The 57671-nt window shown below is 68.8% G+C and carries 44 protein-coding genes and 1 tRNA gene (2 of these 45 running past the window's edge); 38 read left to right on the plus strand and 7 right to left on the minus strand.

Annotated elements, in window-relative coordinates; genetic code table 11:
- The 12 genes from ACIBB8_RS19850 to ACIBB8_RS19905 form a co-directional block, all read left to right on the plus strand.
- On the plus strand, positions 1-197 hold the final stretch of the coding sequence (locus tag ACIBB8_RS19850) for a rod shape-determining protein (protein ID WP_266361529.1). 823 nt of this gene lie to the left of the window's left edge; the window shows 197 of its 1020 coding nt (coding positions 824-1020); its start codon lies off the left edge, out of view; the stop codon is at positions 195-197.
- A gap of 110 nt (positions 198-307) precedes the next feature.
- Positions 308-1336, plus strand: coding sequence for a rod shape-determining protein MreC (mreC, locus tag ACIBB8_RS19855; protein ID WP_398953793.1), 1029 nt, complete (start codon positions 308-310; stop codon positions 1334-1336).
- A gap of 11 nt (positions 1337-1347) precedes the next feature.
- On the plus strand, positions 1348-2007 hold the full coding sequence (gene mreD, locus ACIBB8_RS19860) for a rod shape-determining protein MreD (RefSeq protein ID WP_398953795.1): 660 nt from the start codon (positions 1348-1350) through the stop codon (positions 2005-2007).
- 58 nt (positions 2008-2065) lie between these two features.
- Entirely contained in the window at positions 2066-4240 is a 2175-nt protein-coding gene (mrdA, locus tag ACIBB8_RS19865; RefSeq protein ID WP_398953798.1) for a penicillin-binding protein 2, read from the plus strand.
- Complete coding sequence (gene rodA, locus ACIBB8_RS19870; protein ID WP_398953800.1) at positions 4240-5430, plus strand: rod shape-determining protein RodA; 1191 nt, start codon at positions 4240-4242, stop codon at positions 5428-5430. The genes mrdA and rodA overlap by 1 nt, the downstream gene beginning before the upstream one ends.
- Before the next feature lie 218 nt (positions 5431-5648).
- Positions 5649-7175: a CHAD domain-containing protein gene (locus ACIBB8_RS19875; protein WP_398953802.1), complete on the plus strand. Its 1527-nt coding sequence runs from the start codon at positions 5649-5651 to the stop codon at positions 7173-7175.
- A 50-nt stretch (positions 7176-7225) separates the two neighbouring features.
- Positions 7226-9151 carry a TIGR03960 family B12-binding radical SAM protein gene (locus tag ACIBB8_RS19880; RefSeq protein ID WP_398953804.1) on the plus strand — a complete coding sequence of 642 codons (1926 nt, stop codon included), beginning with the start codon at positions 7226-7228 and terminating at the stop codon, positions 9149-9151.
- A gap of 466 nt (positions 9152-9617) precedes the next feature.
- Positions 9618-10142 carry a hypothetical protein gene (locus ACIBB8_RS19885; protein WP_398953807.1) on the plus strand — a complete coding sequence of 175 codons (525 nt, stop codon included), beginning with the start codon at positions 9618-9620 and terminating at the stop codon, positions 10140-10142.
- A gap of 1758 nt (positions 10143-11900) precedes the next feature.
- Positions 11901-13139, plus strand: a complete 1239-nt coding sequence (gene mycP, locus ACIBB8_RS19890) for a type VII secretion-associated serine protease mycosin (protein ID WP_398953809.1) — start codon at positions 11901-11903, stop codon at positions 13137-13139.
- A 258-nt stretch (positions 13140-13397) separates the two neighbouring features.
- Positions 13398-13799: a hypothetical protein gene (locus ACIBB8_RS19895; protein ID WP_398953811.1), complete on the plus strand. Its 402-nt coding sequence runs from the start codon at positions 13398-13400 to the stop codon at positions 13797-13799.
- 8 nt (positions 13800-13807) lie between these two features.
- Positions 13808-15631, plus strand: coding sequence for an alpha/beta hydrolase (locus ACIBB8_RS19900; RefSeq protein WP_398953813.1), 1824 nt, complete (start codon positions 13808-13810; stop codon positions 15629-15631).
- Positions 15632-15674: 43 nt separating this feature from the next.
- Positions 15675-16184 carry a hypothetical protein gene (locus tag ACIBB8_RS19905; RefSeq protein WP_398953815.1) on the plus strand — a complete coding sequence of 170 codons (510 nt, stop codon included), beginning with the start codon at positions 15675-15677 and terminating at the stop codon, positions 16182-16184.
- On the opposite strand, the gene ACIBB8_RS19910 is transcribed toward ACIBB8_RS19905, so the two are convergent.
- A complete protein-coding gene (locus tag ACIBB8_RS19910; protein ID WP_398953817.1) occupies positions 16175-16903 on the minus strand; it encodes an AAA family ATPase in 729 nt (242 codons plus the stop codon). The genes ACIBB8_RS19905 and ACIBB8_RS19910 overlap by 10 nt on opposite strands.
- A gap of 609 nt (positions 16904-17512) precedes the next feature.
- Here ACIBB8_RS19910 and ACIBB8_RS19915 point away from each other — a divergent pair.
- From ACIBB8_RS19915 to ACIBB8_RS19955, 9 genes are all read left to right on the plus strand, one after another.
- A complete protein-coding gene (locus tag ACIBB8_RS19915) occupies positions 17513-18889 on the plus strand; it encodes a hypothetical protein (RefSeq protein ID WP_398953819.1) in 1377 nt (458 codons plus the stop codon).
- A 124-nt stretch (positions 18890-19013) separates the two neighbouring features.
- On the plus strand, positions 19014-19796 hold the full coding sequence (locus ACIBB8_RS19920; protein WP_398953821.1) for a TIGR03936 family radical SAM-associated protein: 783 nt from the start codon (positions 19014-19016) through the stop codon (positions 19794-19796).
- Positions 19797-20028: 232 nt separating this feature from the next.
- Positions 20029-24096: an Rne/Rng family ribonuclease gene (locus ACIBB8_RS19925; protein ID WP_398953824.1), complete on the plus strand. Its 4068-nt coding sequence runs from the start codon at positions 20029-20031 to the stop codon at positions 24094-24096.
- Between the two features lie 259 nt (positions 24097-24355).
- Complete coding sequence (locus ACIBB8_RS19930; RefSeq protein WP_398953826.1) at positions 24356-25108, plus strand: sugar phosphate nucleotidyltransferase; 753 nt, start codon at positions 24356-24358, stop codon at positions 25106-25108.
- Complete coding sequence (locus tag ACIBB8_RS19935) at positions 25096-26157, plus strand: iron-containing alcohol dehydrogenase family protein (protein ID WP_398953828.1); 1062 nt, start codon at positions 25096-25098, stop codon at positions 26155-26157. The genes ACIBB8_RS19930 and ACIBB8_RS19935 overlap by 13 nt, the downstream gene beginning before the upstream one ends.
- Positions 26158-26352: 195 nt before the next feature.
- On the plus strand, positions 26353-26673 hold the full coding sequence (gene rplU, locus ACIBB8_RS19940) for a 50S ribosomal protein L21 (protein ID WP_030921216.1): 321 nt from the start codon (positions 26353-26355) through the stop codon (positions 26671-26673).
- 14 nt (positions 26674-26687) lie between these two features.
- A complete protein-coding gene (gene rpmA, locus ACIBB8_RS19945; protein WP_028813462.1) occupies positions 26688-26945 on the plus strand; it encodes a 50S ribosomal protein L27 in 258 nt (85 codons plus the stop codon).
- A 141-nt stretch (positions 26946-27086) separates the two neighbouring features.
- Positions 27087-28526, plus strand: coding sequence for a GTPase ObgE (gene obgE, locus ACIBB8_RS19950; RefSeq protein ID WP_398953831.1), 1440 nt, complete (start codon positions 27087-27089; stop codon positions 28524-28526).
- 397 nt (positions 28527-28923) lie between these two features.
- A complete protein-coding gene (locus ACIBB8_RS19955; protein ID WP_398953833.1) occupies positions 28924-30912 on the plus strand; it encodes a glycosyltransferase in 1989 nt (662 codons plus the stop codon).
- 90 nt (positions 30913-31002) lie between these two features.
- Here the strand turns inward: ACIBB8_RS19955 and ACIBB8_RS19960 are convergent, their stop codons facing one another.
- Both ACIBB8_RS19960 and ACIBB8_RS19965 read right to left on the minus strand, forming a co-directional pair.
- Positions 31003-34578: a CDP-glycerol glycerophosphotransferase family protein gene (locus ACIBB8_RS19960; protein ID WP_398953835.1), complete on the minus strand. Its 3576-nt coding sequence runs from the start codon at positions 34576-34578 to the stop codon at positions 31003-31005.
- 22 nt (positions 34579-34600) lie between these two features.
- Positions 34601-36832 (minus strand): CDP-glycerol glycerophosphotransferase family protein, encoded by a 2232-nt coding sequence (locus ACIBB8_RS19965; RefSeq protein WP_398953837.1) that lies wholly within the window; start codon positions 36830-36832, stop codon positions 34601-34603.
- A gap of 285 nt (positions 36833-37117) precedes the next feature.
- Between ACIBB8_RS19965 and galE the strand changes: the two genes are divergently transcribed.
- Positions 37118-38089 (plus strand): UDP-glucose 4-epimerase GalE, encoded by a 972-nt coding sequence (galE, locus tag ACIBB8_RS19970; protein WP_398953839.1) that lies wholly within the window; start codon positions 37118-37120, stop codon positions 38087-38089.
- A 128-nt stretch (positions 38090-38217) separates the two neighbouring features.
- Here galE and ACIBB8_RS19975 read toward each other — a convergent pair whose 3' ends face one another.
- Entirely contained in the window at positions 38218-40308 is a 2091-nt protein-coding gene (locus tag ACIBB8_RS19975; protein WP_398953841.1) for a hypothetical protein, read from the minus strand.
- A 543-nt stretch (positions 40309-40851) separates the two neighbouring features.
- Here ACIBB8_RS19975 and ACIBB8_RS19980 point away from each other — a divergent pair.
- Genes ACIBB8_RS19980 through rfbD form a run of 3 tightly spaced genes read left to right on the plus strand, consistent with a single transcriptional unit; the run spans position 40852 to position 43798 of the window.
- Positions 40852-41922 (plus strand): glucose-1-phosphate thymidylyltransferase, encoded by a 1071-nt coding sequence (locus tag ACIBB8_RS19980; RefSeq protein WP_398953843.1) that lies wholly within the window; start codon positions 40852-40854, stop codon positions 41920-41922.
- Entirely contained in the window at positions 41919-42905 is a 987-nt protein-coding gene (gene rfbB, locus ACIBB8_RS19985) for a dTDP-glucose 4,6-dehydratase (protein ID WP_398953845.1), read from the plus strand. The genes ACIBB8_RS19980 and rfbB overlap by 4 nt, the downstream gene beginning before the upstream one ends.
- Positions 42902-43798 (plus strand): dTDP-4-dehydrorhamnose reductase, encoded by an 897-nt coding sequence (rfbD, locus tag ACIBB8_RS19990; protein WP_398953847.1) that lies wholly within the window; start codon positions 42902-42904, stop codon positions 43796-43798. Before rfbB ends, rfbD begins: the two co-directional genes overlap by 4 nt.
- 68 nt (positions 43799-43866) lie before the next feature.
- Here rfbD and ACIBB8_RS19995 read toward each other — a convergent pair whose 3' ends face one another.
- Entirely contained in the window at positions 43867-44466 is a 600-nt protein-coding gene (locus ACIBB8_RS19995) for a dTDP-4-dehydrorhamnose 3,5-epimerase family protein (protein ID WP_398953849.1), read from the minus strand.
- A 371-nt stretch (positions 44467-44837) separates the two neighbouring features.
- On the opposite strand from ACIBB8_RS19995, the gene proB reads away from it, so the two are divergent.
- The 5 genes from proB to ACIBB8_RS20020 all read left to right on the plus strand — a co-directional run bounded on the left by proB (position 44838) and on the right by ACIBB8_RS20020 (position 50017).
- Complete coding sequence (gene proB / locus ACIBB8_RS20000; RefSeq protein ID WP_398953918.1) at positions 44838-45944, plus strand: glutamate 5-kinase; 1107 nt, start codon at positions 44838-44840, stop codon at positions 45942-45944.
- A 143-nt stretch (positions 45945-46087) separates the two neighbouring features.
- Complete coding sequence (locus ACIBB8_RS20005) at positions 46088-46600, plus strand: hypothetical protein (RefSeq protein ID WP_398953851.1); 513 nt, start codon at positions 46088-46090, stop codon at positions 46598-46600.
- A gap of 79 nt (positions 46601-46679) precedes the next feature.
- Positions 46680-47963, plus strand: coding sequence for a glutamate-5-semialdehyde dehydrogenase (locus tag ACIBB8_RS20010; RefSeq protein WP_366136354.1), 1284 nt, complete (start codon positions 46680-46682; stop codon positions 47961-47963).
- Between the two features lie 65 nt (positions 47964-48028).
- Positions 48029-48628, plus strand: coding sequence for a hypothetical protein (locus ACIBB8_RS20015; RefSeq protein ID WP_398953853.1), 600 nt, complete (start codon positions 48029-48031; stop codon positions 48626-48628).
- A gap of 228 nt (positions 48629-48856) precedes the next feature.
- Positions 48857-50017, plus strand: coding sequence for a hypothetical protein (locus tag ACIBB8_RS20020; RefSeq protein ID WP_398953855.1), 1161 nt, complete (start codon positions 48857-48859; stop codon positions 50015-50017).
- On the opposite strand, the gene ACIBB8_RS20025 is transcribed toward ACIBB8_RS20020, so the two are convergent.
- Positions 49962-51068, minus strand: a complete 1107-nt coding sequence (locus ACIBB8_RS20025) for a M48 family metallopeptidase (RefSeq protein WP_398953857.1) — start codon at positions 51066-51068, stop codon at positions 49962-49964. The two genes, ACIBB8_RS20020 and ACIBB8_RS20025, sit on opposite strands and share 56 nt — an antisense overlap.
- 109 nt (positions 51069-51177) lie before the next feature.
- On the opposite strand from ACIBB8_RS20025, the gene ACIBB8_RS20030 reads away from it, so the two are divergent.
- From ACIBB8_RS20030 to ACIBB8_RS20060, 7 genes are all read left to right on the plus strand, one after another.
- Positions 51178-51330, plus strand: coding sequence for a hypothetical protein (locus ACIBB8_RS20030; RefSeq protein WP_398953859.1), 153 nt, complete (start codon positions 51178-51180; stop codon positions 51328-51330).
- 84 nt (positions 51331-51414) lie between these two features.
- Complete coding sequence (locus ACIBB8_RS20035) at positions 51415-51579, plus strand: hypothetical protein (RefSeq protein ID WP_358859065.1); 165 nt, start codon at positions 51415-51417, stop codon at positions 51577-51579.
- A gap of 38 nt (positions 51580-51617) precedes the next feature.
- A complete protein-coding gene (gene nadD, locus ACIBB8_RS20040; RefSeq protein WP_366139088.1) occupies positions 51618-52235 on the plus strand; it encodes a nicotinate-nucleotide adenylyltransferase in 618 nt (205 codons plus the stop codon).
- A 20-nt stretch (positions 52236-52255) separates the two neighbouring features.
- Positions 52256-53932, plus strand: a complete 1677-nt coding sequence (locus ACIBB8_RS20045) for an LCP family protein (protein ID WP_398953862.1) — start codon at positions 52256-52258, stop codon at positions 53930-53932.
- A 115-nt stretch (positions 53933-54047) separates the two neighbouring features.
- On the plus strand, positions 54048-54479 hold the full coding sequence (gene rsfS / locus ACIBB8_RS20050) for a ribosome silencing factor (protein WP_398953864.1): 432 nt from the start codon (positions 54048-54050) through the stop codon (positions 54477-54479).
- Positions 54476-55132 (plus strand): histidine phosphatase family protein, encoded by a 657-nt coding sequence (locus tag ACIBB8_RS20055; protein ID WP_398953920.1) that lies wholly within the window; start codon positions 54476-54478, stop codon positions 55130-55132. The genes rsfS and ACIBB8_RS20055 overlap by 4 nt, the downstream gene beginning before the upstream one ends.
- 190 nt (positions 55133-55322) lie before the next feature.
- Positions 55323-55395 (plus strand) — tRNA-Ala (locus ACIBB8_RS20060).
- Positions 55396-55487: 92 nt separating this feature from the next.
- Here the strand turns inward: ACIBB8_RS20060 and ACIBB8_RS20065 are convergent.
- Positions 55488-56405, minus strand: a complete 918-nt coding sequence (locus tag ACIBB8_RS20065; RefSeq protein ID WP_398953866.1) for a helix-turn-helix transcriptional regulator — start codon at positions 56403-56405, stop codon at positions 55488-55490.
- 102 nt (positions 56406-56507) lie between these two features.
- On the opposite strand from ACIBB8_RS20065, the gene ACIBB8_RS20070 reads away from it, so the two are divergent.
- Positions 56508-57671, plus strand: partial view of an MFS transporter gene (locus tag ACIBB8_RS20070; protein ID WP_398953868.1) — the 5' portion only. It continues 327 nt past the right edge of the window; only the first 1164 of its 1491 coding nucleotides appear in the window; its start codon is at positions 56508-56510; its stop codon lies beyond the right edge, outside the window.

The raw sequence follows: 57671 nt of genomic DNA on the forward strand, positions 1-57671 counted from the left end.
ACGTCATGGACCGCGGCATCGTCCTCACCGGCGGCGGCGCGCTGCTGCGCGGACTGGACGAGCGGCTGCGCCGTGAGACCGGCATGCCGATCCACATCGCCGAGGACCCGCTGGACTCGGTGGCACTCGGATCCGGTAAATGCGTCGAGGAGTTCGAGGCGCTGCAGCAGGTGCTGGACGCCCAGCCCCGCAGGTAGCACCGGGAACGACAACACAGCGGTCCGCCGTACGGGCGCTGCCGCCCCATACGGCGGATCGTTGATATACAGGCACGAATATTCCGACGAGGAAGGCACGGCCGCCGCACGTGAGGGACACACGAGAGAGCCGGCTGCTCCTGGTGCTGCTGATCGCCATCGCATTCGCACTGATTACGGTGGACATCCGCGGCGGCGAGGAGTCACCGGTGGACGGCGCCCGGCGGGCCGCCGCAACGGCCTTCGGGCCGGTCGAGAACGGCGTTGCGGCAGCCGTCGATCCGGTGGGCAACGCCATAGGGGCGATCCGCGACTCCGGTGAACGGCACAACCGGATCGCCGCCCTGGAACAGCAGAACACCGCGCTGAAGACGAAGCTCGGCAGCGACGACCGCAACCGCAACCGGGTGCGCGAACTCGACAAGATGCTGAAGACGTCCGCCGCCGGGCAGTACGGCATCAAGGCTGCCGAGGTCATCGCCATAGGAGCGGCCCAGGGCTTCTCCTGGACCGTCACCATCGACGCGGGCTCCAACGACGGCCTCAAGCGCGACATGACCGTCATCAATGGCGACGGACTCGTCGGCCGTGTCACCACCGTCGGCCCGGACACCGCGACGGTGCTCCTCGCCAACGACCCCGACTTCACCGTCGGCACCCGGATGGAGAAGACCGACGAACTCGGCTTCGCCACCGGCCAGGGCGACCGCCCGCTCTCCGTTCAATTCCTCAACGGCAAGGCCCAGGTGAAGAAGGGCGACCGGCTGGTCACCTTCGGCTCCAGCAAGGACAAGCCGTTCGTGCCCGGAGTCCCGGTCGGCGAGGTGGTCCGCGTCGACCCGTCCGGCGGCGACCTCACCCGTACCGTCTATGTCCGCCCGTACGTCGGCTTCACCCGGCTCGACATCGTCGGCGTCGTCGTCCAGGCACCGCGCGAGGACCCGCGCGACATGGTCCTGCCGAAACAGCCCGCCAAACCGAAACCCACCCCGACCCCGACGGTCACCGTCACCATCTCGCCCAACGGTGACATCGTCGACACCAACGGAAAGGTCGTGGGGAACGTCAACGAGACCCCGAGCGGCAGTCCCAGTGGGAGTCCCAGCCCCACCGGCAACGCGGTCAACGAGCAGAGGTAGAGCTGATCCCCATGCGCTTCAACCGGACTCTGCTCTCCACCGTTCTGGTCGTGATCGCCCTGGTCGTCCAGGTCTCCGTACTCGCACGCCTCCAACTCCCCGGTGCCGTCCCCGATCTGCTGCTCCTCGTCGTCGTCGGCCTCTCCCTGGTGTACGGGCATGTGGCCGGCGCCCTGATCGGCTTCGGCGCGGGGCTCCTCACCGACCTGGCGCCGCCCGCCGACCACGCCGCCGGGCGTTACGCCATGGTCCTGTGCATCATCGGCTACGCCGCCGGACTCGCCCGGCCGGAGAACGGCCGGCTCAAGTCCGCGTTGGCCCCGATGACCGTGGTCGTGGCCGCCGCGATCGGGTCCACGCTGCTGTACGCCCTCGTCGGCGCCCTCGTCGGGGACACCGCCGCCCGTCATGTCGGCCTCGGCGGCCTGGTGTTCACCGCCGCTGTCTACGATCTGCTTCTCGCGCCGTTCACCGTTCCACTGATCATGGCGCTCGCCAGACGCACCGAGAACGACTCGATCTCCGAGCCCTCCGGCGGAGACGTGGCCTCGGGCTGGCTCTCCTCCGGCACCGGACTCAGGATCGGCAGCCAGCGCGGCGGACTGCGGGTGAGGGTCGCCCGCAACCGGTCGGCACGGGCCGGACGGATCAAGGGAGCCAAGCGACTGTGAGGCTGTATCTCCCGGGGGGCACCCCCCGGACACCCGGCCCGACCACCGGGGGCGCCCCGTGAGCAACATTCCGGAGACGGGCCGGACCCAGCGGGTCCAGATCAGGCTCATCGTCATCCAAGTCCTCGTCTTCTCCCTGCTGCTGACACTCGGCGGCCGCCTCTGGTACCTCCAGATCCGCAACGGCCGGGAATACACCGACGAGGCGAGGAGCAACCACGTCCAGCAGGTCGTCCAGCCCGCCGTCCGCGGCTCCATCCTCGACGCCCGCGGCGTGCCCCTCGCCGACAACGAGACCCGCCTCGTCGTCTCCGCCAGCCGCACCGAGCTGCTGAAGATGGACGACGACGGCAAGGGCGTTCTGATCCGGCTCGCCGATGTGCTCGGCATGAAGCCGAAGGACGTCCTCGACAAGGTCCGCCTCTGCGACGCGAAGACCCCGCAGCCCTGCTGGAACGGCTCGCCGTACCAGCCGATCCCGGTCACCGACGAGGCCACCACCCAGCAGGCCCTGCAGATCCGCGAACGCGCCGAGGACTTCCCCGGCATCACCGCCGAACCCACCGCCGTACGCCGCTACGCCTCGCCCGGCAAGGCCAACACCGCCCAGGTCCTCGGCTACCTCTCGCCCGTCACCGACGAAGAGATCACCAAGGCCCAGAACACCAACTCGCCGTACCTCCGCTCCGACCAGGTCGGCCGTTCCGGCCTGGAGCGCACGTACGACAAGGAGTTGCGCGGCAAGGCCGGCGTCACCCGCTACGAGGTCGACAACCTCGGCCGGGTCATCGGCCAGGCGAAGAACGACGAGGCGGAGCCCGGATCGAGCGTCGTCACCTCCATCGACGCCCGGGTCCAGGCCGTCGCGGAGTACGAGCTCAACGAGGCCATGAAGACGGCCCGTAAAACCTTCGACAAGAACACCAACCAGAACTACAAGGCCGACTCGGGCGCCGTCGTCGTCATGGAGGCCAAGACCGGCCGGGTCGTCGCGATGGCGTCCAACCCCGACTACGACCCCAACGCCTGGGTCGGCGGCATCTCGGGCAAGGACTACGCCCGGATGACCAGCAAGAAGTCCAACTATCCGCTGCTCAACCGGGCCATCCAGGGCCAGGCCGCACCGGGCTCGATCTTCAAGGTCGTCTCGACCGCGGCATCCGTCAACGCGGGCTACTCGTTCGACGGCCGCTACAACTGCGGCAGCTCGTACAGCGCCGACGGCCAGGTCTACAAGAACTTCGAATCGCAGAGCCACGGCCCGATCACCCTGGGTCAGGCGCTCGAGGTCTCCTGCGACACCGTCTTCTACGCCCTCGGCCACCAGCAGTGGCAGAAGGACGGTGGACTCAAGCCCAAGAAGAACCCCAAGGACTGGTTCTTCAAGACCGCCCACCAGTTCGGCCTGGGCAAGGAGACCGGCATCGACCTTCCCAACGAGGTCACCGGCCGGATCCCCGACCGCCAGTGGAAGAAGGACTTCTGGAAGGCCAACAAGGACGCCTGGTGCGAACAGGGCAAGCAATGGCCCAAGAAGAAGGACTTCAACACCGTGCTCGCCCACGAGAACTGCCTCGAGGGCATGAAGCTGCACGCCTATGACGCGATCAACTACTCCATCGGCCAGGGCGACACCCTCGTCACCCCGATCCAGATGGCGACCGTCTACGCCGCAATCAGCAACGGCGGCACGCTCTACGACCCGACCGTCGGCAAGGCGATCATCAGCCCCGACGGCAAGAACGTCCGCATGATCGAGCCCCATTCGCACGGCAAGCTGCCGGCCAGCGCCAAGACCCTGAAGCAGATGGAGGGGGCGCTGGCGGGCGTCGCGACCCGCGGTACCGCCGCCTGGCGATTCGGCGGCTGGCCGCAGGACAAGATCCCGATGCACGCCAAGACGGGCACGGCCGAGGTCTACGGCAAGCAGACGACCTCCTGGTTCGCCACGTACACCAAGGACTACTCGATCGTCATGACGATCTCCCAGGGTGGTACGGGCTCCGGCGCCTCCGGGCCCGCCGTCCGCAACATCTACGACGCGATCTACGGACTCGACGACTCCGGCAAGCAGGACCTCAAGAAGGCGCTGCTGGCCGCCCCGCAGAAGTCCCTGCCCAAGATCGAGCGCGACGGCTCGATCGACGCCCCGACGATCAAGCCCTACGACCCGAACTCGCAGAAGACCCCGGAGGAGCAGACGCTCGCCGCGGCGCTCGGGAGGCGCGACTGATGGCCGGCTTCTCCGTCTCCCGGTACGCCCCCGACCGCGGCATCTGGGGCAGACTCACCGCCCGCGACTCCGTCGTGCGCCGACTCGACTGGCCGATGCTCGGCTCCGCGGTCGCGCTCTCCTTCATCGGCGCGGCCCTGGTCTACTCGGCGACCCGCGGCCGGGACTCCCTCAACCACGGCGACCCGTACTACTTCCTGCTGCGGCACGCCCTCAACACCGGCATCGGCTTCGCCCTGATGGTCGGCACGATCTGGCTCGGCCACCGCACCCTGCGCGGCGCCGTCCCGGTCCTTTACGGCCTCTCGGTTCTCCTGATCCTCGCGGTCCTCACCCCGCTCGGCGCCACCGTCAACGGTGCCCACGCCTGGATCATCATCGGAGGCGGCTTCTCCCTGCAGCCGTCCGAATTCACCAAGATCACCATCATTCTGGTGATGGCGATGGTCCTCGCCGCCCGCGTCGACGCCGGCGACCAGCAGTACCCCGACCACCGGACCGTCGCCAAGGCAATCGGTCTGGCGCTTGTCCCGATGGTGATCGTCATGGGGATGCCGGACCTCGGCTCCGTGATGGTCATGGCCGTCATCGTGCTCGGCGTGCTCCTGGCCTCCGGCGCGTCGAACCGCTGGGTCTTCGGACTCCTCGGCGCCGGCGTGGCCGGAGCCGTCGCCGTCTGGCAGCTCGGCCTGCTCGACGACTACCAGATCGCCCGCTTCGCCGCCTTCGCCAACCCGGCGCTCGACCCGGCGGGCGTCGGCTACAACACCAACCAGGCCCGCATCGCCATCGGCTCCGGCGGACTCACCGGCACCGGCCTCTTCCACGGCACCCAGACCACCGGCCAGTTCGTTCCCGAGCAGCAGACCGACTTCGTCTTCACCGTCGCCGGCGAGGAACTCGGCTTCCTCGGTGCCGGACTGATCCTCGTCCTCCTCGGCGTCGTCCTGTGGCGCGCCTGCCGGATCGCCCGCGAGACCACCGAGCTCTACGGCACGATCGTCGCCGCCGGAATCATCGCCTGGTTCGCCTTCCAGGCGTTCGAGAACATCGGGATGACGCTCGGCATCATGCCGGTCGCCGGACTCCCGCTGCCGTTCGTGTCGTACGGAGGGTCATCGATGTTCGCCGTCTGGGTGGCCATCGGACTGCTCCAGTCGATCCGGGTGCAGCGGCCGATGTCGGCGTAGGCGTGTCCTCGCCGCGTGGGAACGGACTCGATCGCGATGCGAGCGTCTGGATTCAGTTCGTGACTCCTCCGCCCCGCGAACGGGGCGGCTTCTCACTCGGTTCAGATGAACCTCCTGGCGGCCAAGCGCTGACCGCTGCCCGCGGACAGGTGTACAACTGAGAACACGCCTCAGCGTCGCTGCGGGTGAAGCCGACGGTTCACTCGAAAGTAGGTCCGATGGCGGATTCGAAGCGTGAAATCGAGCGAAAGTACGAAGCCACCGTCGATACCCGGCTTCCCGATCTGACCCGGGTGGCCGGCGTCGCGGCCGTGGACCACCGCGGCGTCACGGAGCTGGACGCCGTCTACTACGACACCGAGGACCACCGGCTCGCGGCCGACGCGCTCACCCTTCGCCGCCGCACCGGTGGCGCCGACGCCGGCTGGCACCTCAAATTCCCGGTCGCCTCCGGGATCCGCGACGAGATCCGGGCCCCGCTCTCCGACACCCTTCCGAACAGCCTCGCAGGGCTGCTGCGCTCCCGGGTCCGCGAGACGGAGCTCGTCCCCGTCGTCCGGCTGCTCTCCACCCGGGACGTCCACCACCTGCTCGACGCCGACGGCACGCTGCTCGCCGAACTCAGTGTCGACGAGGTCCGGGCCGAGCGGCTCACAGGCGGCAGCGGCACCGCCGCCTGGACCGAGATCGAGGTCGAACTCGCCGACGACCAGGACCCCGCCTTCCTCGACGCCGTCGAACGCCGGCTGCGCAAGGGCGGCGTACGTCCCTCCGCGGCGCCGTCCAAACTTGCCAGGGCCCTCGACGAGACAGCCCCGAAACGGAAGCAGCGCCCGAACGGGGACGGCAAGCCGCGGCCCCTGACGGCGGGCGACCACGTCCTGGCGTACGCACACGACCAGATCACGGCGATCGTCGCCCTCGACCCCGCCGTACGCCGCGATCTGCCCGACTCCGTGCACCAGATGCGGGTCGCCACACGCCGGCTGCGCAGCGCCTTCAGGACGTACCGGAAGATCCTGGACCGGACGGTCACCGATCCGATCGGTGACGAGCTGAAGTGGCTGGCCGCGGAGCTCGGCGTCGACCGGGACCAGGAAGTCCTCGACGAACGGCTCCGCACCCGGATGGCGGACCTGCCCCGCACCCTCGTCCTCGGCCCCGTCCGCAGCCGCCTGCGCATCTGGTCCACCGCCCGCCGCTCAGGTTCCCGGCGCCGGACCGTCGGCGTACTCGACGGGAAGCGGTATCTGGCGCTCCTCGACACACTCCACGCGTTCCTCGCCGACCCGCCGCTGCTGCCGGGCGCGGACCGCGGCCCGCGGGACGCCCTGCCGCGCGCCGTCCTGAAGGACTACGCGCGGCTGGCCACCCGGATCGGCCACGCCCTGGACGTCCCCGCGGGCCAGAGCCGGGACGTGGCGATGCACGAGGCCCGCAAGGCCGCCAAGCGGGCCAGGTACGCGGGGGAGGCGGCCACCCTCGCGCTGGGCAGGCCCGCCGAGAAGTTCGCCAAGCGGATGAAGGCCGTACAGACCGTGCTCGGCGACCATCAGGACAGCGTCGTCGCCCGCGAAGCCCTGCGCACCGTGGCCGCCCAGGCGCACGCCGAGGGGGAGTCCACCTTCACCTGGGGTCTGCTGTACGGGCGGGAGGAGGCGGACGCGGCCGCCCGCGAACGGGAACTGCCCGGGGTGTGGGAGCGGGCCTCCCGGCCGGAATTGCGGTCGGAGCTGACAAGCTGAGCGCCGGGGTACGCTGGATGGTCACCACTGCCGGCTCCCGAAAGTTCGCGATGTCTGTCGATTCGGTCTTCCCACAGCTCGAAGCTCTGCTCCCGCATGTGCAGAAGCCCATCCAGTACGTCGGCGGTGAGCTCAACTCCACCGTCAAGCCGTGGGACGAATGCGACGTCCGCTGGGCGCTCATGTACCCGGACGCGTACGAGGTCGGGCTGCCCAACCAGGGCGTCATGATCCTGTACGAGGTGCTCAACGAGCGCCAGGGCGTCATGGCCGAGCGCACGTACAGCGTGTGGCCGGACCTCGAAGAGCTGATGCGCGAGCACAAGGTGCCGCAGTTCACCGTGGACAGCCACCGCCCGGTGAAGGCGTTCGACGTCTTCGGGCTGAGCTTCTCCACGGAGCTCGGCTACACCAACATGCTCACCGCCCTCGACCTCGCCGGCATCCCGCTGGACGCCAGGGACCGCGGTCTCGACGACCCGATCGTCCTCGCCGGCGGCCACGCGGCGTTCAACCCCGAGCCGATCGCGGAGTTCATCGACTGCGCGGTCATCGGCGACGGCGAGCAGGCGGTCCTGGAGATCACCGAGATCATCCGCGCCTGGAAGGCGGAAGGCCGGCCCGGCGGGCGCGAGGAGGTGCTGTTCCGCCTCGCGCGGACCGGTGGCGTCTACGTCCCGCGGTTCTACGACGTCGAGTACCTCCCGGACGGCCGTATCGGCCGCGTCGTGCCGAACAAGTCGGGCGTGCCGTGGCGCGTGTCCAAGCACACCGTCATGGACCTCGACGAGTGGCCGTACCCGAAGCAGCCGCTCGTCCCCCTCGCCGAGACCGTCCATGAGCGGATGTCCGTCGAGATCTTCCGCGGCTGCACCCGCGGCTGCCGTTTCTGCCAGGCCGGCATGATCACGCGCCCCGTGCGGGAGCGAAGCATCACCGGCATCGGCGACATGGTCGAGAAGGGTCTCAAGGCGACCGGCTTCGAAGAGGTCGGCCTCCTTTCGCTCTCCTCCGCGGACCACAGTGAGATCGGCGACATCGCCAAGGGGCTCGCGGACCGGTACACCGAGGACAAGATCGGCCTCTCGCTGCCCTCCACCCGCGTCGACGCGTTCAACGTCGACCTGGCCAACGAGCTGACCCGCAACGGCCGCCGTTCGGGTCTCACGTTCGCCCCCGAGGGTGGCTCCGAGCGCATGCGCAAGGTCATCAACAAGATGGTCTCGGAGGAGGACCTCATCCGGACGGTTGCCACCGCGTACGGCAACGGCTGGCGCCAGGTGAAGCTGTACTTCATGTGCGGCCTGCCCACCGAGACCGACGAGGACGTCCTCCAGATCGGCGACATGGCGGTCAATGTGATCGCCAAGGGCCGCGAGGTCTCCGGTCAGAACGACATCCGCTGCACCGTCTCCATCGGCGGCTTCGTACCCAAGCCGCATACCCCGTTCCAGTGGGCCCCGCAGCTGAGCGCCGAGGAGACCGACGCCCGGCTGGAGAAGCTGCGCGACAAGATCCGCGGCGACAAGAAGTACGGCCGCTCGATCGGCTTCCGCTACCACGACGGCAAGCCCGGCATCGTCGAGGGCCTGCTCTCGCGCGGCGACCGCCGTGTCGGCTCGGTCATCCGCGCCGTCTACGAGTCCGGCGGCCGCTTCGACGGCTGGCGCGAGCACTTCTCGTACGACCGCTGGATGGCGTGCGCCGAGAAGACGCTCCCCGAGTTCGGCGTGGACGTCGACTGGTACACCACCCGCGAGCGGACGTACGAGGAGGTCCTGCCCTGGGACCACCTGGACTCCGGCCTGGACAAGGACTGGCTCTGGGAGGACTGGCAGGACTCGCTCGACGAGACCGAGGTCGAGGACTGCCGCTGGACCCCGTGCTTCGACTGCGGGGTGTGCCCTCAGCTCGGCCTGGACATTCAAATCGGTCCGACGGGCAAGAAGCTGCTCCCGCTCTCCGTCAAGAAGTAGCCGTGACCAGCGGGGATGCCGTCCGACGGGTGGCTGAGACGCTCGCTGGGATGAGCGAGGGGGAGCGGGCTGAGATCCTTGGGAGGCCCGGAACGAAGGGGCGGGAAGCGGCGCCGACGACGATCAGGCGTACGCCGCTTCTCGGTCCCCGCCGGGACTCGCGCATCGTCTCCGAGGTCGAGTGGGAATAGGCCAGTGGTGCCCTCCACGGCCCCTCGTGTTGTCTTCCTGCTCTGAAGACTCGGCGCTCTTGCCTGACCGCAGCGACGAGACCCGGCCCCTTCCGCCTCCCGCGAGGAGGGGAAGACTTTGCGCCAATCTTCCTGGTGAGGCATGGCCTGAGTACGCGTACTCAGGCATCGCGGGGCGGGCGCTATTACCGTCGCGGGAGTTGTGAGTGACGTCTGCTGACGGCTTCGCATGGGTTTTGCGGCAGCTTTCGGTGTGACTGACCGAGGGAGGGCATGTGTCCACGGGGGACAGCGGCTCATGGGTGTCGGGCATCTTCGAGGCGGCCAAGGACGCCGCCGCCGACGTGATGACGGAGCTGTCGTCGTTCACGAAGTTCCAGCAGCGCATCAATGAACTCATCCGGGACTTGGGGGAGTCCCCTGCCAGCGCCCACCAGGTCGGCACGGACCAGCCCGCCCGGGGGCATTTCGGCGGCGGTGAGGGCTCGTGGGGTTCGGCTGACGCCCTTGGCACCGCGCACGAGAAGGTGATCGGCGAGCTGGAGAAGCTGTCCAAGCTGCTGTCCGACTCGATCGAGGGCATGGGCCTGGCGGTTCTCGCCTCGCACAAGGGCTACGAGAACGTGGACACCGACGTGCGCGACCGGCTGCACGCCATCACCGCCGAGACGACGAAGAGCTTCGGCGGCAAGTATGTGCCCGACCTGCCCAAGCAGGCGGCGGGCGACGAGCACGGCGGACAGACCACGCAGCAGCCTGCGCCGGAGGCTTCGGGTAACGAGACGGCGGGAGGGATCTGATGGGCAACGACCCGTTCGCGGACATGTCGCACGAAGAGATGCTGGCCTGGCTCGACAAGGCCAATCCCGCCATCGTGCAGACAGGCGCGGTCAAGCTGCTGGCCGCCGCCAAGGAGATTGAGAAGATCGCCGAGGAGCTCAAGACCCGCCCGCAGTACGTGGAGTGGAAGGGGCAGGGTGCCGATTCCTTCCGCGCTTGGAGCGGGGACCTGGCCAACGCCACGCTGCGGATCAGCGACTACAGCGCTGACTCGGGGAACTTTCTCACGCATGCCGCCGATGCGATTGCCCGTACCAAGTCGTCCATCCCGCGTGATGACGGTGGCGCGCAGGCCAACATCGATGCGGCGAAGGCTGCGCCGAATGACCCTGATGCGGCCACCGTCCTTGCTAAGGCGACTGCGCAGAAAGAAGCCGTACGGCAGCAGGCAGCGGACGAGATGACGAAGCTGGGGCAGGCCTACCAGCAGTCGGCGGAACGGCTAACCGGGCTCAAGCCGCCGAAAGTGCCTCCGCCGCCGGATGCGATCGTGCCCGAGGCGGCGAAGCCGCATGGCACTGCCACCGAAAAGGCCTTTCCTGGCGCCGCCGGGGCGGCTGGGAGCAGTACAGCACCCGCGAGTCCAGGAGCAGGCGACCCAGTGGGCCCGGCCGAAACCCCTGCACGGACTTCAGACAACTCGTCCTCGTCGCACGTCGCCCCTGGAGCTTCAGCGCACCCAGTGGTCCCGGACACGAACCAGCCCTCGCGCATGGACATCGATTCCGTAGCGACCCTGCCAGAATCCGCCCAGCCCACACGAGGTGCGACGAGCGGCACGCCTCCAGTCTCCACCCCAACCCCGGGCGGTACATCGACCCCGGTGGTGCCGTTTCCGCCAACGGCTTCAGGCCTCGGCAGTCGCAATGGATTCGGAAGCGGTGCCACGAGGACGCCTGCAGTGCCCGCGACCGGGGCGACAGGTCCTGGCAGGAATCTGGGCACCGGACGGCCATTCGGCTCAACGGCTGAACCTACGCCCGGTCGGGGAGTGCCCGGCGGCACTGGGTACACGCAAGGGCGCCCCTTCCCTGTCTCGGGGCGTGGCCCTGCGGAAACTGTCCCCGGATGCACACCGGGCAGCTCCAGCGGGATCTACGGAGGCCGCCCCACTCCTCCCCCTACAGGTCGCACGCCTACGACAACGCCCTATCGGGGCACGGTCGTCGGGGCCGAAGGCGGCACCACGCGTACCCCACAGGGCAGGGCAACGGGGACACGTCAATCTGCTATGCGGCAGGGACCGCTGGGGCCACAGCAGGGAACCTCCGGTGGTCGGGGCTCCCCTGGGCAGAACGGCAGCGTTGTCGGGGCGAACCCTTCGCAGCCCCGCCGGTCCGGTGCCGCCGGCCGTGCCGTGCCCGGCAGTGCGACGTCCTCGCGCGATGGGATCGCGGGCGGAAAGCCATCCACGGCCAGCCGTCCGGCCAATTCCCGCACCACCAACGCTGCGGCCTCACCGGCCTCACAAGCGTCCCTCAGGCGGCAGGACAAGCGCAGGAACGACCGTTCGGGCCATGCCTTCGAGGATGAGGAGACCTGGCTGCCGGACCGGCGTCGTATCGTTCCACCGACCGTCGACTGATCCTTCGGAGAAAGCGGACAGATCTTTCATGCTCACCACCCGCGCGCGCACATGTCGCCTATCAGTAGCGGTATCCGCTGCCCTGGGACTACTGCTGGTGGGAGCCGCTGGCGCCCCGGCACACGCGGAGTCGGTGCGCGAGCAGGAGTGGTTTCTGGATGCCATGAAGGCCGATCAGATGTGGCAGACCAGCACCGGCAAGAGCGTCACCGTGGCCGTGATCGACACCGGAGTCAAGGCGGCCCACCCCGACTTGCAGGGAGCCGTCCTGCGCGGCAAGGACCTCGCTCCGGATGAACAGGGCGACGAGCAGACTGACTACGACGGACACGGCACGATCATGGCCAGCCTGATCGCCGGGACTGGTGCTCGCGCCGGCGGCAACGGAGCCTATGGACTCGCCCCCGGCGCGAAGATCCTTCCCGTCCGGCTGCCCCGCTCCGGCGTGACCAGCCAGGCCGAGGGCGACAAGCGGTTCAACAAGGCCGCCGCCGAGGCGATCCGGTACGCGGCCGATGAGGGCGCCAGCGTCATCAACATCTCCCAGGGCTTCCCCGTGGGCACCCCGCAGCTGGCTGCAGCCGTGAAGTACGCCCTGGGCAAGGGGTCGTTGATCTTCGCCGCAGTCGGCAACAGCGGCGCAGAGGGCAACGAAGTGGAATACCCGGCAGCAACCCCCGGCGTGGTCGGTGTCGCCGCGGTCGGCAAGGATCTCCGTAAGACCTACGAGTCGACGTTCGGCTCTCAGGTCGACATGGCCGCTCCAGGGGAGGAGATGGTGGCGGCATGCGTCGCCAAGTCGGGCCTGTGTGATTCACACGGCACCAGCGATGCCACTGCCCTCGCCTCCGCCAGCGCTGCTCTGATCTGGTCCGCCCACCCGAAGTGGACGAACAACCAGATCCTGAGGGTCATGCTCAACACCATCGGCGCCCCGGTCGACGGCTCCAAGCGCACCGACGCCATCGGCTATGGCATCGTCCGCCCACGCATCGCCTTGACCAAGCCGGGTGATCCAGGCCCGGCCGACACATATCCGTTGCCCGACTTCCCCGTTGAGGCGACCACAGCTCCTTCTCCGTCGGCGCCGGCCGCTGGTCATGGTCAGGACGGCGCCACGGCCGCGAAGGACGACGACGGGAGCACCCTGCTCGGGGTGGCTGTCGGCGCAGGCGCGGTCGTGCTGCTCGGCGCGGTGGCGACCGTGGTCCTCGTGCGGCGCCGACGGCGGACCGGACCGGTCGAATACGGGCCTGCGGCATCCGGTCAGGTTCCGCAGCCGGGCCAGCCGTACGGGACGCCGCCGATGGGTGGCTCGACCAGCCCCTACGGTCAGGGTTCTGCCGACGAGCGGCGATCTTTTAAGCCGTGACGGAGATGCACTGGCGCGTTCTGTGCACGGCGCTCGGAGTAGGTACGGATACGCAGGGCCGGTTTGAGTGATAAGGCGGACGTGACGCAGCACACCTGGCCTGTAACGTCTGTCGCGGCAACCTCACAACGCACAAACGGAAGTGGAACGGGGCTCTCCCGAGCCGGGCTCGGGACATGGGGGGGACGATCTCGCATGGCGTGGGACGAGTGGGAACAGCTCAAGGCAGACGCAGCTGGGCGCAGCGACTCTACGCACATGCAGATCGATAGCGCGTCGATCGACGGGGGTTACGGCCCCGGACCGACCGGCAGCGTGACCGGCGGCTTGAAGTCAAAGAAGGCCGCCTGGGTCGCTGCCGGGGAAGGTGTCGCCGACCAGCGCAAGCGTCTGAGCAAGGCGCTGACCGCACTGGCCGCGGGCCAGAAGGGCATCGGAGCGAACGCCGGCTGCCAGACAGCAGAGGCCCAGCGCACGGTCCACACCTCCTGGAACACCTATGCCAAGACCCTGGGCGAGAAGTGCGAGGACCTCCAGAAGATCCTCGACAAGGTCGGCCACGATCTGCTGCTGACCGACGAGTCTGTCAAGGACGAGCTGAGCAATCTCAGGACCAAGTACCAGGACGCGCCCGCCATGGGCGGCCACGAGGGAAGGTGACCCGCGCCATGGACTACACGACGCTCAAGGCCCTCAAACCGCCCGAGTTCACGGAAGCGGCCGACGGGTACCGGTCGCTCAGTGACAGCGCCAGCGCCTCCAAGGACGACCTCGACAACCGTGTGGCTGTCGGCATGCGCAAGGCCCTCAAGGGACAGGCCACCCACTCCGCATTGGGTGAGTTGAAGAGGCTGTCGGACAACTTCCACTACGTCCAGACCGAGTGCGGTCTGATCAGCACCGCCCTCGACGGGTTCGCCTACGAGATCGAGGCCGCGAAGAAGAAGCTGGACGCCGCGGTGGCCGACGCCGAGGCCGCCAAGTGCACGGTCAACGCCGACGGTTCGGTCAGTTACCCGCCCGGCGGGGACGAAGTCGACGGCAAGATCCCCGAAGGCGGAACGGCCAGAGGCCTGACCGAGGGCAGCGCGCAGGGGCTCGGCCGCCAGGCCGCGAACTTCGACCCCAACCCGAAGTACCGCCTCGCTCAGGAGTACGCGGACCGCATCGCCGAAGCGCTCAAAGAGGCTACCGAGGCGGACGAGAAGTGGGCCCCGAAGCTGAAGACACTTAAGGCCGACGACGATCTGACGGTCTCCGACCGTGACTGGGCCGACGTACAGACGGACACCAGCGGCGTCCGTAAGGCGGCCGACGCCTATCTCGACAGCATCAAAGGCCCGCCCAAGGAGGCCACTCCCGAGGACAACGCCAACTGGTGGAAGGGTCTCACGGAGGAACAGCGCGCCGACTACCTCGCCATGCACCCCAAGGAAGTTGGCGCAATGAACGGCCTGCCTTCGGAAGTCCGGGACGAGGCCAACCGCATCGTCTTTGCCGAGACCAAGGCCAAGTACGAGATGGACCTCGACTCGATGCCTGCCGAGCCGGCCAACAAGTACAAGATGATCAACACCATCAACGGGCCGGTCCAAGTCCACTCCGACGAGTGGATGTCGTGGAACGAGAAGTATGGAGACAGAAGGCAGAGCCTGGAGCAGAGCGTGGCAGGCATGCGTCAAATCCAGAGCCGGTTCGACCGGACCGGTGTCGATGGGCTGCCCGAGGCGTACCTGCTGGGCTTCGACCCTAAGGGCGAGGGGGACGGCCGTGTGATCATTGCCAACGGCAACCCCGACAAAGCCGACCATACTGCCGTCTACGTCCCCGGGACCTATGCCGGCATCGAGTCGATCGGTGAGGGTGACGACCATGGCGACCTCGGGCGCAGCGAACGGCTTTGGGTAGAAAGCCAGAAGCTCTCCCCCGGCAAGAACATCTCCACCATCACCTGGCTTGACTACAACGCGCCAGACAACATCGTCCCGGAAGCGACCCGTGGGCAGGCAGCGGCCGACGGCGGCGTGACACTTCGCGATTTCCTAACGGGCAACGATGTTGCGCACCAGCAGCAGACCGGCAGTAGAGCTCACACCACAGCTATCGGCCACAGTTACGGAAGCACGGTCGTCGGCGACGCAGCCCAGTCGGGAAGTTGGTCTGATGGCAAATTGGCTGATGACATCCTGGTCGCGGGCAGCCCAGGGGTACAGGCCGATCATGCGGCAGACCTGGGCGTTGGTGCAGATCACGTATGGGCCATGGGCGCCCCCTGGGATGATGAAGGCGTCCGGCAGGGAGGACGCTTGGTGGGGCTCGGAGATAACGGGAACATCCCCACTGACCACGCGTTCGGTGGAAACGTCATGAAGAGTGACTCGGGCGGCCACAGCGGCTTTTGGGACAACGATGGTCAGAAGGCGTCCCTCAGCCTGGAGAACCAAGCGCGAGTCATCACGGGAAGGTACGGAGATGTCGTTCTGGAGGACTGAAAGTCCCCAGCCCCGAAAGGCAGTGGCTGTTAGCGCTGGGCTGATGGGCGTGGTCGCGCTCGCACTGGTAACAGGCTGTTCATCTACCCAGGGGAGTGAGAACTCGTTGGGCTACGAGCCGAAGTCCCGGTCTACTGAGACAGTCAAGTCCGAGGTCGCGAAGCTATCTAGCGGGCTCGTCGATGCCATGAGAATCAAGGCCAAGGTCACTGAGCCGGGGCCGAGCGTGGCGCCCTGCGACTCTGGCGACAGCGACTCCGGGAAGCTGTATCGGGTTCGGCACTCTTGGTCGGCGTACGGGGTCGGTAACGATGTCTTGGGGAAGGGCATGGCCAACCTTCGGCAGTCCCTTCCCTCGCAAGGCTGGAAGATTGAGAAGGTTGGCGACGATGGCAGCCGGAACAAGAACATGCAGATCCTGACGGTCCACGAAGAGACGCGCAGTCAGGCAGAAATCACCTGGCTCAAAGGGCTTGACGGTAATGAGCCGCTAATTGAAGTCAACCTGTATTCAAGGTGTTTCCGGTCCGCATCCGGTTCCGGTCAAGAATGACGCGTAGGTCTGTGGCTGAGGTAAGTCCTTGCTGTAGACGCCTGCGGAACCTCGATGAACTCGTCGGCGCGGCGCACGGTGACACGCAGATCCAGATCTTCCCGGGCCCGGTTGATGGCGGTCTGGATGCGCTGGCCGTGCCTGCCGGAGTTCCTCAGGGTGACGAACGCGGGGGCCCCGGCTCCGATCGCCCGTCCGCCGATAGGGGATGAGGCAGCCGTCATGCCCTCTGCTGTCCCCTTCGGGGTGTGGGTGACCAGGAGCAGGGGGATACCCGCGTCCGTGATCGGCCGCAGGCTCCGCATGATGCGCTGCGCTGTGACAGGCGATGCGATGTCCTCGCCGGGAGCGAGCGCACCGATGATGTTGTCGAGCACGAACAGGCCCGGACGGATGTCCGCCAGGCCTTCGGCGATGCCCACCCAGTAATCGGAGTCTCTGGGGTCCTGGACGGGGAAGACCGTCACCGCGTCGTCGGGCACGGCACCGTGCAACCGCTCCTTCAGCTCCTCCGGAGCGCCGTCATCGGTCAGGCCGTAGACGATGTGGTCGAGCTTCCGGTGCACGGCCTGGCCGGGGAACGTCGGCTCGCCGTTGAGCAGGGCAATGCCGATGCCCGCGCTGAGCAGCGTCTTACCGGCCTTGGGTTCCCCGGACAGGACCGTGGGTGCGGGTGGTGAGGAGATCGCCGATGAGGAACGCGTCCTCGTACGGCACACGTTGGATCTGATGGAGCTGACGCCCCTTGTCCTTGATGGCTCCCAAAAGGATTTCAGTCCTTCCTGTGAGGCGCACACGGGTTCGCCAGTGCCCCCGCCGGTCGGCGGGACATGTGCCTCCTTCCTGTCTGTGGCTGGGCCGGAAAGAACGAGGGTTGGTTCAGGCGGGCGTCGCCGTGGTGTCGCAGGCGTGAGCGTCCCCGTCGATGAGAGGGAACGCGCAGGACTCGTAGGTCCAGATGATTCTGCTCGTGATGTTCAAGGGGGCGACCTCCTGGCGGTAGCCAAGCGCAGCGCGCTCGGCGGGTGAGTGGAAGTCGCGCGGTACCGTCCTGCGCTTTGGGATGCGTCCGGCTTCCCCTGCGAGCCCCTCGGCATCCGTCCCCGGCAGGGCGGGGGTGCCACCGATGGATGTAGTCCTGTTTCTTTCTGCCCTCAGATGGACACCCACATCCAGGTCGGCCCGACCGGCAAGAAGCTGCTTCCGCTGACGGTCGTCAAGTAACACCGGACATCGCGTCACATACAGCGTCACCGTCCGGGTGACAGCTCGGTGACGAAGGCCCGGCCCGGGAAACCCTGGGCTGGGCCTTTCGCGTCCTGTCTCCCATGGACCAGGAGAAGCAGCCCCACGGGTACGGCAGGCATCAGGCACCCGCGCACTACCAAACCGGCGACGGCTGCCTGACCACGCTCATCAGGATTCCGGTACGGGTCGTGGTGCTGGTCGTCGTCCTGCCCGTACGGATGGTCTGGGACGTACTCGTCGCCACCGCACGCGCCGCCGACCGGGCCCTGCTGCGCCCCCTGGGTCGGGCCCTGTCCTATCTGGGCAGGGCATTCGTGGTCGTCCCGCTGGTCTGGCTGTACGAGTCGGTCCTCACCCCGCTCGGGCACGGGCTGCGGTGGCTGGCCGCCGTGGTCGGGCAGGGGCTGCAGTGGCTGGGCGCGGCCGTCTTCGTGTGGCCGTGGGTGGCGCTGTGGCGGTATGTGGTCGTGCCCGTGGTCCGGTACGGGGTCGTGGCGCCGATGGTCTGGCTGTACAGGTGGGTGCTCACCCCGCTCGGGCACGGGCTGCGGTGGGTGTACCGCAAGCTGCTCACCCCCGCCGGACGGGGCCTCGCCACCGGCATCGGCTGGGTGCTCACCGCTGTCTTCGTGTGGCCGGTGGTCGGCGTGTGGCGGTATGTCCTGGTGCCGCTCGCGGCGGCCGTCGGCTGGTTGGTGGAGCATCTCGTCGTGGCGCCGCTGGCCTGGACGTACCGGGTACTGCTCACGCCGCTCGGCCGTGGCGTCGCGTGGCTGGCCGACGTGGTGGCGAGTGGTGTGGTCACAGCCGTGCGGGGGGTCGGGGCGGCCGTCGGCTGGTTGGTGGAGCATCTCGTCGTGGCGCCGCTGGCCTGGACGTACCGGGCGCTGCTCACGCCGCTCGGCCGTGGCGTCGCGTGGCTGGCCGACGTGGTGGCGAGTGGTGTCGTCACAGCCGTGCGGGGGGTCGGGGCGGCCGCCGGTTGGTTGGTGGAGCATCTCGTCGTGGCGCCGCTGGCCTGGACGTACCGGGCGCTGCTCGCCCCGCTCGGCCGCGAGATCGCCGCCGCGATCGGCGTCGCCTGGCGAATCGCCGGACACATCTCGCGGGCCGTCGGCCGCGGCCTTGCCTGGCTGGCGTGGCATCTCATCGGCGCCCCGATCTCCTGGGCGTACCGCACGGTGTGGACCCCGGTCGGCCATGTCGTGCGCGACGCGGTCTGGGCCCCCGCCAAGCGCGCCGCGGTCGAGGCGGGACGTGCGGCCCGCAGTGCGCTGCGCACCGCACGCGAGACCGTGCGGCAGGCCCGCCGCGACGCGTGGCGCGCACTGGTCGGCGGGGGTCCGGTCCCCGAGCCCCGGGAACCGGTGGGCCGCCTTGCGCGTACTCTGGGTAGTACAACGACTGTGCCCAGCGCGGCGCCCGAACCCGAGATCTCCCTGCGCAAGCAGGGGTGAGCCGGACCGGACACCCCCGGGCCACTCCGTATTTCGAGGGCGGCGTGCCACCGCGTCCGCTCCGCACCGAGGAGAAGAACCACTGGGCAAGCGACAGCCCGAAGGCCCGCCGCCCGCACCGGCAGTGCAGCGCATCCGATTGCGCTACACCAAGCGCGGCCGCCTCCGGTTCACCAGCCACCGCGACTTCCAGCGCGCTTTCGAGCGGGCGCTGCGGCGCGCCGAGGTGCCCATGGCCTACTCGGCGGGCTTCACCCCGCACCCCAAGGTTTCGTACGCCAATGCCGCACCCACCGGCACGGGCAGCGAGGCCGAGTTCCTGGAGATCGCCCTCACCGAGCCGCGGGACCCCGACACGTTGCGCACCCTGCTCGACGCGTCGCTCCCGGACGGCCTCGACATCACCGACGCGGTGGAGGCCCGCACCTCGGGTCTCGCCGACCGGCTGACCGCCTCCGTGTGGGAGATGCGGCTTGACGGGGTCCCCTTCGAGGACGCCGAGAAGGCCGTCGCCGGATTCCTCGGCGCCGAGACCGTCGAGGTCCAGCGCCGTACGAAGAACGGCATGCGGACCTTCGACGCCCGTGCGGCCGTCGCCGGTCTCGAGGCCGTCGACCCCGGCGCTGATAGGCCGGTGGACAAGCCCTGTGCGATACTGCGGCTGGTTGTTCGGCACGTGACACCTGCCGTGCGACCTGACGACGTCCTGTCCGGTCTCCGCGTTGTGGCCGACCTGGCGCCGCCGGTCCCCGCAGCGGTGACCAGGCTGGCGCAGGGGCTCTTCGACGAGGAGTCCGGCACGGTGACCGACCCGCTCGCGCCCGACCGCGAGGCAGCCCCGGCCGTGCCATCCACGGCCACCGGGACCGCTGTCGCGACGGCGCCGGAAGGTGCAGGTTCCGCGTAAGGCGGTCGTTGTAGCGCAGCCCTCGGGCTCGGGAGCCACCTGGGCCGGGCCGCGCGCTGACCCATAAGACTTTCGCCAGGCCGTACGCACATCACGGACGGAACCGGCGAGCCAGACATTAAGCTCCCGTGCGGCGCCCGCGCCCCGGACGGCGGTACCGCGTTCTGCATGCGGACCGTGCCGGACCGGAATCAGGCGCGGCGCCCGGGAGCGTGACGGGAGAACCGCCCGCATGCTCGAACCGATCGAACCCGGTACGTCCGGGAACGCCGAAGAGAACAACACCCCCGGTGACAAGCTGCCGCCGCGCCGCAGGCGCCGTGCAGCGTCCCGCCCGGCAGGCCCGCCGTCCGCGGCTGCCATGGGCGCGGAAGCCGCCGAGGCAGTCGCGCCGGCCATACCGGCCGTTGACGCCGAAGCGTCCGGCACCGTTGCCGCCGAGGCGGAGGCCGCTCCGGCGCCGCGTGCGCGTCGCCGTGCGACGCGCAAGGCCACGGCTCCGGCTGGTGCCCCGCAGGCCGCCGAGGCAGTCGAGGCCGTCGAGGTGGAGAAGCCTGCCGAAGCCGCTGCTCCCGCCGAGGCGCCCCGTGCGCGTCGTCGGGTGACCCGCAAGGCAACCGCTCCCGCGGGTGCGCCGAAGGCCGAGGAGACCCCCGAGGCTGCTGCGCCCGCCGAGGCCGCAGAGCCCACTGAGGCCGCTCCGGCGCCGCGTGCGCGTCGCCGCGCGACACGCAAGGCCACGGCTCCGGCCGGTGCCCCGCAGGCCGCCGAGGTCGTCGAGGCGGCGCCGGTCGTTGAGACCGCAGCTCCGGTCGAGGCGCCCGTCGCCGAGCCCGTCGAGGCCGTCACCCCGCGTGGCCGTACCCGCCGCCGGGCGTCCGCTCCGGCGGGTGCCCCGCAGCCTGTGTCGGGCGACACCACGAGCGCCGAGATCGTCGAGCCCGTGGCGGCCGCGGAGGCCGTACAAATCACCGAGACCGCAGAGGTTGCCGAGCCGGCTGCCCCGCGCGGTCGTCGTCGGGCCTCCCGCAAGGCCACCTCGCCCGCGGGCGCCCCGCAGGCTGCCGAGATCGTCGAGCCCGTCGCGCCGGTGGAGGCCGTGGTCGAGACCGAGGCCGCCGAGGAGCCGGTCGCCGAGCCGGAGGAGGAGACCGAGGCCGCCGCGCCGCGTGGCCGTCAGCGCCGCCGGGTCACCGCCCCCGCAGGCCGGCCGGAGTTCACCGGCAACGTCGAGGAGCCTGCCCGCAAGAGCCGTCGGGCGACGCGTCCCGCCGTGGCCGTCTTCCAGGCGCCGGTCTTCGCCGAGCCGATGTTCCAGACCCCGGAGACCGCCGCTGCCGCCGCTGCGGCCGCTGGTCCCGCGTACTACGACGAGGCCGAGGAAGAGCTCGAGACGGCCGAGGAGACCCCGTCGGCCGAAGAGGCGGCTCCGGCCGCCGAGGCCGCACCGCAGGCCGGTTCCCGTCGCCGTCGCCGCCGTCGCGGTGAGGCCGCCGAGGCCGAGCCGGTCGCCGACCGGGCGCCCGCCCCTGCCGCCCCGGTGGAGGAGCACGCCGAGGACGAGCTCGAGGCGGAGGCCGAGGGCGAAGCCGAGCACGAGGGCGAGGAGTCGGACGAGTACGGGGACCGTCCTTCGCGTCGTCGCCGTCGCGGTGGCCGTCGTCGCCGCCGCGGTGAGCCCAGCGAGGCGGACGAAGCCGCGGAGCAGCTCGCCGACGAGCACGCCGCCGACACGTCCGAGGACGAGCACGAGCGCGGTCACGAGGCCGACGAGGAGGAGGAAGAGGACCACGAGGCGGCCGCCCCCGGTTCCAGCAGCAGCCGTCGCCGTCGTCGTCGCCGCCGTCGCAGTGGTGACGTGTCGCCCGAGGCCGAGTCCGGCACGGACGACCCGGAGCGTACGGTCGTCAAGGTCCGCGAGCCGCGGGAACGGCGTGGGAAGGAAGCGGCCGAGCGTGAGCCCGGCACCGGCTTCGACGAGGTCCAGTCCATCAAGGGCTCGACCCGTATGGAGGCGAAGAAGCAGCGCCGTCGTGAGGGCCGTGAGCAGGGCCGCCGCCGCGTCCCGATCATCACTGAGGCGGAGTTCCTGGCCCGCCGTGAGGCCGTCGATCGCGTGATGGTCGTCCGCCAGAACGGCGACCGCACCCAGATCGGTGTCCTCGAGGACAACGTGCTCGTCGAGCACTACGTCAACAAGGAGCAGGCCACCAGCTACGTCGGCAACGTCTACCTGGGCAAGGTGCAGAACGTACTGCCGTCCATGGAGGCCGCCTTCGTCGACATCGGCAAGGGGCGCAACGCCGTCCTGTACGCCGGTGAGGTCAACTTCGAGGCGCTCGGCATGGCCCACGGGCCGCGCCGGATCGAGACCGCGCTGAAGTCCGGCCAGTCCGTCCTCGTCCAGGTGACGAAGGACCCGATCGGCCACAAGGGTGCCCGCCTGACCAGTCAGGTCTCGCTGCCCGGCCGCTACCTGGTCTATGTGCCCGAGGGCTCCATGACCGGCATCAGCCGCAAGCTGCCCGACACCGAGCGCGCCCGGCTGAAGACCATCCTCAAGAAGATCGTCCCCGAGGACGCGGGCGTCATCGTCCGTACCGCGGCCGAGGGCGCGAGCGAGGACGAGCTGCGCCGTGACGTCGAGCGGCTGCAGCAGCAGTGGGAGGACATCCAGAAGAAGTCGAAGAGCAACGGCAGCGCCAGCGCGCCGACGCTGCTCTACGGCGAGCCGGACATGACCGTCAGGGTCGTCCGCGACATCTTCAACGAGGACTTCTCGAAGGTCATCGTCAGCGGTGACGACGCGTGGCAGACCATCCACGGTTACGTCGCGCATGTCGCCCCCGACCTGACGGACCGGCTGTCGAGGTGGACCTCCGAGGTCGACATCTTCGCGACCTACCGGATCGACGAGCAGCTGATGAAGGCGCTGGACCGGAAGGTCTGGCTGCCCAGCGGCGGTTCGCTGGTGATCGACAAGACCGAGGCGATGGTCGTCGTCGACGTCAACACCGGCAAGTTCACCGGTCAGGGCGGCAACCTCGAGGAGACCGTCACCAGGAACAACCTGGAAGCGGCCGAGGAGATCGTGCGTCAGCTGCGGCTGCGCGACCTCGGTGGCATCGTCGTCATCGACTTCATCGACATGGTCCTGGAGTCCAACCGCGACCTGGTACTGCGGCGCCTGCTGGAGTGCCTGGGACGCGACCGTACGAAGCACCAGGTCGCCGAGGTCACCTCGCTGGGCCTGGTCCAGATGACCCGCAAGCGGGTGGGCCAGGGGCTGCTGGAGTCGTTCTCCGAGACCTGCGTTCACTGCAATGGGCGCGGCGTGATCGTGCACATGGAGCAGCCGAGCTCGATCGGTGGCGGCGGCAACGGCAAGCGGGCCAAGAAGCGCGGCCGCGGTGGTGCCGGTGAGCAGCCCGAGCACGAGCACCTCGTCGACCACGAGCATGTCGAGGCGGAGGTGGAGACCGAGGCCGAGGTGGCTGCGGAGGTCGCAGCCCCGCTGGCGCTCCCCGAGCCGGAGTTCGTACCGGACGAGGAGCTGTACAGCAGCGCGGCCGAGGCCGAGGCGGCTGCCTCGCGTGGCCGTGGCCGCCGGCGTGCGACCCGTAAGGCATCGGCCCCGGCCGGCGCCCCGAAGTCCGCACCCGCGCCCGCTTCGGTCGTGGAGCCGGAGCCGGTAGCCGAGGCGCAGCCGGTCGTCGAGCCCGAGCCGGTCGTCGAGGTCCCGGTGGCTGTCGAGGCCCCCGTGGCCGAGGCGCCGCAGGGCCGTACGCGCCGCCGGGCGACCCGTAAGGCCACTGCTCCGGCGGGATCGCCGGCCCCGGCCGAGCAGGTCGCGCCGGTCGAAGCGCCGCTGTCCGTCGCGGACGTGGTGACCGAGGCCCCGGTGGCCGAGGCGCCGCAGCCGGAGGCCGCACCGGAGGAGGTGGCTGCTCCGGTCGCCCCGCCGCGTGCCCGACGCCGGGTCACCCGCAAGGTCACCGCCCCCGCGGGATCACCTGCGGGTGCGGACGGCGCCGGGGTGGTCGTGGTGACCGGCTCCACCGAGCCGAAGCCCGACGCGGAGCCGGTCGCCGCCGCAGTCGGGGCCACGGAGCCCGCGGAAGCCGCGGAGACCGAGGCCCCGGCGAAGAAGACGGCCCGCAAGACCGCCAAGAAGGCGACGGCCAAGAAGGCGGTCGCCAAGAAGGCGGTCGCGAAGAAGACGGCTGCCAAGAAGACCGTCGCGAAGAAGACGACGGCCAAGAAGGCGGCAGCGAAGAAGACGGCGGCGGCGGAGCAGTAGTCGCCGCAGCTTTCCAGAGGCCGGGCCTGGCGGGCCCGGCCTCTGCAGCAGCCGACGCACCCGGACCGGCCCCACCGGCCGGGTGCGTCAGGCGCACCCGCCGCACCCGACCCGTCCTCCGAGACTGCGCGGATCCGGGCCCGGCCGGGGCGGCTTCGCTCAAACGACCGAGGCAACTGTCCTCGGGTCGTCGGTGGACGCGCCGCGACCGGACAACGAACTCGTAGAGCACGAGAACCAGTAAGCAAGGAGAACCTTCATGATCGGCCTGATACTCGCAGCCGGTGCCGGACGGCGTCTGCGCCCGTACACCGACACCCTCCCGAAGGCCCTGGTGCCGGTGGGCCCCGAGGGTGACGAGGAGAGCCTCACCGTCATCGACCTGACGTTGGGCAACTTCGCCGAGGTGGGGCTGACCGAGGTCGCGATCATCGTGGGTTACCGCAAGGAGGCCGTGTACGCCCGCAAGGAGGCTCTTGAGGCGAAGTACGGCGTCACGATCACGCTCATCGACAACGACAAGGCCGAGGAGTGGAACAACGCGTACTCCCTCTGGTGCGGCCGCGACTCGATCAAGCAGAGCGTGATCCTCGCCAACGGCGACACCGTGCACCCGGTCTCCGTCGAGAAGACGCTGCTGGCCGCCCGTGGTGACGGCAAGAAGATCATCCTTGCCCTCGACACGGTGAAGCAGCTCGCCGACGAGGAGATGAAGGTCGTCGTGGACGCCGAGAAGGGTGTCCAGCGGATCACCAAGCTGATGGACCCGGCGGACGCAACGGGCGAGTACATCGGTGTCACCCTGATCGAGGGCGACGCGGCCGACGAGCTCGCGGACGCGCTGCGGACGACCTTCGAACGCGACCCGGACCTGTACTACGAGGACGGCTACCAGGAGCTCGTCAACCGCGGCTTCAAGGTCGACGTGGCTCCGATCGGCGACATCCAGTGGGTCGAGATCGACAACCACGAGGACCTTGCCAAGGGCAGGAGGATCGCGTGCCAGTATTGACCCGCCTCATACCGGCGCCGATCGTCGTCGATATCCGTGCGGGTGCCCTGGCCGACCTCGCGAACGTCCTCGCGGACCAGAGGATCTCCAGCTCGGGCAAGCTGGCGGTGGCGATCAGCGCAGGGTCCGGTCAGGCACTGCGCGAGCGGCTGTCGCCGAGCCTGCCGAGCGCTTCCTGGTTCGAGGTGGGCGGCGGCTCCCTCGAGGACGCGGTCAGGCTCGCCGAGGCCATGAAGTCCGGGCGGTACGACGCCGTGGTCGGTCTCGGCGGCGGCAAGATCATTGACTGTGCGAAGTTCGCCGCGGCGCGTATCGGGCTGCCGCTGGTCGCGGTGGCGACGAACCTCTCCCACGACGGTCTCTGCTCGCCGGTCGCCACCCTGGACAACGACGCGGGCCGTGGCTCGTACGGTGTCCCGAACCCGATCGCGGTCCTGATCGACCTCGACATCATCCGCGAGGCCCCGGCTCGTTTCGTGCGCTCCGGGATCGGCGACGCGCTGTCCAATATCTCCGCGGTCGCGGACTGGGAACTGGCCCATCAGGTCAAGGGCGAGGACATCGACGGCCTCGCTGCCGCGATGGCGCGCCAGGCCGGTGAGGCGGTGCTGCGCCACCCCGGCGGCATCGGGGACGACAGCTTCCTGCAGGTGCTGGCCGAGGGGCTGGTGATGACCGGTATCTCGATGTCGGTCGCGGGCGACAGCCGTCCGGCTTCCGGCGCCTGCCACGAGATCAACCACGCCTTCGATCTCCTCTTCCCGCAGCGTGCCGCCAGCCACGGCGAGCAGTGCGGTCTGGGTGCGGCGTTCGCGATGCATCTGCGCGGTGCCGGCGAGGAGTCCGTACAGATGGCCCGGACCCTGCGGATCCACGGCCTGCCCGTGCTGGCCGAGGAGATCGGCTTTACTGCGGACGAGTTCGTCTCGGTGGTCGAATTCGCTCCCCGGACCAGACCCGGGCGCTACACGATCCTGGAGCACCTGGACCTGTCCGCAGACGGGATCCGGGACGCCTACGCCGAATACGTGAAGGCCGTCGAGGCCTGAACGAGAGGCCCGGTTTGACCGGCTGTCCAAGGCCCCGTAGCCTTGACCGTCGGCGTTTGTTCGCCACACCTCTGAGCACTGACCTCCCGCTCGTACGGGAGAGGCCGCTCGTCCAATCCGGATCGTCACGGGTCTTCGGGCCCGTGTGAACGGCTGGCATCAGGGGTTTCCGTTCCGAGCGAGAGTGAGATCCGCGTGTACGCCATCGTGCGCAGCGGTGGCCGCCAGCACAAGGTTGCTGTCGGTGACATCGTTGAGGTTGACAAGATTTCCACTGCCCAGGTTGGCGACACGGTCGAGCTCTCGACCCTGCTCGTGGTCGACGGCGACGCCGTGACCAGCGACCCGTGGGTGCTGGCCGGGATCAAGGTCCAGGCCGAGGTCGTTGACCACCACAAGGGTGCGAAGATCGACATCCTTCGCTACAAGAACAAGACCGGCTACCGCCGTCGCCAGGGTCACCGCCAGCAGTACACGGCGATCAAGGTCACCGGTATCCCCGCGGCTGCGAAGTAAGGGACTGAGGAGAGATGGCACACAAGAAGGGCGCATCGTCCACCCGGAACGGGCGCGATTCCAACGCTCAGCGGCTCGGCGTCAAGCGCTTCGGCGGCCAGGCCGTCAACGCCGGTGAGATCCTGGTCCGCCAGCGCGGCACCCACTTCCACCCGGGCACGGGCGTCGGCCGTGGCGGCGACGACACGCTGTTCGCGCTCGCCGCTGGTGCGGTCGAGTTCGGCACCCACCGTGGCCGCAAGGTCGTGAACATCGTTCCGATCGCCGAGTAATTTCGGCGCTCGTCGAGCGGTTTCTGCGGAGGCGGACCTCACTTCCCGTATGGGAAGCGGGTCCGCCTTTCGTGTGTTTCTCCCAGAGAGACAGCATGAGCTTGAAACATTTCTGCATGTATGTAACTGGAGGTTTCCACCATGACCACCTTCGTGGACCGCGTCGAGCTACATGTCGCCGCGGGTAACGGAGGCCACGGCTGTGCCTCCGTTCACCGTGAGAAGTTCAAGCCGCTCGGCGGCCCGGACGGCGGCAACGGCGGCCGTGGCGGCGATGTGACCCTGGTCGTCGACCAGGACATCACCACGCTCCTCGACTATCACCACAGTCCGCACCGCAAGGCCACCAACGGCCAGCCGGGCGCGGGCGACAACCGCTCCGGCAAGGAGGGCCAGGACCTCGTCCTGCCGGTTCCCGACGGCACGGTCGTGCTCGACAGGAACGGCAACGTGCTGGCCGACCTGGTCGGTCAGGGCACCACGTTCGTGGCCGGCCAGGGCGGCCGCGGCGGCCTCGGCAACGCGGCACTCGCCTCCGCCCGTCGCAAGGCCCCCGGCTTCGCGCTGCTCGGCGAGCCGGGCGAGTCCCGGGACATCGTTCTGGAGCTCAAGACCGTCGCCGACGTGGCTCTGGTGGGCTACCCGAGCGCCGGCAAGTCCTCGCTGATCTCGGTTCTGTCCGCGGCCAAGCCGAAGATCGCCGACTACCCGTTCACCACGCTCGTCCCGAACCTGGGCGTGGTCACCGCGGGCAGCACCGTCTACACCATCGCCGACGTCCCGGGCCTGATCCCGGGCGCCAGCCAGGGCAAGGGCCTCGGTCTGGAGTTCCTGCGGCACGTCGAGCGCTGCGCGGTCCTCGTACACGTGCTGGACACGGCGACACTGGAGTCCGACCGGGACCCGGTCTCCGACCTCGACATGATCGAGGAGGAGCTGAAGCAGTACGGCGGTCTGGACGAGCGGCCCCGGATCGTCGTTCTCAACAAGATCGACATCCCGGACGGCCAGGACCTCGCCGACATGATCCGACCGGAACTGGAGGAGCGCGGCTACCGCGTCTTCGAGGTGTCCGCCGTCGCCCGTACCGGCCTCAAGGAGCTCTCCTACGCGCTCGCCGGTGTGATCGCCGAGGCGCGTGCCGCCAAGCCCGTGGAGGAGGCGACCCGCATCGTCATCCGCCCGAAGGCCGTGGACGACGCGGGCTTCACCGTCACGCTGGAGGAGGACGGCATCTACCGGGTGCGCGGCGAGAAGCCGGAGCGCTGGGTGCGCCAGACCGACTTCAACAATGACGAGGCCGTCGGCTATCTCGCGGACCGGCTCAACCGTCTCGGTGTCGAGGACGAGCTGATGAAGGCCGGTGCCCGTGCGGGCGACGGTGTGGCCATCGGTGCCGAGGACAACGCGGTCGTCTTCGACTGGGAGCCGACCATGGCGGCGGGCGCGGAGATGCTCGGCCGGCGTGGCGAGGACCACCGTCTCGAAGCCCCGCGTCCGGCCGCTCAGCGCCGCCGCGACCGCGAGGCGGAGCGCGACGAGGTGGGCAAGGCGTACGAGGAGTTCGACCCGTTCGGATAGAAGACCCCCGGAGCCCGCAACCCGGAGCCCGCAACCGGGAGCCCGGTCCCGCTTCTGTACCTCCCCGATCCCGGCCCCTGACCCAGGTGGCCGGGATCGGCCGTTCCGACAGCTCCCGCAGGGGTTCGGCCCCCGGAGGACGCGCGTGACAGAAACATTGAATATTGCCGTGCTTTACAAAAATATTGGATAAAGATTCGCAGTGGGTGCAACCCTGCGATGCTTTCACGGGTCATGCCAAGCGAGGGGCGCACCGGCGCGTCCTCAGCCAGGGGCGCGAGGGAGCGCGGAGAAGCGCACGAGACTGCCCGGGGATCGCCGCGAGTCGCGGCCCACTCGAAAGACGCTTGTGAAGATTTCTTTTCTGGTACGAGACCTGTGCCACATGGGCGGAGTCGTGAGCGCCACGCAGAACCTCGCGGGCGCACTCGCTGCACGACACCAGGTCGAGATCGTCGCTCTGCGCAAGGTGCGGGACGAGTCGTACTTCCCGCTGGACCCCAGGGTCTCCGTACGCGTCCTCACCGATCTGCGTCCGCACTCCCCGGTCTCCGACCTGGACAACCCGCTGGTCGAGGTGTTCCCGAAGGTCTATCCGGTCGACCCGGCGGAGAAGAAGCCGGTGGTCAGCCGGCTCGCCGAGCTGCGGCTCCTGGAATTCCTCGCCACCACCGACGCGGATGTCGTGGTGAGCTCCAGCCCGCGGAACACGATCATGCTCTCGTACGCCGAGGGTGACTATCTGCGGGTTACGCAGGAGCACTCTATGCCCTCGATCTATGCGAAGTACTACCAAGACCGGCTGTTCGAGGCGTATCACTCGCTGGACGCGCTCACCGCTCTCACGCCCGAAGAGGTCGAGAGCATCGGCAAGCAGGTGCCCGGCGTACGCAACCGGCTGGCGGTCATGCCGAACTGTGTGCCCGCCGCCCCAGTGCAGTCCAAGAGCACCAACAAGGTCATCATTGCTGCGGGTCTCCTCAAGGAGAACAAGAACTTCGCGGCGGTCGTGGATGCCTTCGCCACCGTGGTCCGCAAGCGCCCCGACTGGCGACTGCGTATCTACGGAGGCGGTACGGAGAAGGCCAATCTGCGCCGGCAGATCGAGAAGCTCGGGCTGTACAACACCGTCACGCTGATGGGCCCCGCCGCCCCGGTCTCCCCGGAGTTCAGCAAGGGCTCGATCTTCGTACTCCCGTCCAAGCGGGAGGCGTTCGGCAATGTGATCGTCGAAGCGATGGCCGCGGGCCTGCCCGTGGTCAGCTTCGACGCTCACCACGGGCCGCGCAACATCATCACGCACGGCGAGGACGGCTTCGTCGTCCCGCGCGGCGACACCGACGCCATGGCCGAGGCAATCCTCGACCTGGTCGAGGACGACGAGCGCCGCAAGCGCATGAGTGAGGCCGCCGTACGCGGCGCGGTGCGCTTCCATGAGCCCGCGAGCTGCGAGCGCTTCGAGGCGATCCTGCACGAGGCGTTCGCCCGCCGGGCGCTGCCCACGCACGCCACCGCGCGGGTGGACGCCGAGGGCTCGGTCCACATCGAGGTCGGCGCGCTGCCCGACGGCGTGCACCAGGCCGACGTGGTCTGCAACCGGGTCGGGAAGCTGGATCAGGAGGAATGTTTTGCCCTGACTCCCGGGGGCACCACGGTGATCCCGTGGCGCGGCGGACTTCCGGCCGGGACCTGGGAGCTGTCCATCCGTACGGCTGTGGGCCACGAGGTCCCGCTCCGCACGGATGGATACGGCGTGGACGTGAGAGATCTGCTCAATGTGCCGTTGCCGCGCGAGAACGGCGCCCCCGCCATGGAGCTGCTCCTGCCGCACCGGGGCGGGAACGACCGCCTTCGGATCCGCAGCGTGGTGCGCGACTCCCATGTGGAGGTCGACACCCTGATGGTCTCCACCGAGACAGTCGAGGTCGAGGCGGGCTACTGGGGCGGTGAGCTCGGCCGTGGCGCCGTGCTGGAAGCTGTGCACCGCAAGGACAAGAAGCGGGTGCTGTCCTTCCCCGTATCGGCCGTGGAGGGCCGGCGGATCGCCGCCCGGATCGACTGCATGCTGCTGGTCAAGGAGCACGAGGGGCCCGAGCAGATCTGGGACGTGTGGCTGCGGCCCGCCGAGGGCGCCCCCCGTGTCCAGCTGGCCAAGCTGGCCACCGACGTGCTGGAGCCCATCGGAGTGTTCACCTTCCCCCGGCCCCAGGTGTGTGTCCTGCCGGACCCCAAGCGCACCCTGCCCGCGAAGGTCGGCTTCTGGGGGAACCGGGCGCAGAACGGCCGCAAGAAGCCCGCCCCAAGCCCCATCACCAAGGTCGAGATCAGGCCGTACTACACGACTCTGTCGCAGCTCGCCTTCAAGACCGTGGACGTGGCGCCGTAACCTGTCGCGGCACACAAGAACAAAGGGTGCGGGCCCCGGAGGAAATCCTCCGGGGCCCGCACCCTTTGTTCGGTGCTCTGTTGGGTGCCGCTACTCCGTGTCCCCGAGCTCGTTCGCCTGCTCCAGCATGCGGTCGATGACCCGCTGGGACGCCGCGCCGTCGTCAAGGTCGCAGAACAGGTGGTGGAAGCGTTCGAAGCGCTCGCTGTACCGGGGCCAGACGGTGTCGATGTCCCGGATCGAGTCGATCAGTTCGGACGACGTGCGGACCAGCGGACCGGGCGAGTCCTTCTCGAAGTCGAAGTAGAAACCGCGCAGAGTGTCGCGGTAGTGCTCCAGGTCGTACGTGAAGAACAGCATCGGCCGCTTGAGGTGCGCGTAGTCGAACATCACGGACGAGTAGTCGGTGATCATGATGTCGGAAGCCAGATACAGATCGGCGATGTCCGGGTACTCGGAGACGTCCCAGACGAAGCCGTTGCCGGCACCCGGCACCTGGTCGACGACGTTGGAGTGGCGGCGGATCAGCAGGACGTGGTCGTCCCCGAGGCGGCGGCGCGCGTCGTCCAGGTCCAGCCGCAGGTCGAACAGGTACTGGCCGGCGCTGTGCGACTGGTCGTCGCGCCAGGTCGGCGCGTAGAGGACGACCTTCTTCCCGGCGGGCAGACCGAGCTTCTCCTTGACCCGCTCGACGATCTTCTCCCGGTCGGGGGAGTAGAGATAGTCGTTGCGCGGGTAGCCGGCCTCGAGGATTTCACCGTTGTACGAGAAGGCACGCTTCAGGATGGGCGTGCTGAACCGGTTGGACGAGACGAGCAGGCTCCAGTTGTTCGCCTCGAGCGCCAGCCGGTTCTGGTACTCGCGGTCGAAGTAGAGGGTCTCGATGTCATGGCCGATCTTCTTCAGCATCGTGCCGTGCCAGGTCTGCACGATCACCTGGCCGGGACGGCGCACCACCCACTCGGGCAGGTGCCCGTTCGTGACGATGTACCGGGACCTGGACAGGGCCTCGAACCACTCGCGGCCCCACATGCGGACCTTCTCCGTGGCCGGTGGCAGGACGACCTGCCCGTCGCGGACGGCCCACAGGTGCTTGAGGTCACTGCCGCGGCGCAGCAGCTCCTCGTGGATGGCACGGGGGCTGTCGGAGTACTGCTTGCCGTTGTAGCTCAGGTAGAAGACCTGGTCGAGCAGCGGCTTCTCGCGGCCGGGCTCGTACACCTCGCGGCGCAACTGCAGCTGCCGGTACGGGCCGAGCTCCATGTCGCTCAGCTCGGAACGGCAGTTGAGCTGCGGGAAGTCTCCCCAGCGATGCTCGAACCAGTAGCGGCGGCCGCCCAGTTCGGTGTGCAGCGGGAACTGGGCGGTGGCGAGCCGGTCGATGACGAAGGCTGCGTCCGGGACGTCCTCCTGCCCGGATCTCAGGAAGAGGTTCCACCGTCCCGCCTTGAGCGGAACCTGGCCGGAGCCGCCCATGACCGACGGGTCGAAGGAGGTGGTGAAGGTCCCGTCCGAGGCCCACTGGACGGCTGTCACTCGCTCGTCGAAGCGGCTGCGGGCCTTGAGGACCAGATCGGCGCCGACGAGCCGGGGGCTCGTGTGGCCACTGACGACGATTCGGCCGTCGCGCTCGGCGACGTCGGTGATCACGGCACGCCGCGTCCGGCCGATGATCTTCAGATAGCCGTTGTGGCCCGAGACCAGGGCCAGCTCCTGATGGGCGCCCTCGTCGCCGAAGCTCTCCGGCAGGTCGACGCGGAGGTCGGCCAGGCCCTCCCGGACGACGCTGCTGAACTTGCGCTCCGTGCCGTCGGAGTCCGTGGCGAGCAGGGCCGTGCTCCACAGCCGGCGCTCGGGACGGGCCTGCTCGTCCACCGCCTCGGTGGCGAGCAAGGCCACCTCGGCGATGGGTACGTGCACGCGGAACGTGGCGGTGTCGCCGGTCCGCTCCACGGTTGCCGGGAACTTCTTGATCTCACCGCTCTTGGGGTTGGTCAGCCGCAGGTCGAGCGTCTCGCTCTGCTTCAGCGTGACCCGCAGCTCGCCCCGGATCTCCACCTGATCGCCGTCCAGCCGGCGGTCGGTGACGAGGGCGCGGACCTTCTCGATGCGGAGCTTGAGCGTGCTGCGCTCGACGCTGGGCAGCAGCCGGAAGTCCTTGTCGAGCCACTGGTACGGCGGGAAGTTGGCCGCAGACCCGCCGCGCGCCCACACACCGCTGCGCCGCACCAGGCCCGAGGAGTAGACGTTGATGCCGACGTGCCACAGACCCTCCTGCCAGGTGCCGCCCTTACGGAACTTGGCGGGGTCGAGTTCGAGCTCCCAGCCTGCCCAGTCGTAGTTGTAGCGCTTCTGGCCGGAGCCGGTGGTGCACTCGGGGCGATGGACGTTCTTCGCGGGCAGGAACAGCCGGCGCCGCGAGTTGTCCCGCTTGAGCTGGACGACCTTGATACTGCTGCGCTTCGACGACATGTCGATCTTGTCGATCCAGGCGTCGCCGGACAGTACCAGCCTGCCGTCCTTCCACTCGACCGAGCGCAGCGGCGCGCGCAGGTCCAGGTCTCGGTCGATGCGCAGCGCGGACTTGGGCAGCTCGACGGCGCTCGACTCCAGCGGTGCGAAGCTCGCGTACTTGCGGAAGCCGCCGGAGACCTCGACAGGCTCCTTGCGGCGCTGCGAGGCCAGCAGCGCGATCAGCTCAGGCATGGCGTGCTTGCGCACGAGGAGCCACTGCACCCGCAGGTCTGCGGGCAGGGCCATGACGATCTGCGGGTCGATCGTGTCGAGGTAGCGGTTGGCGGCTTCGAGGAACGCCTCGTGGAACTCTGCAGTCGCGTCGGGCAGCACCCGCAGGAACAGCCGCAGATCGTCACGGAGTACCCGGTCGTCGTACTGCCGCTTGTACTCGGCGAACTCGGGGCCCTGCTGCTGGGAGAGGAAGTCGCTGACCAGGCTCACTGCGGTGACCCGGTCCCTGATCGCCTGGGGCTCCCGGCGGCGTTGGGTGATCGACGGGGCGGACTCACCCTCGCGCAGCCGCCAGAAGTAGGTCGGCTCACCGATGGTGTCGACCGCTTCGGCCTGGTAATGGGCCGGCAGGACGACGGGGATGTCCTCGTGCAGGATTCCCTCGGGGAAGGCGAACCCGTGCTTCTCCCAGAAGGTGCGCCGGAACACCTTGTTGCAGGCGATGCGGTCGGCGACGAGCTTGGGATTCTTCGAGATGTGCGTCCGCTTGCAGGCCTCGCCCGCCAGCATCTTGAGCAGCGGTACCTGCCAGGACTTCTCGCCCTTGAGATGGAAGACGTTCCCGGTGGCGAAGTCGGAGCCGCTTTCGTCGAGGCTCGCGGTCATCATCCGGTAGGCGTCCGGCGGGATGATGTCGTCGCTGTCGACGAAGGTCAGGAACTCCGCGTCGGGCGATATGTGTGCGATACCCGTGTTGCGGGCCGCGCCGAGACCGCCGTTCTCCTTGCGTATGAGGGTGAACCGAGGGTCGCGGGCCGCGTATTCGGCGGCTATCGCCGCGGAGTTGTCCGGGGACCCGTCGTCCACCATCAGGACTTCGATCTCACGCAGCGTCTGCGACGCCAGCGAGTCGAGGCAGGCCGGGAGATAGCGCTCCACGTTGTAGATGGGGACGATGACACTGAGCCGAGGGGCCATGTCTTTCAGGATTCCTTTCGGGTCAGACCCGCTCGACCGGTTCGAGCGCCTGGACCGGGGTGGGTACCGGCTTGCGGTCGGCAAGCGGCACGACGGGAAGGAGGCTTTCCTCACCCAGGAAGACTTTGCGGACGACACGCTCTGCCGCGTGACCGTCGTCGTAGTCGCAGAAGCGTTCGCGGAATTCGCTGCGGAGGGCGGCGGACCTCTCGCTTCGCCATTCGCCGGACCGGAGCGTCTCGGTGAGCTGCGCCTGGCTGGTCGCAACAGCGCCGGGGGGCTCGGCCATCAGGTCGAAGTATGTACCGCGGACCACCTTGTAGGTGTCCCAGTCGTCGGCGAAAATCACGATCGGTCGATCAAGATTCGCATAGTCGAACATCGCTGACGAGTAGTCGGTGATCAGGGCGTCCGAGGCGAGGTAGAGGTCCTCGACGCGCTGGTGCGCCGACACATCGATGATGCGGCCGCTGGTCTGGAGTTCGGCCAGCCGGCCGCTCGGCTTGTAGAAGTAGTGGCCGCGCACCAGGAGGGTGACGTCCTCGCCCAGATCGTCGGCCAGCCGTGGAAGGTCGAGCCGCGGGGTGAAGTCCTTCTGGTACTCGCGGTGGGTCGGCATGTAGAGGAAGACGCTGGAGCCGTCCTCGAGACCGAGCTCCCGGCGAACCCTTGCCACATCCGCGGCAGTCGAGTTGATCAGGACGTCGTTGCGTGGGTAGCCGGTCTCCAGGGAGGCGTACCGGCACGGGTACACCCGCTCCCACACCGTGGTCGAGAACCGGTTGGCGGAGAGACTGTAGTCCCAGCGGTCGCAGCGCTTGAGCAGGTCCTCGAAGTCCATGTTCGTGGACGCCGGGAAGTTCATCTGATCGAGCCCCATGATCTTCAATGGGGTGCCGTGATGGGTCTGCAGATGGATCTGGCCCTCGCGCTTGACCACCGCGTCGGCGAAGTTCACGTTGTTGACCAGGTATTTGGCGCGGGCCACCGCCGCCCAGTACGAACGGGAGCCCACGACCACCACCTCGACACCCTTGGGCACGCGGCCGACCTGGTCGGCCCTGACCGCCCAGACCCGGCGGATGTGCGGGGCCAGCCGGGCCAGTTCGGCGTCGATGGCTGCGGGGTTGCAGGAGTAGCCACGGCTCCAGTAGGCGGAGAACACGGCCAGGTTGTCGTCCAGCCCCATCCTCAGCTGGGACTGGTAGAACATCCCCATGGCGGCGCGCTTGGCACGGCTGACGCGGTTGCGGTTGCGCAGGCGGGACTGGTTGCGCAACCGACGGGCCCGGGTGGCGGCAGCCAGTGCCGGATAGGAGCCCATGCCGAGCAGCGCGTATTTGTGGCCGCGGCCGCCCGGAGGACGTACGAAGCCGTCCGGCAGCCTGCGCTTGTAGTCCGCGGATGCCCGGTGGAAAAATTCCGACCGGGCGTCGCGCGGCAGCCGGCCAGGCTTTTCCATGATGGTCAGATAGTGGTCGGTCATTTTCCGGAAGAGTGCCGGGCGCCAGTGACCGAGTTCGGGGTGACCGTCCACATAGGCGAAGACGCGGTCGTACTGGTCGAAAACGTCGAAGTGCTTGCGGCTGACCGTACGGAGGATGTTGCCGCCCTCGCGCCGCTGCCGGTAGAGGACGCAGGTGCGGTCCAGCACCGCCAGGCGGTCCGCCGTTATCAGGGTGGAGTACGTCCAGGGAGCGTCCTCGTAATAACCGGGCGGGAACTGGAAGCCGTGCCGGGTGACGAAATCGCGCCGGTATGCCTTGTTCCATACGATCTGCAGCAGGTCCAGCAGCTCCGGCCGGTCCGCCAACGAGAAGACCGCGGGGCCGGTCTCGGTGAGGAGGTCGGCGCGCTGGTTCGGGAGGAGCCGGCCGTCCCAGTAGGTGCGCGTGTAGTCGAAGATCAGGACGTCGGGGTCGTCCGTCGCGTCGAGCCGTCGCGCGATGGCGCTCAGGGAGCCGGGCGAAAGGGTGTCGTCGCTGTCCAGGAACAGCAGGTAGTCACCGGTCGCCTGTTCGATGCCGGCGTTGCGGGCGCGGCCGAGGCCCACATTCTCGGCGAGGTGCAGGACGCGCACGCGGGGGTCGCGACGGGCGAACTCGTCCATGATCTCGCCCGAACCGTCCGGCGAGCAGTCGTCGACAGCAACGACCTCGAAGTCGGTGAAGTCCTGCTGCAGCACGGAGTCGATGCACTCCCGGATGTATCCCTGCACATTGTATGCAGGCACGATGAGTGTCAGTCGAGGCATCCTTCACCCGTCCAGAGAGCTGTCGAGGGGGGTTCATGTGGTGGCACCGATTCGTGCCGCCGGACGGCGGGACGGCCCCGGAGCACCCGGACAGCCTAATTGATCGTCGTCGTCTCGCCGTGGCCCTGTGTTGGTCCGCACGTCACCCGGCAGTGTCCGTCCTGGCATCTCCCCCATGAGGGGGCGTATTGAACGATAGTGCTGGTCTGTTCTATTTGCTCGACTCCACTTTTCCCACACGTAGAGTGAAACCGATGGTTTGACCTCGCACAGGGAGACGCGCAAATGGCCTGGATGGTGACAGGTGGGGCGGGATACATCGGTGCGCACGTCGTGCGTGCGCTGCTCGCGGGCGGTCAGTCGGTCGTCGTGTACGACGACCTGTCGACGGGAAGCGCCGAGAAGGTGCCCGCCGGGGTGCCCCTGGTGATCGGCAGCGTACTCGACCGGCAGCAGCTCGACGCGGCGATCCGTGACCACGGTGTGACAGGCGTGGTGCACGTCGCGGCAAAGAAGCAGGTGGGAGAGTCCGTCGAGCGGCCGCTCCACTACTACCGGGAGAACGTGACCGGGCTCGAGACTCTTCTGGAGAGCATGGTCGCGGCGGGCGTCGACCGGCTGGTGTTCTCCTCTTCGGCCGCCGTCTACGGCATGCCGGATGTGGAACTCGTCACGGAGGACACCCCGTGTCTACCGATGAGCCCGTACGGCGAGACGAAGCTCGTCGGCGAATGGCTGATCCACGCGGCCGCTCGGGCCCACGGGCTGCGCTGCGCCTCGCTCCGTTACTTCAATGTCGCGGGTGCCGCCTCCCCCGAGCTCGCCGACGCCGGGGTGTTCAATCTCATCCCGATGGTCTTCGAGCGACTGGAGGCCGGTGAGGGCCCGAGGATCTTCGGCGACGACTATGAGACGCCCGACGGCACGTGCATCCGCGACTACATCCATGTGGAGGACATCGCCTCCGCGCACCTTGCGGCTGTGCGCCGGCTCGACGAGGCCGAGAGCGGTACCGACCTCACGCTCAATATCGGCCGCGGTGAGGGCAGCTCCGTGAAGGAGATGGTCGACCGGATCCTCAAGGTGACCGGCCGGGGCGAGCTCACCCCGGAGGTGACGGCTCGCCGTCCCGGCGACCCGGCGCGCGTGGTCGCCGCAGCCGACCGGATCCGGACGGAGCTGGGCTGGTCGGCCAAATACGGAGTGGACGAGATGATCGACTCCGCGTGGCAGGGCTGGCTCCATCACCACCCGTAACGCCGCTTCGCCGCCGCCCGTGGGCTCCGTCACTCGTAGGCTCCACCACCCGTGACGATCAGCGACGGTGAAGGGGCCCGCATTCCTGCGGGCCCCTTCACCGTCGTGTCGTTGTGTCGAACCGGCGCCTATGCCTCGGGTCCCGCCTTCAGTAGGGAATTCGAAGCCTCTCCTGCCGGCGCTGTCTTCGTTTCCTCGGCCTGGGCCCCGCGCTGCGTGGGAATCATGGACAGCAGCCGTTGCGCCATGCGCGCACGGTGACCGTCCGCCGCCGCGCACAGACTGCGTGCCGCCTCGTTGAAGCGCTCCAGCGACGGCGGATCCGAGGGGCCGAGCAGATGAAGTTTCAGCTCGGCACGGCTCCGGGCCAGCGTGTCGTGCTCCGGATTCCGTACGGAGTGCAGCAGCGCCGCCACGCCCCCGGCGTCCGGGGTGAGGATCGTCGCCGCGCGGACCGTCGGGAACGCCTCACGGAAGGCGTCCTCCGGCAGGTCACTGGTGTTCGCGACGGCGTACGGCTTCTCGCCCGCCAGGTAGTCGGTGACCACGCTCGACACATCGCTGATCAGCAGATCCGTCTGGTTGAAGCAGGCATACAGCGCGGGCTCCGGAGTGGTGATGATCTGGTGCTCCCAGTCGGGCAGGGATGCCCAGTGCGCCTCTTCCCAGCCGGCGGTGGCCGAGGCGACCGCTTCGGCACGGCCCGCAACCGGTGTGCTCTGGGCCAGCATCCGCTCCGCGTCGTCCGCACTCTTCCGGAAAGAGGAGGCGAGGATCCTGTCCAGCTCGGCGGTCCGCAGAGCCAGCGCGGCCGCGGCCTCGGGGCCGGGCCGGGGGCCGGTGCGCCGGCGGTTTGCCTCGCGGATCATCTCCTGTATGCGCTCGTTCGCGGCTCCCGCACGCGGATCGACCGACCCCGTCATCGGATGCGGCTTGTAGAGAAGCCGTACCCCGGGGTCGGCGAGCAGTGCCCGGACGATGTTCTCGCCGGCCAGGATCACCGATGTGTTACCGGGGTTGCCGTCCCAGCCCTCCCAGGTCGGGGCGTAGAGCACGGTGGTGTACGCACCGGTCGGCGGGCCCGCGTACGGGGCGATCGACGCCAGCTGGGGGCGGCCGATCTCCACCACGTCACGGTCGTCGACACCGACCTCGGCCTGGGCGTAGCGTTCCCGTGCGGCCGGTCCCGCGACCCAGACCTCGTCGTACGCCTTCGCGTAGGGATTGCAGCTGGAGAGCTTGTCGCTCTCACCGTGGTTGACAAAGGCGTGCTTGATCGTCGGGATGCGCAGGACCTGCGAGGTCTTGCCCGAGTTCGCCGGGTGGATCAGCATTTTGAGGGTCGAGTGCTCAAGGCGCATCAGCTGGGCGACCTTGGGGATGCACACGATGGGGATGTCCGTCGCGCCGACCTTCCGCATCATGAAGCGCTCGCGCAGCACGATGAGCGGGCGGCCGTCGGTCCGGGCGAGCGTGTCGAGCCACATATTGGCCTGGTACGCGGACGAGGAGCCGCCCGAGAAGTACATGCCGACGGTCGGCTGGTACTCGGCGAGCCAGGCGTCGAACCAGTCGAGCACCTCGTCCGGCGAGGCGGGACGGCGGCGGACCAGCCGCCACAGCAGCATGGCCAGTCCGGCAGAGGCGAGGACGACCGACAGTCCGATGCCGGCTGCGGCGAACTCCGGCTCGTCGCTCGTCGCCGTCGCCAGCAGGCCCGCCGTCGCGGGCAGACCGAACAGCAGCAGCCGCGGTCCGGGCCCGCCCATCAGCAGCGCGGCGGGTGCCGGGGTGATGCGCAGGGCGGAGGCGTCGATGTTGCGCGTGAGCAGCGGCAGCGTGCGGCTGCTGCGCACAAGTATCGCCGTGGCGTGACCGGCGAAGTGGAGCGCGTAGAAGAGGAGCAGGCCGCAGATGAGGGGGAGGTAGGCCGTCTCCTGTTGCCGGCTGTCCAGCTCGAGCACGCCCACGACGAGCAGGAGGTCGCGTACCACCTGCCGCACTGTGACATCGGCTCTGACCTTGGCGAATTGCGCGTTCAGGTCTGGCTGCCAGCGGTGCAGGGCCGATTCTGTCGCGAGACTGGCCGCCGTGGCCGCGATGAGCAGGGGGACGTTCGGAAGGAGCGCGGCGGTGGCCTGGGCGACGAACGACGCGGCCAGCACGAAGATCAGGAAGGGCTTCGCGGCAGGCCGCAGTGTGAGAGGAAGGGGTTGCACTCGGGGGACTCCAAGCAGCTCGAGCTCGCGCAAGGCACGGGTGGCCGGATGGCACGGTGATCGGGCCGACTGGTAACGCCGGGGCCGGGGCCTCGGGAGTGGGCGTGATGAGCCCCCACCGTAGAGGAGGCACGTCGTCCGCTTGCGTGGCTCAGGTGAGGACTGTGTAACAAAATATTACAACCATTTTAGATCATGGACATTTTCCTGTGCACACCCCGTAAGGCGGCGGTGCACACCCCGTAAGGCGGCTGTGTGCGGACAGTCGCAGGCCGGTCCTCGCAGATGGCGCCTGGCTCCGTGCGCGGAGATGCCTCCGGGCGGTCTTGGGGCTGGGGAAGCGCGGTCGCGCGGAAGATGATTCTCACGATTATCTGTCGCAGGGGAAGAAATGTGCGATGCGGGAAAATGTTTCCTGGTGTCAATCGGGCGCATCACGATTCCGTGAGTCCATTCGCGGCAGACCGGACAAAGAATCTCAGTAAAATCGCCCCGACGGTCGCGGCCGCGACATGACCGGAGTCTCACCAGCGGGCAGGGAAAATGAAAGCTCTCGTACTTTCCGGGGGGGCCGGCACCCGGCTCCGTCCCATTACGCACACCTCTGCCAAACAGCTGGTACCGGTGGCGAACAAACCGGTGCTGTTCTACGGCCTGGAAGCCATCGCGGAAGCGGGCATCACCGAGGTCGGCATCATTGTGGGCGACACCGCCGCGGAGATTCGCGCGGCCGTCGGTGACGGTTCCCGTTTCGGCATCGAGGTCACGTACATTCCTCAGGACGAGCCGCTCGGGCTGGCGCACGCGGTGCTGATCGCCCAGCGCTTCCTGGGGGACGACGACTTCGTCATGTACCTCGGTGACAACTTCATCGTCGGCGGGATCGCCGGTCTGGTCGAGGAATTCCGTGTCGACCGGCCCGATGCGCAGATCCTGTTGACCCGGGTGCCCGACCCGAGCGCCTTCGGGGTCGCCGAACTCGACGGCGACGGCCGGGTGGCGGCGCTGGAGGAGAAACCGAAGGAGCCGAAGAGCGATCTGGCGCTGGTCGGCGTCTACCTCTTCACCTCCGTCATCCATGAAGCCGTGCGCTCCATCGCACCCTCCTGGCGGGGCGAACTGGAGATCACCCACGCCATCCAGTGGCTGATCGACCAGCAGCGCGACGTCCGTTCCACCACGATCCGCGGGTACTGGAAGGACACCGGCAACGTCACCGACATGCTGGAGGTCAACCGGACGGTGCTGGAGACCGTAGAGCCCTCGGTCGAAGGCGCCGATGTCGACGACGAGAGCGAGATCATCGGCCGGGTCCGGATCGAGGCGGGCGCCATGGTGAGCGGCAGCCGGATCGTGGGTCCCGCGATCATCGGAGCCCGTTCGGTGATCAGTGGTGCGTATGTCGGTCCGTTCACCTCGGTCTCGGAGGACTGCCGGATCGAGGACAGCGAGATCGAGTACTCCATCGTCCTGCGGGGCGCCTCGATCGACGGTGTCCGCCGCGTCGAGGCGTCGCTCATCGGCCATGACGTCGAAGTGACCCCCGCGCCCCGTTCCCCGTCCGCCCACCGACTCGTGCTCGGTGACCACAGCAAGGTACAGATCTCGTCATGACCACCCGCATCCTGGTGACCGGCGGGGCCGGCTTCATCGGCTCGCACTACGTCCGTACGGTGCTCGGCCCGCAGGGGCCCGGACATGTCGCCGTCACGGTGCTCGACAAGCTCACCTACGCGGGCAACCCCGCCAACCTCGACGAGGTCCGCGACCACCCCGGCTTCGCCTTCGTGCAGGGGGACATCTGCGATGCGGAGCTGGTCGCCGAGCTGATGGCCGAGCACGACCAGGTGGTGCACTTCGCCGCCGAGTCCCACGTGGACCGCTCCATCGACGGCGGCGCCGAGTTCGTCCGTACGAATGTGGTGGGCACCCACACCCTGGTCCACGCCGCGCATCTGGCCGGCATCGAGACCTTCGTGCACGTCTCCACCGACGAGGTCTACGGCTCGATCGACGTGGGCTCCTGGCCCGAGACCGATCCGCTGGCACCCAACTCGCCGTACTCCGCGGCCAAGGCGTCCAGCGACCTGATCGCCCTCTCGTACCACCGCACCCACCGACTCGACGTGCGCGTGACCCGCTGCTCCAACAACTACGGGCACCACCACTTCCCCGAGAAGGTCATCCCGCTGTTCGTCACGAACCTGCTGGACGGCAAGCCGGTCCCGCTGTACGGCGACGGTGCCAACGTCCGCGACTGGCTGCACATCGACGACCATGTGCAGGGCATCGAACTGGTCCGCACGAAGGGCCGCGCCGGAGAGGTCTACAACATCGGCGGCGGCACCGAACTCTCCAACAAGGAGCTCACCGCCCTGCTGCTGGACGCCTGTGGCGCCGACTGGGAGACCGGCGTCATTCAGGTGGAGGACCGCAAGGGCCACGACCGCCGCTACTCCGTCGACTGCTCGAAGATCCGAAAGGAGCTCGGCTACGAGCCCCGCAAGGATTTCCGTACCGGTCTCGCCGAGACCGTGCAGTGGTACCGGGACAACCGCCCCTGGTGGGAGCCGCTGAAGGAGAGGGCCGCGCTGTGAGCCACGTCTGGCTGGTCACCGGAGCTGCTGGGATGCTCGGCCGGGACATCCTGGCCCGGCTCGCCGACGAGTCCGTCACCGCGGTCGCCGCGAACCGCGTGGCTCTCGACATCGCGGACCCCGCCTCGGTGCGCACGGCCTTCGAGTTCCACCGCCCGGCCGTCGTGGTGAACTGCGCCGCCTGGACCGCCGTCGACGACGCCGAGTCCCAGGAGGAGGCGGCACTGCGGGTCAACGGCACAGGCCCCGAGATCCTCGCCGCGGCCTGCCGTGAGCACGGCGCCGTGCTCCTTCACGTCTCCACCGACTATGTCTTTGCCGGGGACGCCGAGAAGCCGTACCCGGAGGACGCCGCGGCCGGGCCGCGCAGCGCCTACGGCCGGACCAAACTGGCCGGGGAACGCGCGGTGTCGGACACCCTTCCGGACACCGGGTACGTGGTCCGTACCGCCTGGCTGTATGGAGCGGGCGGACCCAACTTCGTCCGTACGATGATCAAACTCGAGGGCGTCGAGGACATCCTCGATGTGGTCGACGACCAGCGCGGGCAGCCCACGTGGACTGCCGATCTGGCCGACCGGCTCGTCCGGCTCGGACAGGCCGCGCTGGCCGGCACCGCCCCCGCGGGCATCTACCACGGCACCAGCGGCGGGGAGACGAGCTGGTTCGGCTTCACCCAGGAGATCTTCCGGCTGCTCGGGGCCGACCCGGCGCGCGTCCGCCCCACCACCAGCGACGCCTTCGTCCGGCCGGCTCCCCGACCCGCGTTCAGCGTGCTCGGCCACGACCGCTGGGCGGCTGCCGGAATGGCGCCGATCCGTGACTGGCGGGCGGCGCTGGAAGAAGCGTTCCCGGACCTGCTCGCAGCGGAACGGCGCAGCGCGCAGCAGTGACCTCGGCCTCTGGGCTCCGCCGACTCGCACCCGCGGGCTACCGCACTTCCCGCGCTGTCCCGGTCGGTTCAGCCTCGGGCGCGCAGCTCCGCGTAGTACGCCTGACAGGCGTCGTACGACGGCAGCAATCCCTGCTCCTCGGCCTCGGCCAGCAAGGGTGCGGCGGCATCCTTGTCGGAGAGCAGCGGCGCGACATCCTTGGGCCATTCGATGCCCAGCTCGGGGTCGAGCGGATTGATGCCGCGTTCACGACCGGGCGCGTAGCCCTCGGAACAGAGGTAGACGACCGCTGTGTCGTCGGTCAGCGCCATGAAGGAGTGGCCGAGCCCCTCGGCGACGTAGACGGCGTGATGAACCACGTCATCGAGGCGTACGGCTTCCCACTGCTTGTACGTGGGGGAACCGACCCGGATGTCCACGATGACGTCGAGCACCACGCCCCGCACACATGTGACGTACTTGGCCTGGCTCGGCGGCACATCGGCGAAGTGGATGCCGCGCAGGGTGCCCCGGCTGGAGATCGAGAAGTTGGCCTGCGCCAGCTGCAGACCGTGCCCGGCGGCATCGTTGAGGTCGGACCTCTTGAACCACTCGTGGAAGCTGCCGCGACTGTCCGGGAAGAGCTTGGGCTCATGCACCCAGGCCCCTGGGAAGGAGAGCTGCCGCATGCGATCACATCCTTGTTCCGGCGCTTGAGACGGACGGGAATGGCGACAGCCAATTTAACGGGAATTGTCGCCGTTCATGGCCACGGTGAAGGAGATTTCCCAAGGGGTGATTGGATTGACGCACAATGATGGAGACCGTCTGCAGCGGTACGGAATATGTAAATAATTTGATGTGACTTTCGTTGTCGCGCCACTCATCGGCTGTGTGGTCATTACTCCGCGACCGGAAGGCGGAAAACGGGAGTCCGATTATCGGGAACGTCCGTTCGGTCCGGCGATCAACACGGCTCGCGTACCCTGACGGCCAGGCAGACGCAGCCGATGAAGACGGCGAGGGCAGGAACGTGCACGTGGCAGGGGCAAGGCAGAGCGTGACCGAGGCGCGCAGGATCGTGGTCAAGGTCGGGTCCTCATCCCTCACCACCGCGGCCGGGGGCCTCGACGCCGACCGGGTCGACGCACTCGTCGACGTGCTCGCCAAAGTCAGGAGCGGCGGGGAGAAGGAGATCGTCCTCGTCTCCTCCGGTGCCATCGCGGCCGGACTCGCCCCGCTCGGCCTGGTGCGCCGGCCCAAGGACCTGGCCAGGCAGCAGGCCGCGGCCAGCGTGGGACAGGGGCTGCTCGTCGCCCGCTACACCGCCTCCTTCGCGCGATACGGCGTCCGCGTCGGCCAGGTGCTGCTGACCAGCAACGACACCAGCCGCCGCGCCCACTACCGCAACGCCTACCGCACCCTGGACCAGCTTCTGGACATGGGCGCGCTCCCGATCGTCAACGAGAACGACACCGTGGCCACCGACGAGATCCGGTTCGGCGACAACGATCGGCTCGCCGCGCTCGTCGCCCACCTCGTCCGCGCCGACCTGCTGGTTCTCCTCTCCGACGTCGACGGTCTCTACGACGGCGACCCCAGCACCCCCGGCACCACACGCATCGCCGAGGTGACGGGCCCCGCCGACCTGGCGGGCGTCACCATCGGCAGCGCCGGAAAGGCGGGCGTCGGCACCGGCGGCATGGTCACCAAGGTCGAAGCCGCCCGGATCGCCACGGCCGCCGGGGTGCCGGTCGTGCTGACCTCTGCGAGCCGCGCCGCCGACGCCCTCGCGGGCCGCGACACCGGTACGTACTTCCACCGCACCGGACGCCGCTCGGCCGACCGGTTGCTCTGGCTGGCCCACGCCTCCACCCCGCAGGGATGGCTGACCCTGGACGACGGGGCCGTACGGGCCATCGTCGAGCGTCACAGCTCGCTCCTGCCGGCCGGAATCGCCGCGGTCGACGGCGAGTTCACCGCAGGGGACCCGGTGGAGCTGCGCGACCTGCGCGGCCGCCCCGTGGCCCGCGGACTCGTCAACTTCGACGCCAAGGAAATTCCGCAGCTGCTCGGGCGCTCCACCCGTGACCTGGCACGCGAACTCGGGCCGGCGTACGAGCGCGAGGTCGTACACAGGGACGATCTGGTCCTCCTGCACCGCTGACCGGCCCCCTGAAACGGCTGAAAGTCCGGACTTCCGGCGGAGACCTTCACGAAAACCGCCCCACGCCCGGCGCTGGACTGGTCAACTTTGTAACGGGGACACAGCGGGGTACAGCACAGCAACGCATTCACAGGAGGCCGCCGGTGAGACGAGCGCGCCCGGGGGCGCCGCCCGGAGGAACGGGTGGCCGCGCCCTGACCAGCGTCGGAGCAGATGCCGGCTTCGACGGGAACCGGTCCGCGGACAGTACCGTCGACGGGGCCACCGACGAAACCACCGGCCTCGAGCCGGTGGGGGTGAAGGAGGAACGCACCCAGTCGAAGCTGTGGCACATCACGCTCAGCGTCTCGGGCACCGAGACGCCGCTGAGGGAGGTCAGACGCGGTCTGGAACAGCTCGCGCATGACCACCCCTTCCTGCTGACCAGCCGGTACGCCAACGACCACGCGGAGATCCGCTACTGGGAGGAGGCCCGCGATCTGCACGACGCGGCGGCGGTCGCGCTGCGGCTGTGGGGCGAGCACCGCTCCAGCGCCAAACTGCCACCCTGGGAGATCGTCGGCCTGGAGGTCATCGACCGGGAGACGTACCACCAGCGGATCGCCGAGGGATACGGGCCGCCGCCGGCTGCACCGGTCGGCGTCCACCCGTACTGAACCGGCCCGTCCTGGGACGGTTGTCTCGCATCACGGGATACGTGAGGGATGCCCGCAGTGTGCGCACTACCCTGCGGGCATGACCACGCTTTCGCCGTACGACAACATGTCCCCGGTCGCCCAGGCCGCCTACCGGGCACGCTCCGCCGCCGCCGACATCGCGCCACTGCCGCGTGCGGCCAAGGACGACGCGCTGCTGGCGATCGCGGACGCGCTGGAAGTGCGGACGAGCGAGATCGTCGAGGCCAACGCCGAGGACGTCGCCCGCGCCCGCGAGGCCGGCACCAGCGAGTCGATTGTCGACCGGCTCACCCTCACCCCCGAGCGGATCCGGGCCATCGCCGCCGACGTGCGGCACGTGGCGGCCCTGCCCGACCCGGTCGGCGAAGTGGTGCGCGGCTCGACCCTGCCCAACGGCATCGACCTGCGTCAGGTCCGGGTGCCGCTCGGCGTCGTCGGGATCATCTACGAGGCCCGGCCCAATGTGACGGTGGACGCCGCGGCGCTCTGCCTGAAGTCCGGCAACGCCGTCCTGTTGCGCGGCTCGTCGTCCGCGTACGCCTCCAACACCGCACTCGTCCGGGTGCTGCGCGACGCGGTCGGAGGTTCCGGGCTGCCGGCCGACGCGGTGCAGCTGGTGCCGGGCGAGAGCCGTGACTCGGTACGTGAGCTGATGCGGGCCCGTGGTCTCGTCGACGTACTGATCCCGCGCGGCGGCGCCTCGCTGATCCGTACGGTCGTGGAGGAATCGACGGTTCCGGTCATCGAGACCGGAACCGGCAACTGCCACGTGTACGTGGACGCCCGGACCGACCTCGACATGGCCGTCGACATCCTGATCAACTCCAAGGCCCAGCGCCCGAGCGTCTGCAACTCCGCCGAGACGCTGCTGGTCCACAAGGACATCGCCGCGGAGTTCCTGCCCCGGGCCCTGGACGCGCTGGCCGACGCAGGGGTGACGGTCCACGGTGACGAGCGGGTGCTGGAGTACGCCGACGGGTCCAAGGCCACCGTCGTGGCGGCGACCCCCGAGGACTGGGAGACCGAGTACCTCTCGTACGACATCGCGGCAGCCGTCGTCGAATCGCTGGACGCTGCGGTGGCACACATCCGGCTCTGGTCCTCGGGCCACACCGAGGCGATCGTCACCACCTCGCAGGCCGCCGCCCGCCGGTTCACCCAACTGGTGGATTCCACGACGGTCGCCGTAAATGCGTCCACCCGGTTCACCGACGGCGGGCAGTTCGGGTTCGGTGCGGAAATCGGGATCTCCACGCAGAAGCTGCATGCCAGGGGCCCGATGGGGCTGCCGGAGCTGACGTCGACGAAGTACATCGTGACCGGTGACGGTCACGTTCGGTGATCTCCGGACCCGGCGATTTTGCGCTCTCCCTGCCTAAAACGACCGGCCGGGGCTACGCTGAAGCTGTGCCGGACGACGTGGGGGGCAGGCCGTTTCCGGACGGCTGGGAGCCCGACGACGACCGCGGGGGCGCGGACGAGGACTTCGCCTCCGTGGTGTTCGACGAGGACTTCGTCCGGGCCGCCGAGTTCCATGAACCCACCGCGGTGGAGCGGCTGTTGGCCGCTGCCGAGGCGCGTGCCGAGGCCGAGGCGGCCCGAGCCCGCGCAGGCGGCGGCCCCAGCGACGACGAGTTCTTCGACGACGGGTACGGCCCGGGCGGCGACTACGGCCGCGGAAGCCCCTACGGCGACCCGATGGACCCCGATGGGCTGGGCGACGACGACAGCGGCCCCTACGGGCGCCACGGCGGCGCCCTGCGCCCCTACCGGGGTGGCGCACGCTGGCACCGGCCGGTGGCCTGGCTGCTCGCGCTGTTGATGGGCATCGGCATGGTCGCGCTGGCCTTCGCCGCGGTCTACCGGGGCGCCTCCGCCAACCGGCAGGACCAGGTGCCGCCGCCCGCCTCGACCGGCGTGGACAGCGCACCGGGTGTCGATGCCACCCCGTCCGCCCCCTCCGGATATTCCCGGCCTGCGGTCTCCATGGTGCCGCGCACGCCCTGAAGCGAAGCCGCCCCGGCGCATGAGAACCCGGCCCGAGTTCTCACCCGCCAGGGCGTTTACCTTCTTGGCAATCGACCTACTCTGAAGGTGTGACCCCTCCCCCCGGAGGGGGCTTCTCACTCGTCCGCACAGGCGAACTCGTGACGGACAGGCCCTGCCCGAGGCCTATCGGCCGAAGCAGAGCGTAGCGTGTCGGCCTCGGCCGGTGACGTGGAGTCGGGAGAAGTCATGGCAGGCCGTGAAGAACCGCCAGAAGGAGCATCCGGGAACGCAGCCGGTGGCGGCGAGGACGAGTACCGATCCGTCGTCTTCGACGAGTCGTTCGTCCGCGCTGCCCGGCTCCAGGAATTCTCCGCCCAGGAACGCATGGGCGAGCACGCCCGCGCCGTACGCAGCCTCCCCGCCCGGCGCCTGCGCACCGGCTCCCGGGCCGTCCTGACCCTCGTCGTCCTGATAGCCCTGGCCTTCGCCGCGGCCGTCTACATAGGCTTCCGGCATCCGTACCAGGCGCCCGTCGGCCGACGGGCCGAGGCACTCCGCTCGACCGTCATTCCCCTGGCACCTCGTGGCACCGTGCCCGGCGGAACGGCCGCCGGTCTCTTCGCCGCCAGCCCCGCCGCACAGTTCCGGACAGGTGCCTCAGGCATCAACTTCCCGATGGTCCGGCGGACGGACAACTTCTCGGACGGTCAGGTGATCACCGCCCTGACCACGGTCAAGGACTACCTGGTCGCGTCCTCCCTCGACCCCGCGGTCCTCACCGGCGGCGCGACCCGACCGGTGAAGCTCCTGCTTGACCCGGACCAGGTGAGTCAGTTCGACCGGAGCATGAGCCGTCCGGACGACGACGGGCAGCACGCCGCGGCCGGCTGGCTGGTGCGGTTCGACCCTGCGAAGGTGGCACTGGCCGACCCGGGCATTCGGGTCCAGGGCACCCTGGCCTACTCGGAGGAGGGGTCCGACACCCTGGAGGTGGTGTCGGACCACACCTTCACGTACGCCCTGCGCCCGGCCGTCTCCGGCCCCCAACAGGCAGGCGGCGTCTCCTTGTTCACCGTCCGGCGCGAGCTGCAGTTCCGCTTCGGCCGGGAGGACCTGCGGCTGCACCGGCTGGAGCTGCGGACCAGCTACGTCCAGGCCGGACCACAGGCGTGCTCGGCCGACACGACCGGCGCACTGCTTCCGCTGCTCGCCGGCCAGCGGGCGGTATCCCGCGGACCGGCGGGCACCGACCCGTACGCCCCGGGCAGGCCCGCTGGGGCGCTCTGCGGGGCGCTGGAGCTCAGCGCCCGCCCGTCCCGGGCTCCTGTGAGCGCTAGTGCCCCTCCCGGTACTAGCTCTCCGGGTCTTCCGGCCCCGACTGCCGGGTCCCTTCGGAGCCACCCGTAGCGCCACCCTTGCCGGCCGAGCCGCCGCCGGTGAACTTGTCGCGGAGCTTGCCGCCCAGGTCCCCGGCGCCGCCCGCTATGTCGCCGACCAGCTTCATCAGCGGATCCTTGCTGGTGCGCACCGAATCGGCGTAATGCGAGGCGGACTCCCGGAACGAGTCTGTCACCGAGGCGTCCTTGTCCTCATCACGCCGCAGGTAGTGGCCATCCATGATCCGCTGGTAGTCGCGGCTCTCGGACCACTTCTTCAGCTCGGCCGCGCGCACCGTGGTGAACGGGTGGGAGCGGGGCAGCATATTGAGGATCTTGAGCACGGAGTCGCGCAGGTCGCCGCCCTTCTCGTACTCGTCCGCCTGGGCGAGGAAGGCGTCCACGTTCATCTCGTGCAGATGGTTGCCACCGGCGACCTTCATCAGGCCACGCATCGACGCCTGCAGATCCTGGCCGACCAGCAGTCCCGCGCGGTCCGAGGAAAGTTCCGACTTGCGGAACCACTCACGCAGCGCCGTCACGATCGCCATGATCGCGACATTGCCGAGCGGAATCCAGGCGACCTTCAGCGCAAGATTGGTGAGGAACAACAGAATCGTGCGGTATACGGCGTGGCCGGAGAGGGCATGTCCCACCTCGTGGCCGACGACCGCCCGCATCTCCTCCTCGTCGAGCAGCTCCACCAGCCCCGTCGTCACCACGATGATCGGCTCGTCGAGACCGATACACATGGCATTGGGCTTCGGGTCCTGGGTGACGTACATCGGCGGGACCTTCTCCAGGTCCAGGATGTAACAGGCGTCGCGCAACATGTCGTTGAGATGGACGAACTGGGCGTCGCTCACCCGAACGGAGTCGGAGAGGAAGAGCAGCCGCAGACTGCGCTCGGGGAGCAGTCCGCTGAGAGCCTTGAACACGGTGTCGAACCCGCTCAGCTTGCGCAGGGCCACCAGGGCCGAGCGGTCCGCCGGGTGTTCGTACGCCCGGGACGAGATGCCGGCGAAACGCCTGCGCTGCCTGCTCGGCACGTTTTCGTGACTCGTGTGGCTGTTGTCGGTCATGGATGGCCCCCTGTTCGTACGAGACGTCGCGCGCCCCCTGACAGATCCCAGCGTAGGTGCTGGGGCTACGGTGTGCGGGGGGCTGTGGATAACTGAGGAGACGCCCAACATGCCGCACACCGTTGCTCTGCTCGCCGCCGCATCCGATGACCAGGGCCCGGGCAACACCATCCGGATCGTGCTGCTTGCCTCGCTCATCGGCTCGGCGCTGCTGGCGTGGTTCCTGCTCCGCGGATACCGCAACGACGACAACAAGGACTGAGTCGGCGTGAGCGTGTCCGAGGCGCCCGCATACGATGTCCGCGACGTCTTCCTTCCGACTCCCGATCGATAGGTCCTGCCGAAGATGAGCCTCACAAGCACCGCGCACCAGCTGGTCACTCTCGCCTCCGAGGGCGGCGAGCACGGTGGTAACCACGAAAGCCTCAACCCGTACCTGACCGGTGGCGGTGCGTTCGTCGTGCTGCTGCTCCTGCTGTGGATCACCACCCGCTTCAACCGCGACCGCTGAGGCCGAGGCGTACAGCTGTGCCAGTAGGGTCTGCACGCATGGGAGAGCAGGAAGTGCCTACCGGTGCCGCAAGACGCCGACTCGGTGTGATGGGCGGGACGTTTGACCCGATTCATCACGGACACCTGGTGGCGGCCAGCGAGGTGGCCGCCCGGTTCCACCTCGACGAGGTGATCTTCGTGCCGACCGGGCAGCCGTGGCAGAAGAGCCACAAGAATGTGTCCCCGGCCGAGGACCGCTATCTGATGACAGTCATCGCGACGGCGTCCAACCCGCAGTTCTCGGTCAGCCGCAGCGACATCGATCGTGGCGGACCGACGTACACGATCGATACGCTGCGGGACCTTCGCGCCATCCACGGCGACGCGGACCTCTTCTTCATCACCGGTGCCGACGCGCTCTCCCAGATCCTCACCTGGCGGGACGCCGAGGAGCTGTTCTCGCTGTCCCACTTCATCGGTGTGACGCGGCCGGGGCATGTGCTCACGGACGACGGGCTGCCGGAGGGCGGTGTCTCTCTTGTGGAGGTCCCCGCGCTCGCGATCTCGTCCACGGACTGCCGTGAGCGGGTCGCGCATGGGGATCCCGTCTGGTACCTGGTGCCCGACGGCGTGGTCCGATACATCGACAAGCGCCAGCTGTACCGCGGCGAATGAGCCACGGCGAGGGGGGACCGGTGAACGACCGACAGAACCCGTACGACCCGTACTACCAGCAGCCGCAGATCGTCGGCTACGACGAGTACGGGCAGCCGGTGTATCAGCAGCCCGGGCAGCAGCAGGAACAGCAGCCGCAGCAGTACGACCCGTACGCGCAGCAGGGGCAGCAGGCGCAGCAAGGGTACGGATATGACCCGTACGGCCAGCAGCAGTCACAGCAGTACGACCCGTATGCCTCCCAGCAGCAGGGTTATGGCTACGACGGGTACGGCTACGACACCGGCCGGCAGCCGGCCGCGGTCGACGCCACCGCGCAGTGGAGCATCCCGCAGCAGGCTCCCGCGCCCGCACCCGTATCCGCCCCGCAGCAGCCCGAACCGCCGTCCGGGTTCGGCTCCGAGCCCGAGCCGGCTGTTCCGGAGCAGCGCCGCGCGGACCGTGAGGACGGCAACGGGCAGTACTCCTTCATCGAGGAGCCCGACGAGGACTCCGAAGACGTCATCGACTGGCTGAAGTTCACCGAGAGCCGCAGCGAGCGGCGCGAGGAGGCACGGCGACGCGGCCGCAACCGGATGGTCGCGCTCGTGGTCGTGGTGGCCCTCGTCGTCGTCGGCGGTGTCGGCTACCTCTGGTCCGCGGGCAAACTCCCGGGCCTCGGCGGCTCGGAGAAGGAGAACACCGCGACGACGGGGCCGCAGCAGCGCGATGTCATCGTGGTCCATTTGCACAACACCAAGAAGGGCGGCACCTCCACGGCGCTGCTCGTCGACAACGTCACCACCAAGCAGGGGACCACGGTCCTGCTCCCCAACTCGCTCGCCGTCTCCGACGACGAGGGCAACACGACCACCCTCGGCAAGTCCGTCGACGACGACGGTTCGACCGGCACCCGCGAGTCGATCGACACGTTGTTCGGCACCAGGATCTCCGGTACGTGGCGGCTGGACACCCCGTACCTGGAGAACCTCGTCGATCTGGTCGGCAACATCGAGGTCGACACCGACACCGATGTACCCGACACCAAGAAGGACGTGTCCCCCCTCGTGAAGAAGGGCGAGGCGCAGACCCTGAGCGGGCAGATGGCCGTCGCGTACGCCACCTACCGGGGCCCCGGTGAGGCCGAGGCGAAGCAGCTGATGCGGTTCGGGCAGGTCATGCGTGGCGTGCTGCGGAAGATCTCGGACGATCCGAAGGCCGCCACGGTCACTGTGCAGACGCTGGCGCAGATCCTCGACCCGTCGCTGCCGGAGAAGGACCTCGGCGCGTCCCTGGCGAAGCTGGCCGAACACGCCAAGATCGGCGACTACACGACTGCGCTGCTGCCGGTGCAGGCCGACGGAACCCTGACCGACGCGGCCACCGAGAGTGTCGTCAAGGACATCCTCGGCGGCACGGTGAAGGCACCGGACCAGGACGCGGCCGTGCGGGTCGGGGTCAGGAACGGCACCGGGAACGCGGGCGGTACGGAGTCCGCCCGGATCGAGCTGGTCAACGGAGGCTATGCCTTCGTCGGCGGCGGGAACACCGGCACCGAGGCGTTGTCCGAGGTCCTCTACCGCGATGCGGCCGACAAGGAGAAGGCGACACAGGTCGCCAAGACCCTGGGTCTGCCGGTGAGCGCGGTGAAGCAGGGCAAGCCTGCCGCGAACGCGGATGTGTCCGTTGTTCTCGGCCAGGACTACAAGATCAAATAGTCGGGCTCCACCTCCTGGACGATCTCCAGGAACGATCTCCGGAAGATCGCTGCGTGGGCTGTCGGCGGTCCGTGAGACCCTAGAGGTTGATCTGACCGCCGACGAAAGCCTGCTTGTGACCGCCACGGACCGCTCCATCGAGCTCATCAACGCCGCCGCCCAGGCGGCCGCCGACCGGCTCGCGCACGACATCATTGCGTACGACGTCAGCGACGTGCTGTCGATCACGGACGCCTTCCTGCTGGCCTCGGCCCCCAACGACCGCCAGGTCAAGTCGATCGTCGACGAGATCGAGGAGCGGCTTCAGAAGGAGCTCGGCGCCAAGCCGGTGCGCCGTGAGGGTGAGCGCGACGCCCGCTGGATCCTCCTCGACTACGTCGACATCGTGATCCACGTCCAGCACAGCGAGGAGCGCGTCTTCTACGCGCTGGAGCGCCTGTGGAAGGACTGCCCCGAGATCGCGCTGCCCGAGGACGCCGTCAAGACCCGAGGGAAGGCCGCGGAGCACGCCCAGCTCACCGGCGGCATGGAAGGTGACCAGAGCTGAACGGCAGCAGCAGCGGCAGCAGGGGTCGCAGGATCGTCCTCTGGCGACATGGCCAGACTGCGTGGAACCTGGAGCGCCGATTCCAGGGCTCCACGGACATCGAGCTCACCGAGACCGGCGTCGGGCAGGCCCACCGGGCCGCCCGGCTGCTCGCCTCACTGAAGCCGGATGCCATCGTCGCCTCGGATCTGCGGCGGGCGGCGGCCACGGCCGCCGAGCTCGCCGCGATCACCGGGCTCGACATCGCCCATGACGCGGGACTGCGCGAGACCTACGCGGGTGCCTGGCAGGGCCTCACCCACGAAGAGATCGTCGAGCGGTACGAGGAGCAGTACGCCGCGTGGAAGCGGGGCGAGCCCGTACGGCGCGGCGGCGGCGAACTGGAGACCGAGGTCGCCGACCGGGCCGCCCCCGTCGTGCTCGATCACGCCGACAAGCTGCCCGACGGCGGCACGCTCGTCGTGGTCAGTCACGGCGGCACCATCCGCACCACCATCGGGCGGCTGCTCGGCCTGGAAGCGCGCCACTGGGAAGGGCTGGGCGGGCTCTCCAACTGCTGCTGGTCGGTGCTGGGCGAGGGCGCGCGCGGCTGGCGCCTGCTGGAGCACAACGCAGGCACCCTGCCCGAACCCGTGCTCGGCGACTACGCCTAACGGCCTCCCCCGCGATGGGGAGTGGATCGGCGAGCGGAGTCGCAGGGCGTCGGGAGCCCACTCCCCATCGCGGGGGAGGTCGTAAGACGTCTCTCCGGGCGGCGTCGGCCGGATTTCACTTTCTGGCTGGTCACAGGCTAAAGTTCTTCTTGTTCGCAGCGCGGAAACGCAGGGAAACACAGCGAGCAGCGGGGCTATAGCTCAGTTGGTAGAGCGCCTGCATGGCATGCAGGAGGTCAGGAGTTCAATTCTCCTTAGCTCCACAATCAGGATCCCGTCCCCGGCAGGGGGCGGGATCCTTGCGTTCCCCCAGGTGTTCCTGGATGCGGCTGTGTTCCCGCACGGGTGCGGCCACTCACCCTTGGCGGCGTCGGCGCAGCGCCGCGACCTGCTCCGCGCTCTCCTCGTCAGCGGGTGTGTACGCCACGATCCGGCACTCCGGAAGCCCGTTGATGGACAGTGACACCGACGTCATCCGTATCTCGCGCTCCGCCGCCCGGTGACGGAACGTCTTCACCCGTGGACCCGGCGGGGCGACATCCCCGCTCCGCCAGAGCTCGGCGAAGTACGGACTGGCCGCGGAGAGGCGATCCACCAATGACTCCCAGGCCGGCTCGCCGGTATGGCGCCCGTAGGCCCCGCGCAGCGTCGCCACCATGATCGGCAGCTCCTGGGTCCGGTGCACGACCGGGCAGTCCTCCTCGGGCACCGTGAACAGCCTCCACAGCACGTTCGGTGCCCCCGACTCAGTCAGTGCGGGCACGTCGAACAGGTCGAGGTAGGCGGCATTGGTGGCGAGGACGTCGTACCTCGTGTTGTAGACGACCGCGGGATGCGGGTCGAGGGCGTCGATGATGCCCTGGATCTCCGGGCCGACCTCGATCGTGTCGGCCTGCCTGCCCGGCGCGTACGCCACCTCCGCCAGCTGATAGAGGTGTTCGCGCTCGGGGCCGTCCAGCCGGAGCGTCCGCGCCACGGCGTCCAGCACCTGTGGTGAGGCATTGATGGGGCGGCCCTGCTCCAGCCACGTGTACCAGGTGACACCGACCCCGGAGAGCTGGGCGACCTCCTCGCGGCGCAGGCCCGGAGTGCGGCGGCGCAGGCCCGGCGGCATGCCTACGTCGGCGGGCGTCACCCGGGCCCGGCGACTGCGCAGGAAGGCGGCCAGCTCCGACCGCCGACGGTGCGACTGATGTCGTCGCCGGGTCGGCCGGTTCGGGGCCGGATCTCGCTCGTGGTCCTGCGTGTTGTGCTGTGTCGTCACCGTCGTCACACCCCCATGGTCGGTGCCCCGCAGCGGAGTTGCCAGGTGCTGCCAGTACCAGCATCGGTGGGCTCTCGTTACCCGTATGAGGCCGGCGGCACGCTTCGAGTCATGACAGCGACATCCGAGGCAACTCCACGTTCCGTACCCAGTAAAGACGGCACCAATGACAACGGCGTCACGGACGGACATCCCGGCCGGCTGCTCGCCCTGGTCCTGGCCGCCCAGTTCATGGCCCTGCTGGACACCTTCATCGTCAATGTCGCCGCCCCGACGATCCGCACCGAATTCGGCGCCTCCGGTGCTGGGTTACAGCTCGTCGTGGCCGGCTACACCATTACGTACGCCGTTCTGCTGGTCACGGGCGCCAGGCTCGGGGGGCTGCTCGGCCACGGACGTGCCCATCTGGCCGGGCTTGCGGTCTTCACCGCTGCCTCACTCGCCTGCGGACTGGCCGCGGACACCGGACAGTTGATCGCCTTCCGGCTGACCCAGGGGATGGGTGCGGCGGTGATGATTCCGCAGGTGCTCAGCCTGATCCAGCGGCACTTCACCGGTGCGGCGCGGATCCGGGCGCTCGGTGCCTACAGCGCGGTCCTCGCCACCGGCGCGGCCGCCGGGCAGGTGGCGGGCGGGGTGCTGGTCAGCGCCGATCTGTTCGGGGCGGGTTGGCGGCCGGTCTTCCTGGTGAACGTACCGATCGGGCTGGTTCTGCTGGTGCTCGGCCGACGCGTGTTGCCACGCGAACCGCGTACCGGGCAGACCAGGGAGGAAGCGCGGGCCCGTGGGCTCGATCTGCCGGGCCTGGTCCTTCTCACCGCCGCCGTCACGCTGTTCGCCGTGCCTCTTGTCCTCGGGCAGGAGTTGGACTGGCCGGCCTGGTCCTGGGTCTGCCTGCTCGCCTCCGTCGTGTTCTTCGCCGGGTTCGTCGCGTACGAGACACGGCTGGCCGCGGGCGGCGGCGCACCCCTGATCGCCCTCAGGGTGCTGCGTATTCGCGGAATCGCGTCGGCGGCGCTGCGGATTCTGCTGGTGATGGCGATCAACGCGGGCTTCCTCTTCGCGATGACGCTGCACGTCCAGGGCGGTCTCGGCTACTCGGCGCTGCGTGCCGGGCTGATGTTCGCACCGACCGCGGTGGTCTTCGGCGCGGTCGGGCTGACCTGGCGCCGGTGGCCGACGAGTCTCCAAAGGGGGCTGGTTCCGGGCGGGTTCGTCCTGGTGGCCGTCGCCTCGGTGGGGATCGGACTGGTGATGCGCGACGGCGGGGACGGC

Source organism: Streptomyces sp. NPDC051286, assembly GCF_044455345.1.
Taxonomy (GTDB): domain Bacteria; phylum Actinomycetota; class Actinomycetes; order Streptomycetales; family Streptomycetaceae; genus Streptomyces.

Coding starts and splice junctions, on each gene's coding strand:
- ACIBB8_RS19925 (WP_398953824.1), top strand. CDS start 20,029: ATGCTCGAACCGATCGAACCCGGTACGTCCGGGAACGCCGAAGAGAAC.
- ACIBB8_RS20035 (WP_358859065.1), top strand. CDS start 51,415: ATGAGCCTCACAAGCACCGCGCACCAGCTGGTCACTCTCGCCTCCGAG.
- ACIBB8_RS19965 (WP_398953837.1), bottom strand. CDS start 36,832: ATGCCTCGACTGACACTCATCGTGCCTGCATACAATGTGCAGGGATAC.
- ACIBB8_RS19930 (WP_398953826.1), top strand. CDS start 24,356: ATGATCGGCCTGATACTCGCAGCCGGTGCCGGACGGCGTCTGCGCCCG.
- ACIBB8_RS19915 (WP_398953819.1), top strand. CDS start 17,513: ATGGACCAGGAGAAGCAGCCCCACGGGTACGGCAGGCATCAGGCACCC.
- rfbB (WP_398953845.1), top strand. CDS start 41,919: ATGACCACCCGCATCCTGGTGACCGGCGGGGCCGGCTTCATCGGCTCG.
- obgE (WP_398953831.1), top strand. CDS start 27,087: ATGACCACCTTCGTGGACCGCGTCGAGCTACATGTCGCCGCGGGTAAC.
- ACIBB8_RS19895 (WP_398953811.1), top strand. CDS start 13,398: ATGCAGATCGATAGCGCGTCGATCGACGGGGGTTACGGCCCCGGACCG.
- ACIBB8_RS20025 (WP_398953857.1), bottom strand. CDS start 51,068: ATGACCGACAACAGCCACACGAGTCACGAAAACGTGCCGAGCAGGCAG.
- ACIBB8_RS19880 (WP_398953804.1), top strand. CDS start 7,226: ATGTCTGTCGATTCGGTCTTCCCACAGCTCGAAGCTCTGCTCCCGCAT.
- rodA (WP_398953800.1), top strand. CDS start 4,240: ATGGCCGGCTTCTCCGTCTCCCGGTACGCCCCCGACCGCGGCATCTGG.
- ACIBB8_RS19900 (WP_398953813.1), top strand. CDS start 13,808: ATGGACTACACGACGCTCAAGGCCCTCAAACCGCCCGAGTTCACGGAA.
- rpmA (WP_028813462.1), top strand. CDS start 26,688: ATGGCACACAAGAAGGGCGCATCGTCCACCCGGAACGGGCGCGATTCC.
- galE (WP_398953839.1), top strand. CDS start 37,118: ATGGCCTGGATGGTGACAGGTGGGGCGGGATACATCGGTGCGCACGTC.
- ACIBB8_RS19905 (WP_398953815.1), top strand. CDS start 15,675: ATGGGCGTGGTCGCGCTCGCACTGGTAACAGGCTGTTCATCTACCCAG.
- ACIBB8_RS19980 (WP_398953843.1), top strand. CDS start 40,852: ATGAAAGCTCTCGTACTTTCCGGGGGGGCCGGCACCCGGCTCCGTCCC.
- ACIBB8_RS20020 (WP_398953855.1), top strand. CDS start 48,857: ATGGCAGGCCGTGAAGAACCGCCAGAAGGAGCATCCGGGAACGCAGCC.
- nadD (WP_366139088.1), top strand. CDS start 51,618: ATGGGAGAGCAGGAAGTGCCTACCGGTGCCGCAAGACGCCGACTCGGT.
- ACIBB8_RS20030 (WP_398953859.1), top strand. CDS start 51,178: ATGCCGCACACCGTTGCTCTGCTCGCCGCCGCATCCGATGACCAGGGC.
- ACIBB8_RS19960 (WP_398953835.1), bottom strand. CDS start 34,578: ATGGCCCCTCGGCTCAGTGTCATCGTCCCCATCTACAACGTGGAGCGC.
- ACIBB8_RS19995 (WP_398953849.1), bottom strand. CDS start 44,466: ATGCGGCAGCTCTCCTTCCCAGGGGCCTGGGTGCATGAGCCCAAGCTC.
- mreD (WP_398953795.1), top strand. CDS start 1,348: ATGCGCTTCAACCGGACTCTGCTCTCCACCGTTCTGGTCGTGATCGCC.
- ACIBB8_RS19875 (WP_398953802.1), top strand. CDS start 5,649: ATGGCGGATTCGAAGCGTGAAATCGAGCGAAAGTACGAAGCCACCGTC.
- ACIBB8_RS20010 (WP_366136354.1), top strand. CDS start 46,680: ATGACCACGCTTTCGCCGTACGACAACATGTCCCCGGTCGCCCAGGCC.